Origin of the sequence: Burkholderia sp. RF7-non_BP4 (genome assembly GCF_001521935.1) — a bacterium.
Taxonomy (GTDB): Bacteria; Pseudomonadota; Gammaproteobacteria; order Burkholderiales; family Burkholderiaceae; genus Burkholderia; species Burkholderia diffusa.
In genome coordinates, this window is the sequence record NZ_LOTA01000047.1 from 1 (window position 1) to 57,671 (window position 57,671).

The window sequence follows — 57,671 nt, forward strand, 5'->3', positions numbered from 1 at the left end:
CTTTGCGCGCCGCGGATCGGTTGCGAGCCTCGCTCACGCTGTCGATAGCGAGGAAACGGCGGGCTCGCGACCGGCGCTGATGACAGACGGTTCTCCATTGGCGTCGGGCGCGAAAACGATCCGTAGCCGGATTCTGGAAGAATCTTATCGAACAGTCGGCAAGAATGTTCGCCACCTTGAACCAAACAGGAGGAATTGAGGTGCGACTTGCCATGACTGTTTCCAAGGGCGTTCGAGTAGCCGTTTCGAACCTTCTCAACCAACCACCACCGACGCGCGCGTCCGCCCCCCTTGCCCGTTCGCTCCAAAGCGTGAGCCGTGCGCCCAACACGGACCCGGCCGCACTGCGCCCATCGCAGGCAGGCAGGCGCTCGCCCGTGGCGGGGTGGAGCAAAGAAAAGCGGCCCGATCACGCGTGGGCACGCTCGTTCATCCATGATTTCGTGGGCGTCAATCGACGCATTGCCGAGTTCGAAACGGGCACGGCGTTCGCTCGCCCGTAAGGCCCCACACGTCGGTCGAGCGGACGCTTGATCGCCGGGTGCCGCGCCCGGCAGCCTCGCGATCGGCACCATTGCCCGTAGCGATGCACCCTGTGTGGTCCCGAACCAGAATCCCAATACTGGCGCGGTTTCGCGCGCAAAGTACATCAGCAGGCCGCCCGCTGTTGCTGCAACGGTCGGATCCTCCAGCGTACCGTTTGCCACCCCGGTGATCACCCGGAACACGATCACGACCGTCGACGCCACGAGCGCCAGGCTCAGCGTCGGTCGCATCCAGTCCTGCGACTGCTGCGCGGCCAGCTTGCGCGCTGTCCCGATCGACTGCCTCGGCGGCATCGGCCTGCAGGCGATGCTGTTCGACCGTCACGATCAGCTGTTGCAGCAGCCACTCGCGTTCGATTGCAATTCCTACAGTTTCAGCAGGGCGTCCGGATCGCTGGTCAGCGCCGTCGATACCGCATCCGGCGTGTGCCGGTACCGAGGGCACCGACCGCCCCACCTGCGGGGCCACCAAGCAGCGTGCCGATCACTGTCGCCGCCTGGCCGACCGCCGAAGCGATGTCTTTCCAGTCCATTCATTCCTCCCTGATTTTCGGCCGCACCCGGCTTCTCGACTCAACCACGAAGCAATTACGGGTGCCGCCAAAAACTTGGTCGCAAGGTAGACACACTGGCGCCTACCGCCGGGTACCTGCCCACTCGCCCACCATCTCGCCACTGATCTCGTCGTCAGCGACAAACATCGTTACAGCCTTGCTCGACTAGCGACTGAGAACCTTGAAGCTAGTGCAAGCCAGCGCACAGACATAGCCTTATGGCCGCTTTCTGAAAGCATATTCACGGATTTTTGAAACACAATCAACCATTAAAGATGTCGAAATGTTTTCACGACCCGACAATATCTTCGCCGCTTCATCCAATCAATTGTGATCATACACAGCCATGTTTAATATTCGCAACGCCATTTTGCACTTTCGCGCGACCCAACTCAATCATTCCACCGCCAGTGCACAACTCGCATTGCGCCTTGGCAATCGTGGATCAATTGTACAAGCGCTGATCCACATCGTGAACAAGGGCCAGGCAAGCAAGTCAGGAGAACTTTCTTCGCTCGGGGGCGTTAAGCAACGTCAAATCATGTATGCCAAACTGGAAGATGCCCTAGGCCTCGTCAGGAATTCCGGGGGACCGCCGAATATTCCAGCGGCGGACTATCTCAGGTTTTCTCCCAACACCAAGGACAATGAAGGGAATGCCCCATGTCAACGAAAGCGGTACGCTGGAGGAGTAGAGTTTCCTGACGCAACCGATCTTATTACACAGATGCGTAATGAGTATTCCAACTGCGTTGAAGAATTCAACCCAGGTTCCTACGAACAGAGGGATATCTGGACCTGTGTACGCAGCTCGGAGGAGACGCGAGAACTCGCCGAGGCTTTGCTCAAGATCCATCCGGAATTTGATCCGGAGGCGATTACCCAACAGCCTTGGACGCTCGAAGAACTTAGGTCGAACCGACATGAACAAGTAGGTGCTTGCGAAGCTCGCAAAAACGAGGGTCACGAGGAATTGTCGCTCGATCTACTCAAGCAGATTTTATGGCCGTCGAACTCGGCAGGGGAAGGCTAGCGCCGCGAGTTAGAAATTCATCAGTTGCTCCGAGAAGCCTTGCCTTTCCTCAAGGGGACTTCCTTCGGGGCGCATGGCGGGGAGGAAAGGAGTGCCGTTGACAAACGGCACTCAAACGGTAGCGTGATAGGCATGATCCTTGTCTACCGGTCCGGGTGAAATCGCTCAACGGACAGCTGAACCAACAGAGCCGTGTGGTGAACTACGTGTGGAACTTCTGCACCGACACACAGAGGCACGCACGCGTGTGACGGCTCTGCAAACTGGCTGACGACATGGTCAGCGCCATCGCATCCGATCCACCAGGAAATGCCCAGCACCTCGCCTGGTAGACTTTACGCAATCCCATAGCCGGATACCTTTCGTTCATTGGTATTGTTGCGATCGGCACCGTCCGCCGGCAATGCGACCTACACCAACGCTCACGCCAATTCATGCGGCACCGGCAGCCAGCGCACGAACTCCGCCATGTAATGCACCATCCACATCGCCATCCACGCGGCAACCAGACCACCGAACAGCAGAACAGCAATCGTCCCCGCATTGATTACCGCATTGCCGAACCGGCTTCGAACCTTCCCTACTGCTGTGCCTCTCAGTTTCGACATTTTCCCCACTCACTTTCAAAAATCGATCGCATCTTCCATCACTCGTTGGAGCCGCAGCGTGACCGTGCAAGAATTAAAATTCTCACCATTTTAGCCACCACACCATGAGGTTCGCATGACCAGCGATCTACGGAAGATGACCACTGATCAGCAACTCGATGTACTTTTCGGGCTGCATTTCGCAACGGCAGCCGCCTTGAGAGCCCTGATCTCCAACAGTCCGAACAAGGACGTGTTTCTCTCCGCCTTTGAGCTCGAACTCGCAAAAGAACTCGCCGAAGTCATCAAAACATCCCGATCGGAACTCACTGCCACCGCTGTCGCTGACTACGCAGCCATCCTGCAGAAATCGGCCGCGAAGTGTTCATCCTCGTCGTCACACACTCACCACAAACGATATTGATCGTGGTTTGCACATCGGGGTTTAAACATGACTACCTCAGTCCTTGGCATCGTCTGGTACGAAGAATCTGAATACGAACGCTGCAAAGCTTCATTCATCGACGGTGACGCGTTAGAAGGCTCGTGGGCGCAATGGAAGAAACGAGCGGACGAAATTCGTAACGAACTCGTTAAAGACGGCTTCGTGGTGATCCAGGTGCGGATCAATCCCGACACTTTCCCGGCTTGGTGTGTCTCCCAAGGGGTGCAACCAGACCACAACGCACGTACCGCCTTCGCCACTGTCGAAGCCTGCCGTGCAGTGGCCGGGCAGCACATTGGTCCCCTCGCATGACCATAGAACGGAAAATCCCTGATTGAATCCGCTCCGCAACGACGGCACGACCGGATTCCGCCGTGCCTTGCGCATACTTCCGCAATCCAAAGCGTGCGTCGCCTGATCGCAACGGCGCACCCGTGCGGAGGCGCCCCGATTGGTCGGAACCGGTTAGCTTGAATGGCCCCCGACTTAGGCGACGCGTTTAACCCTTTACCCACCCGGTCGATTTCAGTCATAGACCGTCGGCCAACGCGTGGACGCACACCCGGTGTTTTCCATGCGTGACAGGGCAGCGCGCCGCCCTACTTGCACGACATCGCGATGGTCGCCCGTCCGCCTCAGAATGCCGTCGGTAGCCAACGCCTCGAGCGCTGACAGATACAATGCACCGTCTCAACCGTGACATGCCCCGTCTCGTGTGCCTCGTCGAGTGCGGCCAGACAGTCCAATGTGTTGCGGATGGTTCATGCGACCTCCTTAAACCATCTCCAAATTTGAAACCGCCCCTCCTCCGAAATGTTCGCCGTGAACCTTGCTTGCTGGCAACGCATTACATACCGCCTAGCACGTGAGGCTTGATGTCCAGTCAGGCGGCAAGTCTCACGTCGGGCGGCCGACCGCGTCGTCAGAATCACAGGTCCGTGTCACTGGCCGCTACGAGTGCGCTCCGTACGCGCTCCGCCCTCTGCAGCCAATGGAAATCTCCTTCGGCTCCTCTGATATAGCGCCGCCTCCATCTCTTCCAGAAGCCGACGTGCCTCCGGATGATGAATGCCGTGTTTGTCAATGGCGCGCGACACTGACAGCACACCGGCCTCTATGCCTTCACGAACCGGACCATTGATCGCCGTTCGTTGCAGCATCAACCTCGGCTGTTCACCTCCGATGCCATGCTCGTCCGCAATCTTGTAGCAAGACTCCCCCGCCTTGACCCGCTCCCCTGCCCTGCCCATGACAGCGATGTTCTCCAAAACAAAGAGACTTTCACTCTCGCGAATGCCATATTGACTCGCCACCTTATCGCAACGGTCTCCGTGCCTCACGCGCATGCCTGCGAGGCCACCGATCGACATGCGTTCAAGCAAGAGACGGGACGACTGCTGACGCAGCCCAAATTTCTGCGCAATTGTCTCGCAATTCTGGCCGCGACGGGCTTGCTTCCCTGCTGAACCTAGCGCAACTGATCGACGCTCGAGTTCGGCCACGGCCTCAGTCATTGTCACTTGATGCTGGCGAGCAACCAATTCGCACGATTCATTTTCTTCCACGCGCCTTCCTGCATGGCCCGGAATCGCCTCCCATTCCAATGCCAGCCGCGCGTCCTGGCTCTTGATTTGGTACTGCTGCGCTACGTCGCCGCACGGCGTTCCGTCTCTCACCGCCGTTGACGCCGGGCCATTGCAGGCGACAAGAATTTCCACATATTCCAACACTTCCGGGTCACGCAGTCCGAGTTCGCCTGCAATGTCGTGTGTCGCGTCACCTGCCGCCACGCGACGCGCTACGTCGGCACTTTCCGCAGCGATAATTTCCAGCTTGAGCCCTGCCAAACGCGATCCAACACCAAATCTACGCCTGATCTCATCGCATGAATCACCTTGCCTGACTCGCTCCCCCGCAGGCCCTTCTACAGAAAGCAGTTCCAAATCCACCCGATCAGCCTCCTGGCGAATGCCACAATCTTCCGCCACAACCTCGCATGATGCACCCTCTTTGACGCGTCGCGCCGCTTCGTTCCATCGAGGATTGGCAGACACCCTTTCATCACGCGTTCCGCACGACGATGTGCCAGTCTGGGTCATTGGCATTGCCATCCTACGCCTCGGAATGGCAATTGCTAACTCGCTGGCCCCGGCAGATCCGAAATCCGGGAATGACAAAGCTCGAATAGGTGCATTCACAACCCTCTTGAGCCTCAACGGGATTTCGACTGCTCCGGCACTCGAATGACCTTGCACGGCTTCATTCGAAGTCCGCGAAGAGATGAGTGAGCATTTTCTAGTGAAACGATTAACGGGTATCATTTCCATCACCTCAGAATGAGGAAAGGTATACTACATGCGAATATCCAGGCTACTTCAAAAAACCGTCTTACCCTATCGCGATCACCCCTACAACTACAGCGCATATTTTTAAGCACATCTATCATGTTTCGCCCTCATTTCACGAGTACCTCCAAAGCCTGACCTGGGGTTTTCCCTGCAAGGCGGGACACTTTGGCACTGTTAAATTAATGATGCGGCGGCCCACCGGAACTCCCGAGGCGAGCGGTATTTCAGTGCTTTATGTGAGTTGCCCCGAGAGCCCACCAGTTTGGAAACGCCAATCAACCCATTTGCACCAACGCTCAAACCCACAAGCCGGCATGCGCTTAAGCAAATGTAAAACTTCTACAAATTGGCTTCAAAGGGGTTGCGTGGTCCGACAAAGGTATTACGGCAGCAGCCGATTTTGTGGCATGGGCATGGAAATTGTCCACCAGCGTGCGGCGGAAGCCCTGAGGGATGGTATGAAAGTCGCCTCCTCGCCGGCGGGATCGAAGTAACCTTGTCCTCGCCAGGCATCCCTTGCGGCTCGCCGCTCAGCGCGCCATTCCTTTTCGAATACCGCGGGACCGAGATACACGAGCGTAGAATGCAACAAATGAGCACCGCAGAAGTGCAACCAATCAAATACTGTGCGCGCCGTCGATGCACACAAATCAATGTCTCCAAAAAAGCAGAAATATTAAAGCCTCACCGAGACGAACATGTCTCAATGTAAAATATTCTCGCGATTTCATGCCTTCACCTGCCCGTCCGGAGTGGACCATGATCTTTCTAGATAATCAAAAAACGACATACCGAGTATCAAAAATCAGTCAATCAACCTATTTAAGGATTGCGAATGAACCCCGCATGTGCGAGCGCAACGATCCCCCAATCGCTCCTGATCCAACGCGAGGCCAAACCAGCAGGCACGGATATCGTGTCGCTATTGCGAGCAAACATGACAAATATCACTAACGCGCCCGCCCAGTTTGGTACAAAAGAGAACGCTCGGCCCGACGTCGTGACTCAGATCGTTTCGAGACCAAATGCCGTGCCCTCGCCCAAGATAGACGAGCATACGTCCAGGATGCTTGACGCACTGCTTGTAGATCCTGCCGATCGCGCGCAAGAGGATACCGGACAGAGCATCGGCCGGATTTCGGGCACTTTTCTCGGCACGCCGTATGGCCCCGGCACGCTAATTGGTTCGGCTACATTGCCAGAAGAACTGGTAGTCAATTTCTTGAGCATGGACTGTTTTACTTTTCTCGAGTATGTAGAGGCACTCCGGAGATCCATCACAAAGGAGAGCTTCATCTTGAGACTTATCGAAACCCGCTACGTTAGAAACGAAGTCAATTTTCTGCGCCGCAAGCACTTCTTCACCGATTGGGCTCACGTGACACACCCGATTGCGGACGACGTCGCCGGTAATGTGAGTAAACATTCACAAACGACCGAAAAAAAACTCAACCAGAAAGACATCGACGAAACATACATCCCGGGATTACCCGTGGTGGAACGCCCTGTCACATACATCCCTGCCAGGTTCATCGACCTTGACGTCGTCGAGCGACTGCAAACCGGGGATTACATCGGAATTTATGCACCACAGGCCGGGCTGGACGTTTCCCACGTCGGAATTTTCGTCGTGACTGATCACGGGCCAATGCTACGCCACACGTCCTCGATTGAGCATCGGGTCTCCGATTCACCTTTTATCGAGTACGTAGAGAAAAAAACCGGCATCGTGGTACTTCGCCCCCACCACGATTTCGCTTTAAGGCGAGGATATTCACAAACCTGAGGCGTCATGTGGGTGTTAGGTGACATTGCACTCCTGGAAAAAGAATCCCATGCTGACCTACATACGCATGGATCATTTTGCCGATCTTCTCGACCACATTCCCCCTAGCATGGCAATCGAAGCCATCGGTGGCGATGGCACCTGCGACACCAGGCCGTGCCATGCGCAGATTACAGCGAGCGGCGCTGTCCGGTCGATTCCACAGTGTGAAGGTCCCGACGTCGTGGCTAGACAAACGCCTGGCGCAGCTTGACGCAATGCCGCAATCAACGCTATCTCAAAAAGCATCAGCCGTACATGGAGGCAAGCGAGAGGCTACCACCAGCGCTCGCTAGCCGAGACCTCAATGTGACGGCTCAAGATCTTCACGAGCGCCTTCGTATGGGCTCGCGTGAGCGGCTCTCAAGCGACGACCGAAGTATCGATTCGTGCAGGTGTGCTCAATCGCATGGCGGCACACCCTCGAGAGCAATCCGTCCATATCGCCTGAGATCGAAAACGTGAGGTTCACCCTGCCCTCAGGAGCGATTTATGCAAAACCACCGATTAACCCGCCGATGCTCCCCTTCAATTGAAAAATTTTACAAATCGGCACCAAATACACCTTCGCTCATAGAAATCAATCAAGAAACATCACGCAGTTGGATATTTTTCGACACCATATTCCGATTCCGAAGGCTATTTCACCACCATTCAGCATATTCATTCGCTCACTCATCAACTCGAACATCTCAACGATCGCGACCATCACCCGAAATAGTTTATTGACACCTCGATCTCATGCCACTAGCCTTTCCGTACTCCAGCCGCTTGTCTAACAAACATTACTGCATAACCAAGATGCACCTCCAACACAAAGGAAGACTTATGCCAATCAATAACAAAATTTCAATTATCTTTGGTGGCAAATCCCCCGAACACAAAGCGTCACTCGAATCATTTCGACATGTCCGGGATGTCATTCAGTCCAGTCCTTCACTCGATATAGATTGCATTTACTACGTCAACCGAGACAACAAGGTAGTCATTGCACCCTATCGCGCCGAAGAAACGGTCGAGGACTATGCGTGGAAGACAGGCGCAGTACCCTACTGGAGAGCTTTGGAACAAATGGCCGCCAGGAAGACATACGTTTTAAATCTCCTGCATGGCAACTATGGCGAGGATGGACATATTCAAGGCGCGGCCTCCATGATGTCCATCCCCGGCAGCTTCGGCCCGGTCTTGCCAGCCAGCCTTTCCATGAGCAAAGCTCATATGAGCCAGTATGTGGCCAAAGTTCACCCTTTGGCAAAGATGCCACGAACCCTGATCCTGTCCGAAGAAGATCAAACCCCTGCCAGCAACCAGATCGAGGAAACATTTCACGGGTGTAACATCGTGTTGAAGCCTAATTCGCTGGGAGCATCGTTATTCACGAATCGCTATCAGGTGGATAATTACAGCATCAGCGAGATACAGGATAACCTCGACACAATCTTCGAATTCGATCGCCATGCATTGGCTCAAGATTATATTGCAGGAGACGAATATTCGGTAGGATGCATCCAGTTCAACGGGGTCGTGACGGCATTACCCGTGGTGAAAATCAAGACCGCTGGCAACTTCTTTGGTCATGAGCAAAAGCATCGACTCGGAAAAGCCAAGAAGACAGTCATTACGGATGACGTAGAGATCACACGAACAATGAAACAACTATCCCGCGACATTTTTGAAAGCGTCGGATTCAAAAATATGTGCCGCTTTGACTTTATCGTCACACCTCACGGCGATATCGTTTTTCTTGAGGCGAATCCGATCCCAGGATTGATGCGGAACAGTATTTTCCCAAAAATGCTCGAGGCCGCCAATATCTCGCTGGACGATGTGATTTTACAATTTCGCGAAAATTACTTCAGCGAACCAGGGAAAAAGAGCTACGCCAATTATTACATCGAGTAAAGGAGGTACGTACATGAATCGACTCGGATTGATCGGAGGGGTGAGCTGGGTATCGACCATGGAGTATTATCGCCGGCTGAATTTGCGCGTCCAGCAGGGCGACGGGTCACACACATCGGCCGACCTGGTAATGGTCAGCCTCAACTTCAAGGCTATCCTGACCTGTCAGAAGACCGGTGATGAAGATGGCGAGTATGCGATCCTCGCAGACGCCGCCCACATCATCGAACAAGCCGGCGCAAGCAAACTGCTCATCTGCTCGAATACAACTAGCCGTACTTGCGACCGTCTGCAGACGCATTTCAATCTCGAGGTCGTCAACATCATCGATTCGACCTTGGCACACATCCGGCGATGTGGCTACACGCGGGTGGGTCTGCTAGGAACAAGGTATGTCATGGAGGACACCTTTTATCGAAAGCGACTCGAGGATGCCGGCATCGAAGTCGTCACCCCCAAATGCGTTGACCGCAACGCGATTCATAACATTATTTATCAGGAACTGTGCCGTGGAATATTTTCGCCGATCTCGCGAGAGATTTTTGAGAATGTCATCAAGCAATTCGCGCAATCTGGCATGGATGCCGTGATTTTGGGCTGCACCGAGATTCCGCTCGTTTTTCCGCATCTTCCCTCTCATGGCGGCATCGCCATCATTGACTCGATCGACGCGCACCTCGACGCGGCGGTAGGTATCTCATCCCAATACATCCCGCACAAGGAACCCGACTTTGGACTGGCGTCAAACTCTGTGTTTCCTGGCGATCCTCGCGCTCGTCACTGTCCGGACCCTATTGCTCAAACGGGCGGTTGACTATGTTTCCCCCGACACAACAGCCTTCCTGGCCGGCGCTGGCACCCTTGTCAGTATTGCCGCGTGGGGCGGGGGGTATGTTGCATTTCACCACGTGCCGGTGTTCTCGTTCGATCGTGTCGGCGTACTTGTCGGTTTGCTAAAGGGGATATTGCTGGCATGCCTGATGCTCACTCACCAGCGATTGATTGGCCGAAGTCTGTCCGTCACCATCTATGCCTTTCCTATCGCGGTCGGTCTCATCGCCGTAATCGAAGCACGTTGCTTCGACACCTCGTTGTCGCCCGGCGCAATTGGCGCAATCGGCATACTGTTTGTTTCCGGGCTTGCGTTTTGCCACTATGGTCACTTGTCCACCATGACGCTGACCGACAAGCGGCGCTTCGCCCAGCTGATCCTGCTCATCGTCGCCTTTGGCGTATGCGACAAGATCGGCATCCCGAAAATAGGCTGGCCGTCGTACTTGCTTTTCACCGGAGTCGGAACCATCGCCGTCACATGGCCCGCACGGTATCGTCTGGCAGATCAATCGGTCCGCACAGCACTGTTCATTGGTGGGGTTTGGGCATTACCGGAACTGTTTTTCAACTATGCGCTTCAGGCATGGTTGCCGGTCGCCTACGGCTATTTGGCCATCGCCCTTCGCGTTCCCGTCCTGATGGTCATATCAGCACGAACCTACGGTGAGGGAAAAATGCGAGAACAACTTGTATTTGGTCTGATGGCGATGGCTGGCGTGGCCATGCTTTTCGTACGGTGAACAAAATGATAAAAATCGTCCCATATTTTTCGCAGTGGGAATCCAGATCCCTCGTCGGCAAGTTTCTTACGCGTGATATCTTGCCCGAAGACGACCCGCTATGGTATCAATCCGGCGCAGCAAGCGCCGCCGAGTATGCCCGGTGGAGTCCGAACATCTGCGGCATGGCATGCCTCAAAATGCTCCTGGCTTACCGCCTCAATATCACCGTGCCCCTGCTATACCTCGTCCGAGAAGCAGTCAAATTCGGCGTCTATCGCCCCGAACTTGGGGACAGCGGCATGCGGCTACTATACGCCCCCTTCGTCAACTGGGTGAACACACGCTACGCGCTAAATGCCGAAGTAGTCGAACGCACCCGCGCGATAGCAGTCGAGCCGTTGCTACGGACCGGCCACGTGCTAATCGCCTCGGTCCATCCGTCGATTCGACATGCGCCGACCATCACACCATCGGCGCGGGGTGGCCATCTGGTTCTAGCATTCGATGTCGATCGTCAATCCGACGAATGGGTATTTCACAATCCGTCCGGACTATCTGTCGAAACGCAGGAAAACGTCCGCTTGCCTCGACTTATATTTGAGCAATTCTTTGCCAATCGAGGCATTTTGATCGCCCCATAGCAAATGCCACCACGGGGCGATCCCCCCGCCAATGGCAGACTTGATCGCGCCGCGTAGCGAATTCTGACCTGATCTGTCGCATCGGTCAGGCGGTACCTATGGTGCCCAATCCTTCGCAAGAATGTACCCAACGCGATCGACGACTTGGCATTCCGCGTAGTCACAGGGGACGACCAGGTAGCGTCTGACAATTCATGGAGTCTAAACCATGATTCGTATAACTACATTTTTCAATCTTATCGTGGCAAGTGTCGTGGCTGCGATCCCATTCTTTTCGGGATGCGGCGGATCAGACGATCCCGGCCCAATCAGCGTACCTCAATGCAGCGGCGGGAATTGCCCGCCAAGCGGAGACGACACGACACCGCCGGTTCAGACGAGCCTATGTCCCGAAGCCCTTGACTACACAACGGAGTACACAGGTGGTTCGGGAAGTGGTGAGTATGTGAAGGTGCGATTCGATACTACAAAAAACACCTATCGGATGCAGTTTGTCGCGTCATCGGTGCCGACATCGCCCGGCCAGATCAATGCAACACGGGCCGGCCTCACCATCGAAGGCGCGTTCCATCATCCGACCAATCTGCCGACTGCCGAACAGAACCGATGCGCCTTTGTGCTTGACAGCGGCGCAACGCAAGATGGGCTCTACGCTGCTCACATCGATCATCGTGATCCTCCCATGCTGTTCGTCGGCCAAGGTGTGGTGGGAGGTGGCATACCCGGTGCGTCGATCCAGTTCAACGGTATCGAAATCCAACCTGATGTCATGATCGGTGCCGTGCCCATGCGGACATTTGACTTCTTCCCTTTCATTGGGTTCTCGGAAACCGAAACGGATTTTGCAAAGATTGCAGGAACTTACAACGAAGTCGGCTTGCATCTGTCGCCGACCGGCACCAGCTACCAAACCGCACAGCCGCAAGGCTGGCAGCCCGATGTTGTGAACTGGATCGAAACGTTCACCCCAGACGGAACGTGCACGCCCACGCCTGGCAGCGACTACTCGTGCCGAACGACCGGTACCGCATGGACCCTGCGTCGACGTATCGACGGCTCGGCTGATAACGTGTTTGTCAGTGAGGCCCAGCCAGGCCAACCATACGCTCTAGCCGGCCAGGGTCAACCGCTCGTCGTGAATAGCCCGAGCCAGGCGCACGGGATCATGATTGTCGGAAAATTGAAAGGCATGCGGATACCCATTGTCATTCGTGTCGGCTACTCGCATGTCCAACCGAATGACCCGCTCGGTTCCGTGGCAGATGCTGAAGTGGGTCTCTCGCTGCTGACGCCGGCACAGACCGTCGCACCCGGCGCGCTCAAAGGCGGCTTTATCGGTGCGACGAGCGCCTCGGCATGCGGCGTAGTCGCATACGACGGAGTGAGCGGCGCCCCAGCGCAAAGCGGTACAGCGTTTGACGGCACGAAACCACATCCGAATTTGCCGGGCAACTACAACGGCACATTCTTCCTGCCCGCTGCCGGCAATTGCACGGACGGCTCGGCCGTCTCGACATTGGAGACGAACTATACGTCGACGCTGTTTCAGGGTACGACAGCTGCGTTCATCGATCCGCAAACGTCAACCGAAACAGGCATGTTCTCGCTTGACTACTCGCAGTTGACACCGGGCAAGATCAAGGTGACGGCAATGCGTGACTTCAATGCCAAGAACGCCAACGGCAATGTATCGATCATCCATCAGGGTGATACCGGTTGGGCGGTCGAAATCGGCAGCGTCTATGCCATGGTCGTCAATGACAACCACGTCAACCCGTTCTTCACCGTCGGAGCATTCGTTCAGTAACGATCCGACATGATGTGTGACACGACATGTCCCCCACCTCCCAGTCAAAAGGATCTCCATGATCAAAAGACAATGGATTGCCGCAAGCCTATTCGCGCCGATGCTTGCGTCTTGTGGTGGTGCGGACGATCCACCTCCGACGCCGAGCGTCCCGCTTTGCGCGCAGCAAATCGATTACGGTACCGCATTCTTCGGCGGCTCGGGCTCGGGCGAACTCGTCAAGGTCCAGCTCGACACCACGAAGTTGACCTATCGGATCACCTACCTCGCGTCACCGGTGCCAGCGACGACGGGTACCGTGTCACCGACTCGCGACACCACACCCAATAATGTGTTGAGCGGCACGTTGACTGATGAGACCGCACTGCCTACGCAAAAGCTGAATCAATGCACGTTCCGACTCAATGCTGCCAGCCTCGATCCCGCACGACCAGCGCGTTTGTTTCTCGGGAAGGGCGTGCTGGGCGGTACGATTCCAGGCGCGACGATCCAATTCGACGGTGTCATTGGTGTCGGCCAAATCCCGAAGACAACATTCCCGTACTATCCGTTCATCAGTTTCTCACAACTAGAAACCGACCCATCAAAAATCGCAGGTTCATACAACCAGCTCGGCTACCACCAAGTGCCGTCACAGCGCTTCGCCTCGGTACCCGTCGATCAGTCTATGACGATTCACGCTGATGGCAGCTATGTCGAGACCGATAACCTCGGAATTAAGAACGGAGGCGTACCGCTCGCATCGTCGGCGACGGTCAACCAAAAGTTCGTACTGCGCGTCGACGCGCCCGTATTTCAGTCGCTGAACTACCAGCCGCAGATTCCTGCGACGCTCGTATCGGTGGCCCCAATCAAGGCCGGGCGCGCCATCCTGATCGTCGGCAAGCTGCACAATCAGCTCGTGCCGGTCTTCATCCGCACCGGCTCCGCCAACGCAGACCTCACTCAAGGGGCACCATTCTCGGACGATGAATCGGGCATCTCGATTCTGAGTCCGCGCAATGCGATCGCACCAGGCTCTCAAGACGGCGAGTACACAGGCGTCGACAGTCAGTTCGACTATCGCGCAACCGCTCTCGTTGGCGCACAGGCAACGCTGCTTGATCCATTCCATGCTTCGCAGGCCGGGCTCGCTCTGGCGCTTGATCTCGACTTCACGCAACAGGTACCGGGCCTGGTCACGTCTAGGCACGCGGATGCACCGGGTCCGTCGACCGGCAAGTTCGTGTTCACGGGGGGTGTATTCGGCTTCCTCGACACGAGCATCGCTGGCAATCCATATTTCACGATCGGTGCATTCGTGCAGTAACGCCTGCAAACGCAACCTGCGAGAATATTTCATGAAGAAACTGTTTGCCGCCGGTATCTCCGCTACGATTCCGATGCTTGCATCCGCTCAGCAGGCGGGCGACAACGTCGCGACACTTGGCTGGCTGCACGTGATGCCGCAGGGATCCGGCGGGCCATTCACGACCGATGTCGTGAACGCACCGATCAACGGTCCGCTACGGCTGCCGGGTTCATTCACGTCGCCCGGTACCGGCCTGGCCGTCAACAATGCGGACACGGTGGGTCTCACGCTCACGCGTTTCTTGACCGATCACATCGCGGTAACGTCGGTGCTCGGTCTGCCGCCGGAATTCGCGCTGACCGGGCATGGTGTCATTCGGCCATTCGGGCCGAGCGGCTCGCTCGGTAATGTCGACCTCGACAAACTGTCGAATCAACCAGCAGTAAAGAACGTGCGGCAGTGGAGTCCGGCGGTAATTCTGCAGTATTACTTCAACGCGCCAAATGCGCGTTTCAGACCATTCGTCGGGATTGGCGTTGCCTACAGCTGGTTCACGAACATCGAACTGAACAGCAACTTCGCGCACGACGTGGCCGAGAATCTCGGCAGCGTATTGGCCGCAGGCGCTGGCAAATCGGGACCAACGTCAGTCGAGGCGAAGGCGAAACCATCATTCACACCGGTTTACAACATCGGTGCGAGCTATGCGATCAATAACCACTGGGCGCTGACTGCAACACTATCGTACATGCCGCTCAAGACCTATGCATCGACGATCATCAAGGCGGCGGACGGCTCGACGCTCGCGACCACGCGAACCAAGCTCAGGGCGGATCCGCTGATCACGTTTATTGGCGTTTCCTACAAATTCTGACCCTCCGGGTGCCCGACGCCTGCTCTGTTGAGTTCCTCGCAGCCAGCAAACTTATTCGTTTTGCACGCTGCCCTTACGGCAATTCGCCGCCATTCATCAAAAGAGGCTAGTACTATGAAGACTCGCAAGCTCGTTTCACTTGTCACTGTGCTCGCACTGTCGCCCGCACTTGCCACACCTGCATCCGCCGTGGTTGTCACTCGTGCAGACGGTCAGCCGATGAATCCCAATGGTGAACCTTTTTCTGCATCTGGGATATCAACCCTCAGCAAGTCGACGATCAGCGCAAACTGCACGGCAACGTTCAATGGCACGATCACGGCAACTGGCATCGTAACGATCACGTCGACGCAGTTCACCGGCGACGGAACTTGTAAGTTGATCTCGGGCACCGCATCAAGTACATCTCCATGGACGGGACAAGCTGACAGTGCGAGGCAATTGTCAATCAATAACGCCAATGTAAATGTGGAACTGCTTGGGCCCTGTGGGCCGAGCAAGGTTGTGACGGAGTGGAGCAATCCGAACTCGTCACTGACATTCAACAACGCGGTGCTGACACCAGATTGCAAGGTGAGCGGCACGATATCGACATCACCCAAGTTCCACGTGCAATAACGATCCACACTCGCTCTACGCGTTACGGTGCCGGGCGTGTTCAAGCACGCCCCGGTACCGTCCTTGGGACCGTGCAAGGACGGGCCGACATGAGCCCATGTTAGGACACGTCCGTGTCATCACGTCTGCAAGCTCGACCGGATCATTTGATTCATCACGCACACCGTATGAAGTACGGCAAACGTCTGCGCCTGCGTGACCTTGGATGTCATCGCTCGATGCTGCATTCTAGGCGATTTCGTTAGAACGGGGAGGCGCCCTCCTGCCCATCGATATGCTGCCGGACTAGAATCATCCACGCGCGACATGTAACCCTCATCGATCAGCGCGCTTATCCTGCCACGTATCGCGCGCTCGGACATCTCCAGTGCCGATGCGATATCCGCTACCGTCATGCCATTTTTTCCCGCTCTTTGCTTCACGAAATCGCAAATATCCCAGTTCTGTTGGTTCATGTTCTTTCTCCATTTTTGCAGAATCACATCACGAATAGACTCGTAAATATCGGGAAACGTTCCGCAAACCACGATGACATATATGCAACTGACACCCGCAAAGACAGATCGCGCAACAAGCCCTGCCACCGCGAGAGCCATGCCCCAATCAGCCGACAAACCGGCACCTCACGAATCCTCCACGTTGACAGGCGACACTAGTCTCGCATTGATTCGCACTACTAAATGAAGCAACGTCATTCATCGGCGGGTCGATGCATCCCATGCGCACGGTAGTCGAACCGAAAACGTATGCATGATACTTACTCTCTCGATTAACGAAAGTCGGGCGCTCCATCAGCTGCGCCTCTTTCATTCTCGCTAGCGGCCTTGCGGTATGTCGGCTCAGACAGCCTCGACGTTCATATTTAACCTCTAAGATCCACTGACTGACGAGCTTCAGATCGGAGGCTAAAGAATTTAAACCGTTTCCACACCACTCGAGGCAGCGATCATGTTCCTCGTTCAATGGATCGTTGATTGTGACAAGAAAATCGACATAACAAAAATGCACCACCAACCTCCTCTGGCTTGCTGGCGCCCTGTCCGTCCAGGCATACGAGCCAACACAGTTCCGGATGGGACGCGAGCGCATTCTCGATCTTGATCCGATGCTACCAATTGCACCGTAATCGCATATGAAGGTGAACGATTTCAGCATCCCCAGCGTCTTCGCCAGCCTGATCAAAACCTCGTCCGCCATCGGTGGATCACTCAAGAGGTCAAACTCATCCGGGTCACCGTAGTTGGTATCGTCGCAGATGAATTCACGCGCACGACCGCCTTCCCGGCACATCGCCAGCAACAGCACGACGCACAGCCTATCTGAAATTCTGCATGCCCGCGCCGTGCGTTCCCACTGCCCACTCAAGCCCGCCAACAATTCGGCGAGTTCCAAATACGATGTTCCGGAACTCGACAACGGCGTTCGAGCGAGTGTTAGATCTGACGCAGAAGGCGCAACTTCGTGAAAGCCAGAATCGGAATTGCGTGCAGCATTTTCGGCACGCATCAGAATTTCCGCCGACTGACGAAAGGGCACTGCATTCCTTGATGCCGTGCCTGCACGCGCTACTTTTACGCGAAAATGAAAACCACAAAAATGCATTCCTGATTCGTGACAATTGGGAGCGTATTCTTCGCGACGCGGACGTGGAAGACTTTGGCGGCTTTATGATCTGAAGTATCCCGATACGACCGCTGCTTTCACGGGCTACTGCTGGCATAGCGCTCCCTTATCCAACCTCATGCTCCGTTACGGAACCTGAATTGTCGCGCGCCACGTTGCATCTCGCTTGCCGAGAACGCTCAATTGAGACTTCGCTCACGTGCTACCGACCGTTTGTACGCGGCACCCAACGGGCCAGCGCGAAGCGCTAGAAGTTCTGACTCGGCGGGGTCCCTCGCAACGTAAGGCATGTTGCTAACTGCGGCTGGGGCGCCGGGCGGCCACCTATACGCTCAAGCAACCAAAGAGGGGGCGGAGCCTGGGCGAGCAGCTGATGTCGGCCTCGTAGGAAGTGCCGCACTTCGGTTACGGGCGAATGTCGACCTGGCTGGCGATGGGCAAATCGCGCGTGTGGCGCATGTGGCAGGCCTTGCAGCTCAACATTCCGCGACGGCACCCTCGCCGTCGTCGTTGTGACAACGACATTCGCCAACCCGGTGCGACACAGCCCAATTCGGTATGGAGCTACGACTTTGTGCACGACCAGTTGGTGGATGAGCGGGCATTGAAGATGCTTTGCGTGATCGATGAATACACCCGCGAGTGCCTGGCGATCGAAGTCGGCGCCGGCTTACAGTCGCAGGATGTGATCTTGACGCTGTCGCGACTGATGCGGTTGTACGGCAAACCCGCGTTCGTTAGGTCTAGCTACGGCGCTCAATTTACCGCTGCCAAGGTCATGCGCTGGCTGCGATACGCTGCAATCGGTCCGGCCTTCATCGCGGCTGGCAGTCCGTGGCAAAACGGGTTCGTCGAGAGCTTCAACGGCAAGCTGCGTGACGAATTGCTGAACCGGGAATGGTTCCGCAGTCGTGCCGACGCAAAGGTGCTCATCGAACGCTAGCGGCAGTTCCACAACGAGCGCCGGCCCCATAGCGCGCATTACTATCAACCTCCCGCCACGGTCCGTCAAGCCTGGCTGGATTCCGATAATATCGACGCGAGACTCACTGCCTGATTGATCACAGAATTTCGCCGCAGGTCAAGGTCACGCTGAACCGCATGACTTACATCTATCCCGAAGTATCGTCCAAGGAGCGCATCGTTGTTCGCATATCGGCGCTGGCGAACCAGTCCACCCGCCCCATGCGTTGCCACGCCGCACGATCGATTGTGGCATCGTCACCCTCGGGGGGGCGATTACCCGGATCGTCGAATCCCCCCCAAAAATCAGCCGAGTCCGATCAAACTTTATCGACATTCCGATTCAAACGAACTCGGGCCGCTGCCAATATTCGTTCGCGGGCGGCCATTCTCGACTGCCCGCTCTTCTGGCCCTCCTGATCGCCCGCCTGTCGGGCAGTGTTTTTTCGCCAGCTTTTGGGTCCTCCCTTCTTGCACCTCCAGGACCGCAACGCACGGAAGGCCGTGGATGACCTCCACGGAGGGCCCACCCACATGATGGCGATACATGTCTCGGCACGACACCACCGGTTTCGCGGCGCCTGGCGGCCCGCATCGGAGATGGCATACCTCCATCTGAGGCTGCCGACGCGGGAAAGCAGCCCGTTGAGGGTATCGGACACCTGGATGGCTGGCGTTATTGACTCGAGGAAATCATGCGGCATGCTGGCGATGTCTGCCCAAAGATCTCTCGTGCCCAACTGTGCGCCGCTTTGCATGGCGTGCTCGGTGGCGGATTGGCGGCCTTCCTGGTGCACACGGTCTTGTCATGGAGACCCTCCCTCGCGATCGGCAGCCTCGCATTGATCGCCTTCATGGCAGGCTTAATGCTTCGCGGCTCGGCCGATACACCGCCAGCTGATGCCGGACATCGTCCTTCGGATGACCTGCACGCTCTGAAAGCGCGCGTGCCCCAATGGTTCGTGCCCATCGTCCTCGTCTTCTGCCTGACTACCGATCTCGCCATTGACACAGCGGCCGGGAATTGGAGTCCGCTGATCGCCGGCATCCAGGCCGTCTATCGCCTATTCGATGCGCTGCCGATCGACCATGGCGCCCCAAGCCCGGCGCCGCGCACTCCCGCGGCGCGTCCGTCGCAGTCTCGCAATCGTCAGCCCCGATTCGTCCGGATCTGATTGACACTGCCGGCGCCGCCGATTTCAATCCCGGTCGCATGAACGATGTGGGTAGGGCCCCAAGGCGCCTGTTCTGCCTCAGGCTACGCACCAAATCAGCCAATTCCGACGCCGAATACTCGAATTTCCGATGTTCGACACCCGGCTCGCCGCACATCATACGCCTGCGGGTCGCTCCTTTTCCGGCCTGCGAGTCGTAACTACGTTGGGGGATCTGCCGCCCGGAACATCGGGCGGCGCTACTACCCCCGGTCACGGACTCTCGATCTCGGCTCGGAATGACTGCTCTCCGTTTCCCATTGGTGGGCAATCTCTGCCAATGGCCCTCTCTCTTCCCGAAATTCCGCCTTGTAAACGGCAAAATTGCGCACACCGTCACTTTCCTGAAAAAGGTCACAAAATGGCATTTCAGCGTTCGGACGGAAAAAGCTTTGACTTCCTCACTGACTCCACCAATCCCCGAATACGGCGCAGCATGCGGAAAGGCCAGCCACATCATCTCGTCCTTGGTCTCTAGCAGGTGTTTGGAAGATAAGCTTTACTTACGCCTCGACCCGTTCACAGTGTTCAGAACAGCGATCATGGTGACAGATAGAAGAGCTTCAAGTCCTCCTTCCGGGCCATTACGAAATCCCGGATCCGTTTGTCTTTAAATGAGGGCTTATCCGCAGCGAGCCTCGAGCGACAGATAAAATCCAGAAACACGTCGGCAGTGACGGCTCATCGATCTCGAAGTTGTCAGCGAATGCGGCGACAGGCCAATACCTGTGCACACCTGGATCGTCACGTCGGACGCGCGCCGCAAACGAAAAAAGCAACGAGGCGTAAAGTTGAAAGTGAAATTCCGATCGTACTACTGAGGCCGAATGGCCCAGTTTGCGCCCATTGCGCGCGCGTTTGGATCGTGAACATCGAATTCTTGAGTGACCGTATCACACAACTCGCCGTTTATCACACGCTGTACCGCAATGCTGCTTTGGTCTTCAACGACAGCTTATCCCAAGTGAAATCGAGGTAAGCGAGCAACAAACCTGGCGTGCGGCGCGGCCTCCACAGATAGCGGATCCGCCGGAATGCGATGGTTCTCGGCAACCGCGTCCCAAACGGCCCCACGCATCACGCGTGCCCTCTCTATCAACATCGCGAGCTCAAGTTATGAATTCTCCGTCGTTGCATTGCGCAAATTGTCTGCCGCTGAAAACACAAGTGCGCGCTTTTCGTCGACAGGCCTCTCACTCTCATCAATCAAAGTCGCGATCCGGGTAAGATCGTCTGCCACCCGCATCTTGACGTGATTCATATCCTCAACGGAAAGCCACGGGGTTTCGGGGCGCTGCGCTTGCGGCGCTTCGGACGCGCATGCAATTTCGACGATGTCTGCGCGCATCCGATCCACTCCGGTTACGCTCTCGTCTACCGCACGGGCCAACTGTGCGGCAGTTTCGAAGTTGAAGGTGGGCGGTGAAGCGCGCGAAACACCGGGTGTGACCAACGTGATCCCTCTTCTTTGAGAGATTTCCCTCTTTCCCGGCTGCGCTTGTCGCGCTGCCAATTTTTAATCACATCGGCAATCACCGACTCAGCTGTCGCCTCACAACGACCGGCGTCTCGAGCAGTGTGGCCGACAGACACACCAACTCGAATAGCCAGATCACTCAGACGCACGGGGCAGAAATATCCTTGAACCTGAGATGCCATTCGTTACCCCCCCCCAGCAGCGTTCGAGCGATGCGAGCGTTACCGTGAAATCAATGTCCGACTGGCTCGCGATTGCCGACGAACCGAAGGCCACCCGCACGTCGCATACTTGACGAAGTGCCCTTCTAGAAATACATCATACCCAAACAATCGCTCGCCCCAATTCCCTCCTTTTGAGTCCTCCGTATCACCCGGGTTTTGCCCAATGCGCTGCTTGCCAGGTGCGAATTGCTACATCTGCGATTAACCCATCGTACGATGCCGCGGACCAAAATACTCACGCGTACCCACCACGAGAACGCATGCCTTGACCTATCGCTCTGACAAAAAGATGTATCTCGCGAGCATTTTTTGAAAGTATCGATTCGACGGAGTTTTCATAATCCTCAATATGATTTTCGCGGCCTGTCCGGACTGACCAACAGACGGGGCCGCGCGCCGATCAACATGCCAGAAATCACTCAAGCGATGAACGACTACGAACAACTCCGAGCTCAAGCCGAAGCCCTTGCGCAAGAAGTAGAACGCGTGCGGCAGCAAGAACGAGATATCGCACTGAATGACGTGCGCGCCAAAATCGAACAGTACAGCCTGTGCGTCACGGAAATCTATGATCCGGGCCAACTACACGCTCTGCGCCACCGGTTGAATCCCCGCAAGATCGAACCGAAATATCGCGACCCGCTGACCGGTGCCACTTGGACGGGGCGCGGACTTGAGCCTCGTTGGATTCGCGGGCGCAATCGGCAAGAATTCCTGATCGGGTTAAGTCAGCATTTTGCTGCAGCATCCGGCAAGTGAACAACAAGGCGACACACCTCTCCTGCAACTTGGCGAGCGATACGTTCCGTACGCCGCGATCCAATCTGTCGCCCCGCAACCGCAAACGCGCCGTTCGCATCCACGGAGGAGCACATGAAACCTGACAACCGATTCTCGGTTATGGGCCGCGCATTTGCCGCAAGCATCCTATTGCTCACCTTGCAAGCCGCTCACGCAAACGGCATCTATGCCCCCTACGTCGATGTCTCGCTCTACCCAACACCGCAAATCGACCGGATCGGCATGACCCAAGGCATCCAGCAGTTCACCCTCGCCTTTGTTGTCTCAAACGGTCGTTGTACGCCATCTTGGGGCGGCGTACAACCGATCGGCAATGGCGCAACCAGCGATCTCCTGACCATTCTGACCCAATCCATCGCAAATTATCGGGCCCATGGCGGCGAAATTGCGATCTCGTTCGGCGGCGCAGGAGGAGTTTCCTTGATGCAGACGTGCACGACGGTCTCAGCATTGAAAGCGGCCTACCAGACCGTAATTGATACCTATCACCTGACCCATCTCGATTTTGACATCGAAGGCCCTGCGCTGACGGATGCGCCAGCACTTGAGCGCAATTTCCAGGCCACCGCCCAACTAGAAGCTGACTACGCGGCGCGGGGTGAATGGCTACATGTCTCGATTACGCTGCCCGCGATGCCGACCGGACTGACGCCCGCCGGGCTGAAGGCACTGAATATGGCCATCGCAAATCACACCACACTGGACACCATCAATGCCATGGCGATGGACCATGTTTGGCCGCACCTCGACATGGGCACGGCAACGATCAGCGCCGCCCAGGCCCTGTATGCCGAACTCTATACCGCTTACCGGTCTGCCGGCCAAGCCAAAACCGATCCCGAGCTGTGGCAACTCGTCGGCGTGACCCCTATGATCGGCAGAAACGACGCAGTTGCCGAATTTTTCACGATCGATAATGCTCAACACCTTCAAAAAGTGGCCATGGACAATCACTACGGTTTCGCCTCCAGCTGGTCGGTGAGTCGAGATCGCTCATGTCCAGATCACGCGACATACACTTCCCCAACCTGCTCGGGTATCGTCCAGGAACCCTATGCGTTCGCATCGATTTTCACCGCCATTAATGGCCATTGGGGAAACGGGGTTGTCCGTGATCCCGGTTATCGAGGCTCTGCGCCCACTGACACTTCAACGCGTGGTCTTTCAATCGGTGCGATACCGCAGTCACCCTAATCACCCATCTCGCGCAAACCGATCCAATCCGATGAAAGCTCAACGACGAACTTGGTCGGATGGATGCCCGACTCGCGATCACGTGGCCGAAGTGATATTCACTCACCGCACTTACTCCATCGTGACATACGACTTGATGACCTGTTATGCATCTCATATACCGGAGCGATGACCATCCGGCCGACATATTCACACCCGACAGACCCCTGCTCACTCAACTGGAGATCATTATGCCGCTCACCGCATTTGGCAAAGCCATCCGACGCGCCAGATTCGACACCGGGCATACGCAAATGTCCATGGCTGCCCAACTGGGTACCTCGCCCTCTTACCTGAGCGCCATGGAGAACGGCGCCAAGGTCATCACTACCAATTGGCTCCAGAGAATTGAGCGCTTCTTTGCAAAGCAAGGGCTGTACGACCTCAATCTGCCGAAACTCGCCGCGATTTCAAACCCATCCTTGCCACTCGATGGGTTGCCCACGTGTCAGCGGATGCTTGTTGTCGAACTCGCGCTGTACTTTTTTACCGAGGGCGAAATCAACGAGATCGGCCAGTTCGTCGAACAGATTCAAATCCGCCGGCTTGTATCAATGCCTGCTTCCCCGGCAGTCCATCTGTCAACCATCGGGAACGCCCCCTCCGCCCCAACTCAACAGCCTGTCCGGGAAGCCTCGTCGCGACCAGTAAATCACGCACAAGGTGACTGCGCATCCACAATCCCGATATCCCGTGAGGTTCCGGTCGTGAAGCCCGTTTCCGCGGCAATCGCAACACAAGCTCGAACACCCCGTCGTGACACGTCAGATCCATTTGTCATCCGCCGCCCTCAGGATCCCAAGGAGGTCGCGTAAGGCATTGGACTGCAACAGTTAACCAGATAGGCAATCTCCTTGGTCGCGCTCACGCAGCGTGCCGGCGCCGCGATCCGAAGGTAACACACGTCTACCAACGGATACGGCGCCCCACCATTAGATCCAGCCATGCACTTGTCGGAATGAAATTCGTCGATGTGGCCGACGGGCAGGCCGTGCAACCCATATTACCGCGCTTGATGACAATTCCGATACGATCAGCTCTCATACGGCACGCATGCGATTATGATGCTTGCAAGCTCGTCTCGACATGTCCGCCGATTTCCACCGAGGTATCGAATGGTCGACCGCAGCCTCAGCACACACCCGATAACCGAGCGCTTCAGCGCGACCCACTGAGTGAAGTCGGCGCTCATTGTACAAACATTATCCGTCGCTGCATCCCGCACCGCGGACCTTCCGATGCGTGCGTGGGCGAAAATCACTGCCGCACTTCTGTGAAATCGGACAAGCACAAGAACGCTAGACGGCAGCACTATCCGGGCGAGCGGATTAAGCCACACTCCGAAGTAGAGCGTGCCCCACCCATGAACAAATTTTGAAAGCACGGCACCATCAAGCATCCGAGATTTTTATCTTAAATTCTCATTAATCCACTTTACAAAAAGAAAATCCGCCCCTCGATGCTTTAATCGCCACCGCTTTAAATACAAAATACTTTAGGAGCTATGTGTCGCAATCCATCTCAAGCTTCCGCATGATCACGGACGGTTCGAGTCCGTGCGTCAGAAACTGAAGCCACGTGGGTGCCCGTACAAAATGCAGCACGTATATCGCGCGATCTCCAACCAATTCCCAACCAGAAGGCCGCTCCAGTTGCCGGTGATTTTTTGGATCACTTGGGATATGAACAAGGTGGTCGACGGACATGACAACGCACTCAGGTGATGACCGTCCTACTGTCGTCGAAGCAGCGCCGACAACGATGAATGGCAATTCAATGTCGCCGCATATCAAACCTCCCGTCGAAGGATGGCGCTTCGGAATTTTATCGAGGCGGCTTGGGAATTCGTCAAAAAGGCATTCTAAAATGTGAATGACAGCATGCAGTGATGTGCGGATACCCGCGCTCGGCGCGAGCGGTCGAACTGCTGATACACATGTAGCGTTCCGAAGGCTGCGGGCAGGCCAGTGAGAAATCGCACCGCCTGCCGCAGCGCTAACCGCTATTACCGCACCCCATCCACGCCACTGCCGAGCCGCCTACCGGCGCGCGGCTCGACATACACGGTTTCGCCTGCCCCCAAAACTCCCGGCACGCTCGCCATCCCGAGCCTGCTTGCCTGACTGGTTCGACAATGTGCGTCGATATCTTGTCATCGTCAACAAGCTCGGCACGGCGACCCACGCATCTTGTGCGACTCGTCGGCGCCTCCCATGTCCTCACTACCCGTATGATTCTCCATGCGCATGATCCCAAAGCAACGACGCAACAACCCAGAATGCGCGGCTATTCACTTTCCCCGGTCACGGGCAAATTAATGTAGCAGCACTGTCAATGGCAAAGTCATCACGCAGATCACTTTGCCGAAGACATTCACAACACCGTCTACACACAACTCATTTTTACAACCAACGAAAATCTGTCAACGACCAACACAAATCAACCAATTTTCAAAAAAACACCCCATCAAAGAAAACCAAATTAATAGATGCGTCGTCATCGAGCAATTCCACTATTCCAATTTTTGATCGCCTGCATTATGATGCACCCACTCGGCACCAGTCGCTTTCAGAAAACCCGAATCAACTCCCATGATCAAAATATGAATGAAACTTAACGCCCTGCCAGTTTATAACCAACTCGCCTCCACCCTAGCATCACTCATGCCCTCGAAGTATGGCCACTCACCCCGCGGGGGTCACAACGAAAATACTCGGCGACCGTGCGGTCATTTTTTTGAAAAAGAATTCCAACCTCACTTTGGAACAGCACATCGCCAATCACTCAAATATTGAGAATTTCTTATATTTTAGAATATTCACCTACGACGACGATTCAAATCACCTCCATGATTTCATGTACGGGCATTCGCCCCTGCACATATTCACCCGTATAACTTCCCCACTCGAGCCAGCATGTGCGGCCGCTCGCCCATCTCACGAGGCCTTCAATCATGAAATACTACCGACGTATCCCCTTCATCATCTGCCTTGCCTTGAGCGCAACGCATGTTTTCGCGGCCGATGGCACAATCACGTTTACAGGCACGATCAATAGTGAAACCTGCCAAGTGACCGTTAGCAATGTGCAAGTCGTATTACCAGCAGTTCAAGCGGCCACCCTGAAAGCTGATGGCGCGACAGCAGGCGACACGCGTTTCGATATTCAGTTGACGGGCTGCGATCCTCAAGCCAGCAATAGTGTGCGCGCAGCATTTGCGAGCGATACCCACATGGATCCTCAGACGGGGAATCTCATCGTCGATCATGGCGATGGAGATGCCAAGAATATCGAGATCGGGTTGCGCAACCTCGATCATTCGCCGATTCACGTGGGAGATCCAGCCGCCGCCCATGCGTTCCCGATCAATCAGGACGGGAACGCAAGGCTCACGTATATTGCCCAATACGTGGCGACCGGCGGCGCGGCAGAATCAGGCACGGTCAAGAGCGACGCCACCTTCACGTTGAACTATCAGTGACGCCGGGCGCGGAAGGTACGCTTGCTCTGTTTGCCAGTTCCAATACCCTATCCGCGCCCGATGGTCATTCCCAAACCAGCAATGTCAATGCCGCGCGTTTAGTCATTGTGCCTCGCACGAAAGAGATAACTAGCCCCCGTCGTCGGTTAACCATCTGATTGGTGCGTTCGCTTGCAAAATAGGCTCACACGCCTATCGTCGGCGCGTCCACCGACCACCTTTCCTTCGAGGACCGAACCTTAACCCTATGTGACTTGCTGGCCTCATCGCGACCACAGCCACAAGCGATCGTCGCACACGCACACCCCACGCTCGCCTCGCCAAAACAGGCTATTTTTTTGCGGAAAACAAGCACTATCCGATTTCTTTCCGCATATTCACCCCCTTTAATAGAATTGGCCGTGGCGAGTTCCACCCTCTCTTGTCACGACTTGGCCCGAGAGAGTAAATTTATTTGCCGCCCCCGACGGGCGGCATTTTTTATGCGCTGAACACGTGCAACATATTCGGGAGGTAAGCCGCCTGTCTAACCTGACAGTGGTGAATGAAACTTGTCAGGACAAACATAAGGGCGCCGGGCGCGGGCAACATGACGGCAGCGGCAGAGCTTTGCATGCGGACGTTTCCGGGATTCGCCTTCGGGCCCAGGGTGCCTAAGGCGTTACCTCTCATGAAGCAGATTCGGGAGGTGCCCAAGGCGATATAACCCAAGCGCTGACTTAGCGTCGCGCGGCCGCTCCCTTTAGGCAAACGTCCAGCTTGCCCCCGGACACTGCAAATTCAGCCATTGCCTCGCCAATTTCAGAAACATCCGATAGCACCCAACTCGATAGACGAACATACTTTGTATGTGGGCACTGCATGCTCACTACTCTAGACGCCCTCTAGATCTCTCAAGGCTATTGGCCGCCCCGTTGGGGCGGCATTTTTTTGTCCCGTCGACACGCGGCAACAGATCGCTCAACCAGCATCTAAATCATGCGAACCTTTCCCTCCTGAGTGCCACCTACTGGTCACATTCGGACCGCACCGAGCGACCCCAGCCCATCAAGCGAAATTCAACGGCTTCGCCTGACCTGCCCGGCATCCGTATCAGCTCCGCCAATACCGATTCAGACCACCTCGATCGGCGGCAGCGAGCATTTTTCAGGCAAAGCCGATGCCGGTGACGACATGGAATCAGACTTTTCCACCCGCCAATCCGAAACGGCTGATTTTTGCGCGCATTACAAATTTATAACATTGATCGACGGGGAAGGCTTGCTTGCAAGGTACAGCGCTCGATTCGGCGCCCAATCTCATTTTTCGACCAATCATATCGCAAAGTAGTCTCGCGTTTACCCTGACACCCTCAATCCCAATTGGGCTCATCATCGTTTATATAATCAAGGAATATTATGGAGACCGATAATCAGCCGAAGTTGCGCAGCCGCGATTGGACTAATCACTTGAGCGTGATGCGAACTATCCCATCGCTGGTTGCAATTGTAGGTGCACTTACCATTGCCGCCGTGATACCGGACAAACGGTCCGCGGATTCACCACCCAAGCTATACACGATCCAGGGCGACGTGTTTCCGATCGGCTGCACCACGCAACAAGCGCTGCAGCGTCTTGTCACATCCAGCAATCCGCAACATTCCGATATGACTCTGGGCGATGCGCGTGCGACCGCAAATTCCGGTCACTGCGTCGCATTCTCCGCGGGCGAGCGGGTTCGTCTGGTGGACGAGCGGCCAGGTGTCGGATTTGTCAAGCTTCAACGCAACGCCAACTCCCAGGCTTACTGGGTGATGAAGGAGTTAGTGGGCAAACCACAGCGGAGCTAAATCCCGCCCGTCATCCGGACAAGCGTGGCAGATCTCGGCAAAACGCCACAAACCTGAGCAATCGAATCAGGCTGGATTGGGCCCGCGAATCAGCGCGAGGCCCATCCAGATCGCGAATACCGCCACCTTGGCCACCCACGTGGGCGCTGCGTCGATCAACAACCAGAACGCCCCGTGCCAAATCAGCGGCATGTCATTCATCGATTTCCCCTTCCGATTTCCCTGTCGGCCAGCATCGCGTTACGAACCGCTGGTGCTGGCAACCGAGGTCGTGGATGCAGGCTGCGCCCCCCCCGGCACGGGCGTGTGATCGGCCTGCATCGCAGGCATTGCACACACCTGCGCCGTACCATGCCCCTTGCCGTCGGTGGTGAAACCAAAGCGGCACTGATCACCCGGTTTGTTCGACCAACGCACGGTCAGCGGGTCCTTCGGCGACACGCCACGCACATACACCGTGCCGCCCTGGCCGACCACCCCCACCTTGTTGCCCTTCACATCCAGCACATCCGCACCCATCGGCACCGGCTCGCCGTTGGCGCGCTTCACGCGCATCACCACCGGTGCCCCTATCTTAGTCGCGAACTTCGCCTCCACCACTGCCCCGGCACGTGGCACCACGTCCTCACTGGTTTCTTCCAGTTCGGCGTTGTCCGACATCTGGCTCGGATCCAGCACCAGCGTGTTCTCCCGGTACGGCGTCAGGAATGGCACGATTGCATAGCCCGAGCCATCGACCGTCACACCCGGCGTATTCGTGACCTCCGCGCCCTTGGCGCCGTCGGCCCTGACCAGGCCGATCGCGTCGTCGGCGCCCACGGCCTGCCCGAAGGTGATGCCGCCCTTGTGTACCACGGCCGAGCCTGACATACCGAAGGACAGCTGGCTGTTGCCGTCGCTTGCCGACGCCGATGCGTTGACGGTACCCTTGGCACCGTTGTACGTACCGTACGCGCCCACCGACTTCGACTGCTGGTCACCCGCCGAGTAGCCCGCGTTCAGACCGTAACTCCACTCGTTATTGTGACCTGCCGTGCCGCTCGCACTCGTATTGAACGTCGTGCTCTTCTTGCCTTGCGACACAGACATATCCAGATCCGAGAACAACGGATGGCTATCCATGCGGTGGCCGCCCAGCGGAATCGACACACTCGCGTAGATCTGGTTGTTCACGTTGCCGAATGCATCCCGCACGCGCTGCAGCGACAGACTGTAGCCACCCCAGTGCGTCGTGCCCGAGTAGCCGATCTGCATCTGCAGGTCATTGCCCGGACGATTCCAGTAGTCGGTGAGGCTGCCCATCGCGTAGAGCGATCCCGTTCCGATCGGCTGGTTGATGTTCAGTTGCACCCGGCTGCGCGAACGGTACAGATCCTGCGCCGGGTAAGACCCGAGGCTGGCGGCATTGCGGGCATTGACCGCGTCCTGCAGGCTATAAAAACCTGCCGTCGAGTAGCGATACGCGGCCACTGTCAGGTTCGTGTCCGTCTTCGGCAGGCTCTTCGCGTAGCTCAGCCGCCAACTCATCCCGGTCTGCGTCGGACCGTACGGGATCGACGTACGTGCTCCTGTCACGTCCAGCGCGAATGCGCCGTACGGAGTGTTCAGCGCCGCGCCCAGCAGGGCGGCCATATACCCCTCTGACGCCTGCACGCCCCCGTAGCCAGTGATCAGATTGTTGAGGCCCCGCCGATAGATGCCTTGGAATATGTATGGATGCGAATGCGGGCCTTCGCCGTAACCGCGATACTGACCCGCCGCAAAGCTGTACCGGCTTGCGCCGGCACGCAGCAGCTGTGGCACCGTCGCATAGGGCACCGAATACGTGCGTTTGGTACCGTCCGCCTCGGTGATCGTCACCCGCAGGTCGCCACCGTAGCCGGTCGGGTTCAGGTCGCGAATCGCGAACGGGCCCGGCGCGACTGTAGTCTGATAGATCACATACCCATTCTGGCGGATCTCGACCTTGGCGTTGCTGTGGGCAACACCCCGCACGACCGGAGCATAGCCCAGTTCCGAATCCGGCAGCATTCGCTCGTCACTGCCAAGTTGGATCCCGCGCAACGCAAAACTGTCGAACGTGTCGCCGGTCGTCGAACTGTCGCCCAGCGTCAGCGTCGACTTCCACTTGGTCAGGTCGCGCTGTGCATACGCATCCAGTTGTTGCCACTGCATCCCGCCATGTTCGTCGTAGTTCAGCGTTGAACGTTCACGGAACCGCCACGCGCCGACGTTGACGCCCGCCATCAGACCCAGATACATGCTGTCGTTCGGCGCGCCGTTGCCCATCGAGCGATAGGCGTTGAAGTCGTACTTCAGGATGCCGGCCGTAATCCCCGAGTCCCAACGAGACGGCGGAATCCATCCGCGGTCGGTGTGGCGCAGCGCAATCTGCGGAATGCTCAGTTCCAGATGCTGGTCGGACGCATCATAGTGAAGGGACGCGCCAGGAATCCGCTCCGCCAGGTTCACGCACTGCTGCGCGTCGCCCTTGGCGGACGACCACTGGCTCATATCGACACCGGCCGCCTCGAGCAGCTCGCGTGTCACGCACGGCTGCGCACTTCCCTTGCCATGCGCCGTAAAATCCACCGCTCGATGGCCGATCAATTCGCCGTTGACGTACAAATCCACCATGTAGGTGCCCGGCATCACCGGGTTGTCGTGCTCAAAACGCGTCACATCGACCGCCTGACCCGACAGAAAGCTCGGATCGAACTGCACGTTTTGCGCATCCTGATCTGCTGTTGCCGGCTGAGACGTCTCCGCGTGCGCGGTCGCCGTCAACCCCAGCAGCAAGATCGCCCATCCATAGTGATTCCGCACGTCCCTATTCCCCTATGTCTTGCGCGCGACGCGCGCGATTCATTTACTGTGCCGTTGCCTTGCCCTGCGTCGTCGCACCGTAGTCATTGATCCACGAGTAATCGACCTGCATCGGTCCGGTCGGCCGTTGCTTGACCTTCGCTAACGGGAAATCCATCGACGTCATCGGCTTAACCATGCCCTGACCGGCATCGACCGCTTGTCCGCCCGCCTGGAGCTTGATCGAGTCGTACGACACAGAGAACGGCGTCGGGTTGTCGGCGTGAAGCGCAAAACCGCCCTTGGCGCCTGGCACCACCGACCATTTGATTTGCTGCGGACTGTCAGCCGGCGAACCCTTCAACCCATTCGGCCGGAAAAACAGCTTGATGCGAGTGCGATAAGCCAGTTGCAGCGCATTACTGCCATCGGCGTTTTTCGATTTCGGCGGGATTTCCAATGCGTTAAGCCAGTAAACCGATTCGCGGTCCTGGGCCACGGCTTCGTGCGTGTATGACAGTCGCAGCGTCTGCCCTTTATTCGGATTCAACCGGAAAATTGGCGGCATCAGCGTAAATGGCACCTGGATATCCTGCGGATTCGCCTTTGCATCGCCGTTATCGATCCACGCCTGAATCAGTTCGGGCTGCGTGCCCTCGTTGGTCACGCGCACGTCGACTTCCTTGCTTGCCTCGGGATACACGACGCGCGTGCCCGACAGGACAATACCGGCGTGCGCGGACGTCATCAGGCAGCACGCCAGCATGCCAGCCAGACTCAATACTCGTTTTTTCATGGTGATCTCCTGATTCAAAGGCCGGAGATCCGTTTCCAGCGGATCTCCGCACCTGCGCTCATTACTGGTAGGTCAACGTGAAAGTCGCGTTGGCATTGACATCACCCTTTCCTGCCGCACCGGTTGCGTAGTACTGCGCATAAAACGGCATCGTCGCACTGCCACCATCGTCAATCGCAATCGGAGTCGACGACGATCCGTCGCCAACCTTGATCACTGAATAGTCCCCGTTCAGCAGTTGAACATTCACGTTTTGTGCACCAGCACTGGTACTGGTCAGCGTTCCAGTGTTCGGATCAAAATACTGGCTCGAGAACGAGGTGGCGACCTTCTTGGCGGCGTCGGCACCATGATCACAGCCCGTCACGTGAATCGCGAAATATTGTTGACCGGAAGTATCCCCGGCAGCATTCAACGTCTGAGCCTGGACGGTCGGCAACGTCACGGTCTTGGTTTTGTCAGCGTCGCTGACCTGGCACGTTTGCGCGTTCACCGAGCCTTTAAATGTCAGCGTGCCGTCACCTGCAGTTGTATCCGCAAACGCATGCGTGGCGCACATGCCAAGTGCAATCATCAGCGGAAGTTGTCGAGCAAATTTCAAAATAGGGACCTCACAAATAAAAAAACATCTGCTCCGGAAGGAGCTCACCGGCCTGCGAACTGGCCGACCTTTCAGGCATGCGCCCGGATATACTCGCCGCCAGGAAGACCCAACAGCGAACACAACACTGCATCTCTCGTGTCAACTGTGCGTTAAATGCATCAATTACTACATAGGACTACTATTTATTTTTGTACTGAACGTGACGATGTCACGATAAATATACAGATTTTTAGAACAAGATATCCTTCAGAATTATTCGTACGATAACGTCAGGGTCGCCTGGGCGTCCGCTTCGCCGCCTTTGATTTTGTCTTCAGTTTGGTAGTAAATCGCTCCGAACTTCAGATCGATGGCTTGATTGTCTTGGTTCGGTTGATACTTATTGATCGGAACATTTTGGCCAAGCGGGATGGAGGCGTTAGTGTCACTATCCAAAACCCGGACCCCCACTCCCGACGCACCGTCCGCATTCGACAATGTCATAACGCCGTTATTCGCATCATAGATACTCGAACCACCTGATGGGTTTAATTGATACGATAACGCCTTGATCCCCGCCGGGCACGTCATCGACACCGTAAAAGCAGCCTGATGCGCGTCATCCGTTCCCTTTCCGTGGAATGCCGATATCGGAATATTCGTGCCCATGTCCACTGGAGCTACCGTGTTAATCGTGCAAGGCGGGACCTTGATCGAACCCTTAAAATTGATTGTCGCCGAGTCCCCGCCATCGGCAAATGCATGAGTTGCACACAATCCCAGTGCAGTCGTCAGCAAAATCTGTTGGATAATTTTCAAACTGAACTCCTCAAAAAATAGAGGGATAAAAACGCGACTCCATTCAATGAAGGAGCATTATCATGCTACACACCGGAACAGATCCGGATATCCAGTCCGGTCAGCTCCCCCGATACCGACTCCATGCATCTCGGCTTGCTTACGTGGCTCCATCATCAAACAACGGGGCTCGATACAGATCCTATTTTGATGGAAAACACTAACCGACCTGCCCTGTCTTGGCGAAACTTGTCGCCCCAAGTGCGTTGGGGTTTGCGGCGACGAGCCACACACCCACACTATCGGCTACCCAAGGGACGCATGGAACACCCAAGCCAATTCACCCAGGAAATCCCTGCAACTCTGAACCGTAGTTTGAACGCCCTTCTTTCCCGCTCAATAAATGACACCGAACGAATGAAAGCGACATCACCCATTATGCCGAACTGCCCAGCTTTCAAAAATCGGGTATCAGACGAACGCCGACAGGAAAATTCTCAATCCAATACAGGAAAAATCCCATTCTGTTTTGCGCGGCAGCCAAGTACACATACTGCGAATGGGACTGAACCCTACCCGGCAAAATATTTAATTCTGGCGTGGCAACTGGGCATGACCCACCTATTCCGGTCACAATGACAAGGCAGCCTTATCTTCGCGTCGCTTAGTCGGCTCAAAACTCGCTTGCCCCTAACGCCCTTGCCGGGAAGTCGCTTATCCCCGGTCAAACATGGTGTTCACGATGGCATTGCGGAGCCCACGCTCAACTTTCACATACTTTAATAAGAAGAAAAATGGCGGAATGTGTCACTGCGCCCTAGTCATATGCATCGTAAGGACTGCTTGTGCATCCGCCGCTCCGCCTCCTTTGACTTGAGTGTCGGCCTGGATATCGCGAGCCTTGAAATCAACCTGAATCTGTCGATTATCTTTCCACGGATCGCACTGGATTACCTGATCGCTTTTCCAAAGCGGCATCGACGCATCAGGCGAACAGTTTGTAATTTTCACACCGGCTCCCGATGCGCCACTTTAATTCAACTAAATTGCTCCATTTTTTGGTCACCGACTACCTCCGAACCACCAACCTGATTAAATTAATAATACGCATCACTGAAACCCGCCGGACACGTCATCGACACTTCAAATAGCGCAGGAGTGGACATCGACCCCACGCCGCGAAAGGTCGCCGAAGGGACATCGCCCAAGCTCACTGATGGTACTGGATCAATTTTTCATAATGGGATCCGCTATCCAGCGAATCTGACGACAGAAGATCAGCAACAACGAGACCCATTTTCCAATAAGTCGAAGCTACAAAAAATCGGCCACCGCATGAGTTGAACTCAGAATAATCCGAAACATGTTTAAGGATAGTTATATTTTCAGCATCCCAGACCAAGATGCGCGCCTCCTTCGACACGACACCGCATTCGCAGGCATCATGATCTGTCGAGCCATAACGCTACGATGACCGACCATTCCGAGACCGTCGCTCCTATCACGCCGCCCCACCCCTAAAGCGAATTTCATCCGCGACGCAACCGACTGTTAAGTCAGTCGCTTCAGAATAACAACGTATGACCGTGCCGCCCGGCATGCCATTTTCCTGAAGTCCTTTCCACGGAGCAGCCCCATATGCTCAAAATCGTCCGGCTTGCCCTGGCACGACCCTATACGTTTATCGTGCTCGCGATGCTGATTCTCGTCGCAGGGCTCCTGGCCGCGTTGCGCACCCCCACCGACATCTTCCCGGACATCCGCATTCCAGTCATCAGCGTGGTCTGGAGCTACGCCGGCTTGCCACCGGACGACATGGCCGGACGCATCGTGACGCTCTATGAGCGTACCCTCGGCACCACCGTCAACGATGTGCAGCACATCGAGTCGCAATCGTTTCGTGGCTATGGGATCGTCAAGATCTTCTTCCAGCCGACCGTTGATATCCGCACCGCCACCGCGCAAGTCACGTCGATCTCGCAAACGATCCTCAAGCAGATGCCCCCCGGCACCACCCCCCCGCAAATCCTCAACTACAATGCGTCGACGGTGCCCGTGCTGCAGATTGCGCTGACCAGCAACACGCTCGACGAGCAGCAGCTCGCCGACTATGCGAGCAACATCATCCGCCCGCAGTTGCTGAGCGTTCCCGGCATCGCCATTCCGACGCCCTACGGCGGCAAGACGCGTGAAGTCCAGATCGATCTGGACCCGCAAGCACTGCTCGCGAAACATCTGTCTGCCGAGGACGTGGGGACCGCCCTCGCGCAACAGAATCAGATCATCCCCGCCGGCACGGTCAAGCTCGGCCGCTTCGAGTACAACATCAAGCTGAACAACAGCCCGCATGCGATCGCGCAGCTAAACGCGCTACCAATCAGGTCGGTCGACGGCACGACAATCACGATCGGCGACGTGGCGCACGTGCGCGACGGCTATCCGCCGCAAACGAACATCGTGCGCGTGGATGGCCATCGCGCGGTGCTGATGAGCATCCTCAAGAACGGTTCCGCGTCGACACTCGACATCATTGCCGGCGTCAAGTCCAGGTTGCCGCGCATCGAGCAAACCCTGCCCGCCAGCCTGAAACTCGTCACGATGGGTGATCAGTCGACCTTCGTCAAAGGCGCCGTCAGCGGCGTCGTGCGGGAGGGCGCAATCGCCGCCGCGTTGACGTCGCTGATGATCCTGTTGTTTCTCGGCAGCTGGCGCTCGACGGTCGTCATCGCTGCGTCGATTCCGCTCGCAGTGCTCGCAGCGGTGGCTGGACTGGCCGCGTCCGGCGAAACGCTCAACGTCATGACGCTCGGCGGCCTGGCGCTCGCGATCGGGATTCTAGTTGACGACGCCACGGTCACCATCGAGAACGTCAACTGGCATCTCGAGCAAGGCAAGGACGTTCGCACGGCGATCCTGGACGGTGCGCTGCAGATCGTCACGCCTGCCGTTGTGTCGCTGTTATGCATTTGCATCGTGTTCGTGCCGATGCTGCTGCTCGACGGCGTCGCCCGCTTTCTGTTTGTACCGATGGCCAAGGCAGTCATATTCGCGATGATCGCGTCGTTCGCGCTGTCGCGCACCTTCGTGCCGATGCTCGCGCAATACCTGTTGCGGCCTCACGCTTCGCAAGGCCATGCGTCGGGTCAACTGGCCGCCCTGATGACGCCTCGCCACGCGAGCCCCAGCGGATTCCCGTCGCACAATCCGCTGGTGCGGTTTCAGCGCGCCTTCGAGCGTCGCTTCGAAAGCACGCGCGCCGTATACCGGATCGCCCTCGGTCTCGCGCTGACTCATCGCAAACGATTCCTGGTTGTGTTCGGCATCGTGGTGGCCTCATCGTTTGCGCTGGCGCCTTGGCTGGGCCGGAATTTCTTTCCGGACATCGACGCCGGAGAGATCGCGCTGCACGTGCGTGCGCCAATCGGCACCCGGATCGAGGAAACGGCCGCCGAGTTCGACCGTGTCGAGGCCATCGTGCGCCGCGTCATTCCACCCGGCCAACTGAAGGAGGTCATCGACAACATCGGGCTGCCCAACAGCGGGATCAACCTGACATATAACAATAGCGGCACGACCGGTGCCCAGGATGGCGACATTCTCATTTCGCTGGCGGCACATCACGCGCCCACCGCGCGCTACGTGCGCGAGCTTCGCCAGATACTGCCGCGTGCCCTGCCGGGATCGACGGTTTCGTTCCTGCCGGCCGACATCGTCAGCCAGATTCTGAATTTCGGCGCACCTGCGCCGATCGATGTGCAGATTGCCGGTCCCGACCGAGCCGGCAACCGCCGCTACGCCGAAGAGCTGTACCGCCGGATGCGGCTTGTCGCCGGGATCGCCGATACACGCATCCAGCAGGCCGCCACCTATCCGGAGATGACGATCGCCGTCAACCGCACCCGCGCGGACGAGCTCGGCATTACCGAGCAGGACGTCACGAATTCGATCGTCGCGAGCCTGTCGGGCACCAGTCAGGTCGCCCCCACGTATTGGCTCAATCCCCAGAACGGTGTCTCCTATCCGATCGTCGCCCAGATCCCGCAATACTGGATCACCTCGCTGGCGAACCTGCGCAACCTGCCCGTCACCGGACACCTGGGCCAATCCCAGATCCTCGGCGGCCTGGCGACGATCCAGCGCAGCGTTGGCGACGCGATCGTCACGCATTACAACATCGAACCGGTCGTCGACATCTATGCGACGCCCCAAGGACAGGATCTGGGCGCCGTGGCAGGTCGAATTCGCACGCTCATGCACGCCACCGCCAAAGACGTCCCCAAAGGCTCGGTGGTCACCCTGCGCGGTCAGGTGCAGACGATGAATCAGGCATTCACCGGGCTGCTGCTCGGCCTGGCCGGCGCGATTGCGCTGATCTATCTGCTCATCGTCGTGAATTTTCATTCGTGGCGGGATGCGTTCGTGATCGTGAGCGGCCTGCCCGCCGCGCTGGCCGGGATCGTCTGGATGTTGTTTGCGACGCACACCCCACTATCCGTGCCGGCACTCACCGGCGCCATCCTGTGCATGGGCGTGGCCACCGCCAACAGCATTCTGGTTGTCAGCTTCGCGCGCGAGCGTCTCGCGGCGTCCGGCAACGCGCTCGTCGCCGCACTGGAAGCTGGGTTCTCGCGCTTTCGGCCCGTGCTGATGACGGCCCTGGCGATGATCATCGGCATGGCGCCGATGGCGCTCGGGCTCGGCGACGGCGGCGAACAAAATGCGCCGCTCGGGCGCGCCGTGATCGGCGGTCTGCTGTGCGCGACGGTTGCCACACTGGTCCTCGTACCGGTTGTCTTCAGTCTCGTGCATCGTCGCGACACCACCACGTCCTCGCAGCAACCGTCTTCTTCCGAGTTTGGAGCCAACCATGTCCAATGAGATCACCGTCCAGTCGCCCAAGCGCCTACGCCATCTGAAAACCCTCGGCCTGGCCGCCACCCTCATCGCAGTCGGGATCGCAACCCTCGGGATCGCCGACCGGGTCCATGCCAGGCAGCACACCGCCCAATGGTCAGCCGCGCAGGCCATCCCAACCGTCGTGGCACGACGGCCCGCGACCGGCCCGGCCGATCAGGCGCTGGTGCTGCCCGGTCACCTGGCCGCGTTCGTCAACGCGCCGATTCACGCCCGCGTGTCCGGCTATCTGCACAACTGGTATGCGGACATCGGCACGCACGTCAAAGCCGGCCAGCTGCTGGGGCTGATCGATACCCCCGATCTGGATGCGCAGCTCAGTCAGGCACGCGCGGACCTGCAAGATGCCCGCGCCAACGAACAACTGGCGGCGACCACCGCGGCCCGTTGGACCCACATGCTGCAGGACGATTCGGTCTCACAACAGGAGGCCGACGAAAAAACCAGCGACCTGGCCGCGAAGCGGGCAATCGTCGCGGCGCGCACGGCGAATGTCGGACGCCTCACAGCCCTCGAATCCTTCAAGCGCATCGTTGCTCCGTTCGATGGCGTGGTGACCGCCCGCAAAACGGATGTCGGCGCGCTCATCAGCGCCGGCGACGGCGCGGGCCCGGAATTGTTCGCCGTTTCCGACATTCGGCGCCTGCGCGTGTACGTCAGCGTGCCCCAAAGCGACGCGGCCGCCATCCAGCCCGGCATGAACGCAACCCTGACGGTGCCCGAATATCCCGGCATGCGGTTTTCCGCGCAATTGCTGGGCACCGACCAATCGATTGCCGCATCGTCCGGCACCCTGCTCGTCCAGTTGACGGTCGACAATCCGACGGGACGGCTGATGCCAGGCGAATTCACCGAGGTCCATTTTTCGTTTCCCGCCGCACCTGACGCGCTGCGGATACCGGCGAGCGCACTGATTTTCCGGCACGACGGGCTGCAGGTAGCGGTGGTCGGCCCGCACGGACACGCTCGGCTCAAGCCGGTCCGCATCGCCACCGATCTAGGCACCGAAGTCGCGATTGCATCCGGACTCAGCACCGACGATCGGGTGATCGACAATCCGCCCGACTCGCTGGCTGCCGGTGACCCCGTACGGGTCGACTCGCCTGCCGACACACCGGCGACGCGCGATGGAGAGGCGTCCCATGGCTGAACGTCGCCTGAGTGCCGTGCTAATCGGAATCGTATTCATGAGCGGCTGCTCGTTTGCACCGGTCTATCGGCCTCCTGCAGTCGACGTACCGCCGACCTTCAAGGAAGCCGGCGCATGGCAGCCGGCCACGCCGGCCGACCGATTGAGCCGCGACGGGTGGTGGACCGTCTATCGCGACCCGACGCTCGATCGTCTCGAAACCAGGCTGGATCACGCCAATCCGGACATTGCACTCGCACTGGCCCGTCACGACGAGGCAGCGGCAGACCTCAATGCCGTGCGGGCTGGACGCTACCCGGCCTTCGGGCTAGACGTCGATGCCTCTCGCAATCGTGCATCGGCACATTCACCATTGCGCGCCGCACCGAGTGCCTCCACCTATCAAAGCTATACAATCGACGCCGACCTCGACTACGGTCTCGATCTCTGGGGCAAGGTCCGCAATGCCGTCCAGGCGGGGCGTGACCTCGTTCAGGCGAATACCGACGATCTGGCGTCGGTTCGCCTGAGCCTGCAGGCCAGTCTCGCCAACACCTACTTCACGCTGCGGGGGCTAGATACCGAACGCCAGCTGCTCGACCAGACGATCAGCACCTATCAGCGCGCCGTGGCCTTGACCCGGAGCCGTCATGCAGGTGGCATCGCATCGGGCCTGGACGTGACACGCGCCGAAACCCAGCTTGACACCGCACGCGCCCAGGCCGCCGATCTCGACGCGCAGCGGGCGCGGGCGGAGCACGCGATCGCGTCACTGATGGGGGTGCCCGCGTCCTCCTTTACGCTGGCGCCAACGCTCGCGCCCGCGCACCTACCGTCCATTCCGGCCGGACTGCCCGTTTCGCTGCTGGAACGCCGGCCGGACATCGCCGCGGCCGAACGGCGCGTCGCGTCCGCGAACGCACAAATCGGAGTGGCCCGGGCCGCATACTTCCCGGACCTGACGATCGGACTCGACGGCGGGTTCCTAAGCGACACGCTCGCGCCGTGGGTTGCCGCCCCCAACGCGATCTGGTCGCTCGGACCGAGCCTGGCCATGACCCTATTCGATGGCGGCCGCCGCCACGCCGTCACGCAAGCCGCGCGCGCCAAGCTCGCGGAGCAGGGCGCGCAATACAAAGCCGTCGTGCTGCGAGCGTTTCAGCAGGTCGAAGACAATCTTGCACGCCTGCATCATTTCGGCGACGAGGCAGCCGACGAGGGCCAGGCGCTGACTGCGGCGCGCCAGACGCTCAAGCTGGCGATGTCGCGCTATCGTGATGGCGTCGTCAGCTATCTTGATGTCGTCGCGTCACAGACCACTGAACTCAACACCGATATCGCCGCCCAACAGCTTGCAACACAACGCCTGCGCGCCTCCGTGCGGTTGATCGAGGCACTTGGGGGCGGGTGGCGTCGGCCGGCGTGTGCGCACGCTGACGCGACCTCGGGCACGAACGCCACGTGAGCGGCACTGGACGCCGGGGAGCCGGTTATCGAACAGGTCCGATTCCAGCAAAGGGACATGGGAGAGGCATTGCCTGCTCTTGCCGTCCCGGCATGGAGAGTGTGAAACTAAAGGAGCGTGTTGCCCACCAGTGGCAGGCAACACATGGCTTTGGGTCTCGACGAAACTTCGCCAACTCGCCGGCGCGTCCGACGCAGCAGTCCGCTACACACAAAAATCAGCAAAGTCCGAGCAAGCTTTGTCGGAACTCCGATTCACAGGATCCCGTGCGACTGCGAATATAACTTCGCGGGTGAGCACGTTCCTTTTATTACCCGCGCCTCCCAGCCTGGATGACCGCCCGCCCATCGGGCGGTCCTTTTTTCGTCAGCTTATGGGCCCTCCCTTCTTGCGCCTCCAGGTCGCTGCGTTCGGAAGACAGTGGATGACCTCCACGGAGGGCCCACCCACCTGCTCGCGATTTCGCGTCTCAGCTCTGAATAGAGTAAGCGTCCGGTCAGTACCCTCTAGTCATTGAAGTATCGATAAGCACAATAGGTCCCCACCAACGATAGGTGGGGACTCAGCGATGTGCCGAGTTCCGTCTCTGCGCAGATTCATGCCCGTTGACGCCGATCGCACCCTCTACGTGGCAACGGGTTTCTCCGGGCGGGGTTTATAAAGTATGCTCTGCGGGCAGGCAATGCCGTGGCGGTCGACCTGTGCGGCGAGCGCACGGGCGCGTCGGGCCGCTTGATCGATCTGTCCGCGTATCGGCTGCCGGATGAAGCCTTGTTCGACCGGTAATCATGTCATCCTCCTATCCCGAACATCTCGCGGGATTTCGCTTAATGAGAGAGCCTTCAAATGACCGGTTTCAAGGAGCCTGAATTCAATGTGGTGACCTGCACCTCCGGTGCGCGCACCTTTCTCACCAACGCGTTCCTGGTCGAACTGCCGAACGGTGTCGTGGCCATCGACGCCATGATGACCGTATCGGATGCGCGCCAGGTGCGTGACCGGCTAGATGCGCTGCGCAAACCCTTGCTCGCGGTGCTGATCACGCACGGGCATCCCGATCACTACAACGGTGTCGGCGAGCTGATCCGTCGTCTCGACTATGTACCGATCATCGCCACGCAGGGCGTCGACGAGGCGATGCGCCGTACCGACGATGCCAAGGCCGTCAAGTGGCAGCCGGTGTTCGGCGACGATTGACCGACACGACGCACGTTCCCGAATCGCCTCGTGCACGACGGCGACGTGCTGCATTTCGATGGCGTGCCGTTCGAGGTCAGGGAGTTCGGCCCGGGCGAATCGAACTGGGATCTCATCTGGACCGTGGGACGCCACCCGCGTGTCGCCTTCGTCGGCGACATGGTTTTCAACAACGTCCATTCCTTCATGAACGACGGCCATTCGGCGGACTGGCTGCGCAGCCTCGACGCGCTCGAACGTCTGTCCGGCGACATCGCGCTGTTCTACACGGGGCACGGGCAGGCGGACAAGCCACTCGACATGATTGCCGCGCAGCGTGCCTATATCGGGTGCTATCGCGCGGCGGTGGCCCGGCTCGCCAACGGCAATCGCAGCCTGGACGATGCAGGGAAGGCCGAGCTGGAGGCCATCATGAAGCGCGTCCTGCCCACGTCTGACCTCGACGTCTTCATCAAGGCGGGGGCTGATGCCGTAGCTGCCGAACTGGCGTTGCAGGTATCGGACCAGGCCATTTCCGCCGGCCAGCAGGCTCACTTCGAAACTTGAGGTTCATCTCATCCAGTGCGCCGCGGCTCAGTTCAGTATCGGCCAGTAAATTGCGCCAATAGCGGTAAGCGCCTGAGCAGTACCGTAGTTCAGGTTGTTGACGGCTGAGGTTCGCGGCGCTATCGGATGGGCTCGACGCGAGCAGTAGGCGACAGCGACGGTGCGACGTTCCACTGGAGTAGTTCGTCGACGCGGTTGGCCGGATGGTCGGCGATGCGCTCGAGCACGTAGGCGAGATACGCTTCGGGATCGAGGCCGTTCAGGCGTGCCGTGCCGATCAGGCTGTACATCACGGCGGCACGTTCGCCACCGCGAGTCGGCGCCGGCGAACAGATAGTTCCGTCTGTTATGCCGATCTCGGCATAATCGAAATTATGTCCGGTCCACGATTATGTTGAGTGATCGTGGCGAGCCCCCGCTGTCAGGGCGACTCGCCCCTTTCAACTACACATAATCAAAGCGCTTGCAGAAACTTCAGCAGCGCGTCCGTCGGCTGGTAACGAGTGCCTCGGATATTGAGCGGCGTGATTGCGGCCAGGGCACGCTCCTTCATGGCCAGATCAGCTTCAATGTAGCCGTGGGTCGTCACCGGACTCTCGTGCCCGAGCCAAAGCGCAATGACCGTGAGGTCAACCCCGGACTGCAACAAGTGCATCGCTGTCGTATGGCGCAGCGTATGTGGTGAGATCGTCCGTCCGCGCAGCGAAGCACATTGGGCCGTTGCAGTGCTCACAGCCCGTGCGATTCGTTCGGCTACGTTCGATCGGGTCATCGGCTTTCCCCAGCGGTTAGGCAGCAGAGGTTGAGTCTCTTGCAAGCCGGCGAATTCGATCCAGCGGCGAATCTCGACGGCAGTTTCCTTCCACAGTGGTACGGTTCGCTGCTTCCGCCCCTTGCCGTGCAGGCGTACCGATGGTGTGATGTCGAGTTCCAGGTCGTCAACGTGTATGCCGATCAGCTCAGAAACACGAGCGCCGGTGTTGTAGAGCATCTTGAGAAGCACCCGATCCCGGCGGCCGTACCATGTCGTTGAGTCGGGTGCATCGACGAGCGCCTGAGCTTCGTTTCTGGACAGGAACCCGAGCAATGGCTTGTCGAAGCGTTTCATCGGAATCGCGAGAATCTGCTGGGCGAGTAACAGCGCCGGAGGGCATTGGTGGGTGGCGACGTATCGCGCGAAGGCCCGTATTGCCGCGAGCCTCGCATTTCGGGTCCGTACGGTGTTGTGCCGTGCAACTTCGACATGCGCGAGGAAGCCGAGAATCAGCTCCGCATCGAAGTCGCCCAGCGTCAGTTTGGCCGGTGGCTTTCCGAGTTTGCGCTCGGCATAGGCCAGCACCAGCCGGAAGGCATCCCGGTAAGCAGCTACCGTTCTCGGACTGGCGGCCTGCTGTTGAAGCATGCGTTCGGCAAAGAAGCGCTGAAGCAATGCCGCGAACTCAGTTGGTTCGGCGAGCAGCGGGTTCATGTCGATGCTCCTTCGGTATAGCGGTGGAAACGCTCGCCAGCGACGGCCATCAGTTCCGGGATGCCTGTGAAGTACCAGTACGTATCGACTACCTTCGCGTGGCCCACATAAATCGATAAGGCCGATAGACACCGCGCGATGTCCTCTTCCTGTTGATGGAAGCGCAACGCGCTGCGTACGATAAAGGTATGGCGCAGATCGTGTAGCCGGTGATGCATGTAATCTCCACGAGGCTGCCAGCCAAGCTGTCTGCAAAGCGAATGCAGCACATACAGCACCCTCCGCCGATCAACAGGTCGACCGTCGTCGCGCACGAAGAAGTGATCGGAGCCGGGACGCAAGACGAGGCGGTCACGTAATTCCGCGTATGCCTGCAAATGTGGCGGGACGGTCGCATGCAAGGGAACGAAACGACGCTGATGACACTTGGCGTCGCGGATATCAAGTACTCCAACCTCGAGATCCACATCGGCTCGGGTCAGTGCCAGCGCTTCGGAGATACGCAGTCCGGTTGCCGCCAGTAACCCGAACAGCGTGCGGTAAGTGGCCGGACGTAAGCTTCCGGGCGGCCCAAGGCGGTCAGTCTCTACCAGGAGGGTTCGCAGTTCTACGTCGGTATAGATATGTGGCACAAGCCTCGGTGTCCGGGGCCGAAGAGATTCCGCGGGGGTATGATCGTTTCCGCGTCCGTGCGCAAGCAGAATCTGGCAAAGCTGCGCAGCACCTCTATGCGCCGTGCCCAACTGATCCGGTTTGGACGCTTCGACGCCCGCGCCCATTCAGCTGCGAGTTCCAGAGTGAACGTCTCCGCGCCGCATTGATCGGCGAAGCGGGCAAACGATTCAAGCTGTCGGCCATCGATTATTAGCTCGAAGCCAAAGCTGCGGCGATAGGCAAGATATGCGGCCACGCGAGCCGTCCAGGTTACAGTGGCGCTCATGATGTGCTCCCCGGCCACGGCAGTGCGACGCTGCGCAAGCCTTCCAAATCGACACGCGCATACACCCTGGCTGTGTTCAAGCTCCGATGTCGCAGCAGGTCCGAGATCTCTTTGAGCGACACGCCGGCCTTCTGCAGCCGCGTCGCTGTCGAACGCCGAAGCACATGCGTACTGCAGAACTGATCCGCCAGGCCGCAGCGTGCTGCAAACGCACGATTCATTGCATTGCGGATGGCCGCTACGCTGAGGGGGACACCAAAGGGCGCACGGTGGCGCACGAATATGGCGCGACTATCGGTTCGGGGACGACCTTCCCGAAGATAACGAGTGAGGGCTTCGCCGGTCTGTACCGGCAGGGGCAGATGTTGCGTGCGCTGGCTCTTGGTGCGATGAAGCGTCACAATCCCGTTTCGCCAATCTACGCAGTCCAGCGTCAAGTGAGCGGCTTCATCTCCCCGCAGGCCGAGGTCGAGTATGCAGCGGGCGATGGCGTAGTCTCGTAGACCAACTGGATAGCTTACGTCGAACGCTTGCAGGAAGTGTCCGAGCTGAACGTCCGAGAGCACCTTCGGAGGACTCCGACGCGGCCAGTTTGCAATAGCTGGTAGTGTCGCTGCGAGTATCCGGGTATCGTCACCTGCATCGCACGAAAGCGTAAATAGCTGCGCAGGCTCGTGCAAATGACACCGCGCGAACTGGGTTTCCAGTGGGCTGCAAGGTCGTGCAGGAATGAGTCGATATCTCCAGTAGTCAGCCGTTCAATACTGGGAACGTTGCCCTCGAAGCGACTGGTAAAGAATGCCTCCAGGTGTCGCACACGGTAGGTGCACGTCGACGATGTCAAGCCACAGGTGTTCTGCAAATGATCGTGGAAACGCTGGAGCTCGACGGCCATCGGGCTCATCGTTTTAGTGGTCGTCGCGCCCGCATTGGGCAACAGCGCAAGCAGATGATGGAGCGCCGCCCGCGTCTCCGATACGACAGACCGGCACGGTGCCGGACAGCTGCAGGTGGGGAAGTGAAGTCGAATGAAGCGTTCGATAAGCGCGTGGTCAATGCTCGTGACAGCCAACCGCTCAGACATCATCCAGTAGCTGAAATGTGCGAGGCAGCGAAGATAGGCCCCGATAGTACCCCTTGCATAGCGTCGGTTCTGCAGGGCCTCAATGTATGAAGTGATGAAGTTGCTCAGTGGGCCGTTCAACAGCCAATCTCGGCGAGCAAGGTGCGCCAAGCATGCGTCGGTGGACATGGTGATCTCCCGCGTCAGGTTTGCGGAATACCATGAAACCACCGATTATTATGCTCAGTTCTGGCCGACCATGATCGGGTTGTTGGTGCGTTGGCGATGCCGCGAGACAACACTCCCTCGCTCAGGCCTCGGCATAATCGTGGACCGGACATAACGCCTTCCGAGAGCCAACACGCGTTTCAGTGCCAGCAGACCACCGGTCTCGCACCGCCTCAAAAAAATGGTTGAATCCGATAAAGATTTTCCGACACTCTGCTTCAATCGATTCCGAACAACGGGCCGATATAAATCGGCGGGCGGTTACATATTCCGACTCTGACGGAGCGCCGCTTTTTCGCTGGAACGCCTGACGCGCTACAGTGGGCACGAACGCACAGATGCCGCCCAGCATCATCTTGACCGACATTTCGCCAACCACTAGGGGACGTCGGCTATCAGACGATGTGCACACCCTGGATAGCCGAACCATGATGCCCCACGCCGGCGCCGCGAGGTCCAGCGGCACGCCCGTCACGCAACCACGACCGCGGGTCTCTAGTGGTGCACCTTTGACTCTCACATCGACGTCATCTGGCCCTGCTTGATCCCGCCCTCAACCACGGCGAGGCTCCGACACAAAGGCTCCGCCGTTGCACCTCATCGTCTTCATATAGCTTTCGGTCAGCCTCGGTCAAATTGGCGGTACGAATTTCCCCGCAAATTGAGATAGCCTCGTATTTCACATCCATTCATTTCGGCTCATTCAAAATTTCCTTCGCTCGATTGTAATACACTAAACGCTTGCGCTCGACTGAGTTCGAGTATGATCGACCATCTCGCTCTACCCGATAACGCTCGCCGCGACTCGCGACGCTTTCTCGCTGCCGGTTCACAGGCGTCGTTTCCAATGTACCGAGTGTGGAGAGTGAATGCGCATGCTTATGGAGATTAGCGGGTAATACGACGCCCAATTTCTTGTCCTTCTGTAGAATATGGCGTGCACCGGACTTATCATAGAAGTACACAAGATTTTTGCCATCCATTTTCATGCGCTCAACCAAGCCAGCGGAGACCTCCGGTTGCTTGGCACTTGCTAGCGCAGTGCTTAATGCAAAAATCGCGCAATCGCCCGGAGATTTCTGTATGGCCAACTCTACAAAGCCGATGCGGGGTGGCGCATCATTTTTATTGCGGCCGGCGACCCGCATGGCATCAAGCAAGCTCTTGAGACCATGGTTCGAACCTGTGCTCTCTTCGCCCTGCAGAAAGGCTGACTCATAGACGACGAGAAAGCGCGAGCCATCCTCTTCGACCCGCAGGTCAATAGCTGCAAAATGTGACTCATTGCTTTCTGATCCCCGCGCCATCTTAACCACCGCCTGGCCTTGCCACGGTCCTTTCTTTTCCATGACAAACGATGCCAATTCATCAGTATTGCGCATGACATGCAATTCCATACCAGGCCGACGCTTTCGCTCCGCATCGACCATCGCCGACATCAATGCATCGTCCGCAATGTTGGTCACGCCACCCGGTTGACGGTTGAATTTCAGATCCTCATTCGCGTGATCGATCGCCAAATCGACGAGGCTGCGCGAAAGAAATTTCTTGATTATTCCCATACCGGGAGTTTGATGCGACGACCCCGCCACCTCCGACGCCCTTCCAATTTCGACGATTTGATTTTTCAAACTCGCCGCGGCGTTGAACTTTGTAGATGTACGCGTGGACGCCACCTTGATCGGCCAACCCTGACACCTCGCGTTACCGATCGATCGGATTTTCTCTCCAAGCTTATCAAGTGTTTTCTGAGAAATGCATTTTTGATTCAGCTTAATTGAGACCGCTTGACTCAAAGAATGCTTTGACGAAATTCGATTAAACAACCCCATACCCAACAACCTCACAATGCCTCACCAATGTCAATGATCGGCCACGCAAAACATAGATCAAACCATCCCCAAGCGCAGCCACTCAATGACTCAGCTTACCAATTTCAATCGGCAAGTCGACCGCACCAAGATGGGAAAGTACCGCCTCCGCATCCTTCGCAGCCTCTATCTATTTGATCGCAATATCGAGCACCGATCTCCTGATAAAAGCTCTTGCTCCAAGAAATTTCCAATTTTCCCAAACCACCAACGAGCAACGGGGCACGGCGACACATGGAGCAAGTTGGTGCCACCATTGAACGCACCGCCCTCAATTTACAGAATCTGATTCAACAGAAATATGAAATCATGCCGCAACATCGGTTAACTTTCACAACTCTGATGCAAATCACTTTGCGTCGCAATCAGCATTTTCATAAATCCCACACAGAATTTACTGATTTCGTGATGCCATCATCCGGCCCGTCGGTCACGCCGCCCCTCCCGGATCAAATGTTCAAAACAAACTTGGCAAATTCATCGAAGTTGAGTCGACACAGTCAATCATGCACCACTCATAAGAATGAATTGAATAAATTATTCTTCATATTGGCATCACGGATGATTTACATCGCAAACATTATCCTAGGACCCAGCCGAAGTGCCCGAGAAAGCTCGGCGCCGCCGGCCAATTTACGTGAATTTCAACTGAGGTTAACGGAAATGAAATATCTGCTTATCGCAGTGACTGCTGTATGCGCAATGCTGACCGAGCCTGTCTTTGCCCAATCAACACCGAAACCCACGCTGTCCGCGCCGGCGCAAACCGCGCGGGATAACTCGTATGCGGATACGGTGGGCCAGTGGGTTCCGCCATATGGCGAGCCTGTTGCCCAGAAAACGCGCGCACAGGTTTACCGGGAACTGGTACAGGCAGAAAACGACGGCCAGCTCGCATACTTGAATTCCACAATCTACGCACACTGATGGACTCTGTGCGCCATCGTCACCGACCGCTTCCCTCAACAAGATGGCGCACTACTTTTTCTCGGACCGGCACCCAATGCCAAGCCGATTATTGCGGCCACAACGCACAAGACGTTCCACTCTCTGTTAAGCCGCCAGGAACGTAAGCCGGTAGCCGTACCGGCTGATCGTCTCGATGCGCGCATTCGGCATGTGCACTGCAAGCTTGCGCCGTAGGCGAGAAACCAAAATGGTTACAGTCGACCGATCGACATCGTCCTTATCCTGCCAGCAGTAACGAATCAAGCGCTCACGCGATACTGGTAAATCGACCTCACGCATCAGACATTCCAACATCAACGTTTCCCGTTGTGTCACGACAAGTCTCAATCCCGTTGGCATCGACTTTGGTTCGTGCGTCCTCTTGTCGTTCGGCTTTCCGTCGGAACTCCAACACACCAGATTCCCGAGCGCCGTCCGATGGTAGGCTCGCAAACACTCATTGATCTCAAGAAACGAGTAAGGATGATCGAAGCACGCATCGGCTCCCATGCGCAGCGCACTCACACGATCCTGTGTCGTCGCAGCGCCTAGAACAGTAATGAGCACGGCCCCGCCACGACTCGATGAGAGCCGACGCAACATATCGAATAGCCCCGCATAGTCCGCCCGCTCAGCACACATGACGATGATTGCGTCAAACGCTTCTTGCTCCGCGACAAACACACCATCGCGCCAATCAGTGACATGCTGCACACTATGCCTGCACTCACGCAGCGCCTTGTGGAGCCATACTGCCCCTGGATGCTGCCCGGCCATAAACAGAATACGCAAACCTCACTCCGAATCCCGATGCGGCGTCGCAGACGCTCACGCCAACGTTCGCGACCAACAATCAATCGACACACGTGTACCCGGATCCGCGTCACCGATATGCAGCGCGAAATCATGAACGTTTACGACCGCTGCTACGATGCTCAAACCCAACCCACCTCCGGTCAAGTGACGCGTCCGCTCACTACGATAGCCAGGCGCCAGTACCGCCTCACGCTCCTTCGGAGCAATTCCTATGCCGTTATCGACCACGTCAACCTGCGGGCCGAACGCGGTCTGCCGCAATTCGAGGCAGACCGCGCCTCCTGCGTGTGTGTACTTGAATGCATTGTCGAGCAAATTACTAATCGCCTCAAAAAGCAAAGCACGGTCTCCGTGAATCCGCGCAGACCGTTCGACCAGCACATCGAAGCGGATCAAACAACTCTCCGCCAACGGCTCAAACAATTGCCCCAGCTCCGCCACGAGCGCCCCAAGATCCAGCACATCAAAGCCACCACGTCGCTGAAACGCACCGATTTCGGCGATACGCAGCATCGCACGAAATCGCCCCAGCAGATCGCCCGTCTCGCGGCGCGCCCGATCGACCAGTTCTCGCAGTACGGCATCGTCATACAAGACCGCACGATCAACAGCACGCGTCAGCAACGATTGCACGTGAAACAGGGGTGTACGCAGATCGTGCGCAATGCCATCGCACACGCCCTTTACCTCGCGCATCAACCGCTCGACTTCCGTCAGCATGTGATTGACGAGATGCGCCAACATGTCGAGTTCGTCTCGACCGCCAATCGGCAAACGTTGCCCCAGATCACCCTGCGCAATGCGGGACGTCACCTGGCGGATAACCTTCAGGCGCTGCATTTGACGGAGGCTAAGCACCAGCCCGCCCGCGATCCCCGCGATGAGACTGAGAAAGCCCCCTGCCAACAATGTGTCGATGATCATTTCACGAATGCGCAATATGTGCGTCAGATCGCGGGCTAAGACGAGCCTGTCGCCATTCGGGCGCCGAACGGCAATTGCGCGCACGACCGGCGCCATCTCGCCAGCCGTAAGCGTCAGCGAACGATCCAGCGTGAGACCCGATCGATCGAGTTTCAGGTGATCCGGAAATGCTAGAATGTCGCCCGCAATATGCTGGCCGTCTGGCGCAAATAACCCGTAGTAGTTCGCATGCATACGCTCCCGCTCGAGCCGATTACGAATGACAGCGGCAAGTGTGCTGTCGGGCAATGAATCGAAATAGACTACCTCCCAATGCATCACGACATCGGTTTCGTTTTCCATGACGTGTGTGATCATGCTGGCCACGAAGCCAAGCAGCACCATGACGGACATTGCAAAAACGACCGCATAAACCGCGACGAAGCGAAACGCCGACGAACACCAGCGCTGCGCCAATGGGTGAGTGCGCCATATCGAAAATTCTCTCATTCGCCCTCCGCTCACTCGAGCAAATACCCCGCCCCACGAACCGTCTTAATCATCGGTTTTTTCCCGGGTGAATCGACCTTCTTGCGCAAACGCCCCATGTGCACATCGATTAAATTCGTTCCGGGATCGAAATGGTATCCCCATACCGCCTCGAACAACATGGTGCGAGTAATCGTCTGTCCGGCGTGCCGCATCAGGTATTCGAGAATCCGATATTCAGTCGGCAAGAGTGGGATTTCCTCGCCGTCTCGGCTTAACTTACGGGAAATTAGATCAAGCGTGAGTGGTCCGACCATCAATGTCGTCTGCACCTGGCGGGGTACCGCACTGCTACGTCGCACCAGCGCCTCGAAACGCAAAGCCATCTCTTCGAGATCGAACGGCTTTGTAAGATAGTCGTCGCCGCCCGCGCGCAAGCCGCGGATACGCTCGTCGACATCGCTCAACGCACTGAGCATCAGCACTGGTGTGCGAATTCCGATACCACGCATCGTCGTCAGGATGGATAAGCCGTCAACACCCGGCAACATTCGGTCGAGCGTGATCACATCGTGTTCGCCACTGACTGCGCGGGCCACGCCATCACGCCCATTGTCGATCCACTCGACCACGTAGCCGCGGCCAGTGAGTTCAGCGACAATCTCGTTTGCGGTGATTTCGTCATCTTCGATCGTCAATACACGAACCATAGCATTCCCCTCCCCCGCAACCCTGATAACAAGGTTGCTCAGCATCCATAATTCGGATACCAAACCATTACTTAAAAATAATCGGAACGTCGTTCCAAACCGGCATCGCGCTCTTGTGCGAAAACATCGCAGACCTAGCTACTGCCGGCATAGCTACTGCCGGCAGGGTACATGTAAGCCATCCCGCACCGACCATCGTTAACATGAAAAATATTTCAGGGGACCATTCCTTGCGCCCCTCAGGCCGTCATCCTGACCTTCCTTCTTGGCAATAGCTCCGCGTCCCGCGCCCTCAGGCGTACCCTCCCGCCCGTCATCCCCGTGGAACGGTACGACGCCGCCCGGTCACCATCCTCACTCCACTAAAACTTGCTTCATCAAAATGCCACCGCTTTGACGATCAAAGAGCCTTAACTTGAATGACCACCCTAGGTTCTTGCCTCCCCTGTCTAACCATATCTTCATTAAGGAATTTCAAATGAGACGCCTGTCACAATGGCTCGTTTGTTCAGTTTTGGCTTCCGCTTGCACCGGGGCCTTTGCCGCTTCAGCACTCACGCCCCAGCAGTGCAGAGCCTATCCATTCGTTCGTCCCAAGGGACCGCTTACACACAAAATGCTCATGGATGAATTGTCCGAACTCGAGTCGGTCGGTTACGAGCCGTCGGCCGGAGACGAGGGAAACTATCCGGACGACATCGACACTGCGCAGGCCAAGCTAATGCAGAAATACCGGCATGATTGTCTTGGCGCGTCCCAAACCACGACGGCAAACCAACCGTAACCCAACCACGGTGCCCGCGTGAGACATGCCGCGCTGAACGACCTTCACAAGCAGTCGATTGTCCTGCATGCACCGCTATGCAGGACACATTCGACAGTCCGCTGACGGGCAGGAACCGTCCGGGAACCGGGGTCGCGAAACGGGTGTATGACACATAATGGTATCGCACCCATCTCCGGGTTCAGGGCCGCGTCAACCGCTCAAAATACGAATATTCCTATCCACCCCCAGCCCCCCCTCCGATTGGCACGGACCTGCACGCTTGAGTTCATGCAGGAGCGCGTGCTCTGCACGATAGAAACCATCGCCTTAGTTTGAGCGTACTTTTTCGACAGACGAGCACATATTTCGTGATCCCGGGGACAAAGCGAAGCGAGTGTAAATGGCATTCGCCGCGATGAACCAATCGTCCACGTGCAGCAGTTCGTCCTACCTTTAGGACACTGTACAAGGCCATCAGGCGGTGCGTGGCGTTTGCATAGGTTGGCGAAGCGTATTGAACACAAACGTGCTCGTTCTGCGGCACCAATCCGTTCAGTAGTCGGAAATGTATGGCCGGACTTGGAATAAGGCAGTAGATGTGCAGCGATTGCGGGACGGTACACGACCGCGACACAAACGCCGCCCGGAATATTGCCCGCCAGGGACTTCAAGCGCTTGCCGAAGGATTCCCTAGGGTTTAGCCCGAAGAGGAAATCAAACTCCGCCACGATCAGCCAGACATCTCTTTCTTATCCGCTGGATCGCTCTGCACAGAAAACGCAAAGCAACATTTTGTTTTCCCGCTGACAAACAGCCGTGCCTACCTATCTAACCGCTACCGCCACCACCGAAGCCTCGTAGGACGCGTTACCCGGGGCGCAAACCGCTCGACGATCGCGCAATACCGACCGGTAGCATTCCGCCCGCGGTGATCCTCACTCGCGCCAACCGTAACGACGCCCCCTCTCATCGAGGCCATTCCACCCATTCAGGGACGGCCGCTGTCGAAGCCTATCGTCACACTAGCCAATCGCGGCCACGACCACGCAAATATCGCAGGCCACTTCAAGCCGCCAGCATTTCCACGCATTACACTCGTCGTTGTGAGCCGAGCGGCATCAAACACACCTTTGCATGTGTCGCCCCGCTTCAGCCCCCGCTGCGCATCCAGCTCGAACGCCTCACTGCCACCCATGATGGCGCCCATGGAATCGACGCCTGCATCATCTGCTCGTGGTGGCCTCGAGACTCATTGTGTTAGTGCTTCCTAGCGAACAACATTCCTGAAGCGTTTGCGGTCTGACCAATCAACCGCTCACGCATCAATGCGCTCAAGGCGAACACGCATACCGCCTAACACCCTCTCCGAAACGCACGCGAGAACGCACTGACCCCACACCCGACGTCACAATAACCAAGACTGGCATCTACGTGATGCTCACGCGAACACGGAAGGAAAGCTGCTGCTCAAGTACAAGAACCCGGAAACGAGTGCGCCGCTCACCAAGAGCGGCGCATACCAAGGTTCCCACAACCACCAACTCGCGCCAAGTATCGAACAGCAAACCCGACAACGAGCAAGACGAATGTTAGGCGATCAGCCAAGTTGACAAAAGCGGATTCGGATGAATAGTGATACGAAATATCCGATTCCAGTGAAGTCGTCAAAAGTATGCTGCAGGACCGCCCCGCCTCGCAACGACCAAGAAGATGGCTTCTTGACACCGGGCAATGCCGCGCAAATCCCCGGCCTTGTCCACGTGGCCACAAACAGAGCAGCGCCCCAACGCACCGGGCACGCTATACACTCCTGGCTAAACAATGTTTCACCTATATCCCCCCAGAGATTACCCAATCACAATCAATTACAATATACTATTTTCAGGATTCGGCCAGTCTGGCCCCGCTTGTATGGAGACGTGACTCATGATGGTTTTCCCCTTCCTTCTTTTTTTCGCTGGAATCGTTTCCTTGATGGCCGGCCAACGGCGCCTGTCGATCATCTTTTGGGCAATCGCCATGATCGCAACGGGCGTACTTTTCCACCTTCATGCCACCGATCCCCTGCACCTTGCTTTTTAGACGCCTCACCGAATCGACCAAGCCACAGATCAGCCAAGAAAATGGCAAGCCGTGGCCGCCATGACGCGGCGCCCCATGCCAGCCGCCCCAGCCACACGTGCCAATAGGGCGGACCATCACACTGACCGCACTCCGGGTTCGCTCCTTCGATGCCGGCACGGGCGCCGCTCAATGAGCCTGCCGCCCTGCCCCCCCATGGGCTACGAACGTCCTCGACGCTCGCAGCGCCCGTCGCGCGCCGATCTACACTCAATTCGGCCCCGATACCTGTTCACACATGACATGCGATCTGGCAAACGAAGCTGAATTTCGGAATTGTCCCAGCATATATCAGCCATATCTCATGGACGGAACTTCAGCGCAGATCAATACTAGAAATGTGCACATGGCTGTTCGGTGTCATGCCTCGACTTGGCGCATGATTCGTTGCCGCGCGCTTCAACAAGTCACGTTTCGTAGCAGGCCGGTTCCAGCGTGCACGTGAGCATCGGCACGAATTTGTCACTGAATGGAGATACACCTTTGACCCCGGCACATTTGCTCACCTGTCGCGTTAGCATCCCGATTGACGGCGTCACGTGCAGTTCCGACGGCCGCTATCGCATTACGCTGGATGGGCAATCCCGTGTGGTGGCATACCATGTCGACACAAATCACTGGTTTCTGCTTGAGTCGTCAAATCAGGCGCCATACGGTCGGGTCATGACGGTGCCGGTGCGACGAACATCTTCCGGCGCTTGGGAACGAGGCAGAGGTACTGCCCCGCCCCTTGCAGGTGCGCATCATGAAATATGCTTGCCGTCACTCATTGAGGCGCCACAACATACCCGCCCGGTACCGAGGATTTTGCATTTCATTTGGATTGGCGACGCCCCGCTCCCGGACGCACTCGCGAGCCGCATCACCCAAAACGCCGAACGATGTCCTGGATTTCAATGTCGGCTGTATCTGGATACCCATGATCGCACGGCACGTGAGCGCATGATTGGGCAATTTCAAACGACGCCGCGCATGACGCTAGTCGACCTGCAACACGACCTACGCTTCCAGGCCTTCCGGCGGTCGCCGCTTGGCCAGTTCTATCGGCATTTCGCCAGCTCGACGGGAAACAACTACAGCGCCGCTTCGGATATTCTGCGAGCGTACCTTCTCCATCGCGACGGTGGACTATATCTGGACGTGGACGATGTTGTCTCCTACCCTGTACCCGCCCTTCGTGACTTGCTGGCCGGGCCACGCGATGTCTTGCTCAATCGCATGGTGACGGCAGAAGAGTATGGCTTCAGCGGTTACCCGAGTTCAAACTTTGCTTGTCACCCGGGCAACCCAGTGCTCGCCGCATGGCTTGACGAAATGACCCATCGCCTGATGGGCGCATCCCGGTTCCTGCAGCAGCCGCGGCCATGGAAAACAAAATCCCAAGCCGACCACGGCGCCCTGCTCGAATACATTTCGACGATCTTCCGGCTGGTCGGTCCGGGTGCATTCAACGATGCCCTTCGCGCCAGCCGCCCCGACTATTACTACATCGAGCGGGATCTGGTCAGCGCATATCGCATCGCGACCGTATCGCCTGCGGAACCACGCTTCGTGTTTGACCGCTACTTCGATGCCATGCATGTGGCCAAGGCCTTTTATTTACCTTTTGCCGAACCGGAATTCGATGTCGCGATCGGAAGTGCTCATAGCTGGAATCCAACCGTGGCGACAAGAGGGGAACACAATGCCCCCCTTCATCAATCAACCTTAAGCGGCGTTACCTGAACACCATTCGCCGCAAGGCGCGACTCCGGATCCTGGCGACATGGTTTCAGCCATGGTCGTGCCAGGTAGATCTGGTGGACAGCATGAGCATATTCACTACCCAAGGATGGCGTGCGTGAATGATAGGCCCCGACCGCACGCCATGTTGGCCCATATTGGTTGACTGCATCACGAAGCAACGCCGCCCCGACGTCCGCATTGACGGCTGGATCCTGAAGCTGCTTCAAATCAATCCCCTCGCGACGTAAGGTCGGAAAGTGGATCGAATTAATCTGCATGATCCCAACATCGACCGTTCCATTTGCATCGTGATTCAATGCATCCGGGTTAAGGTGAGATTCGTAATACGCAATCGCCCTTAGTACATCCGGATTCACGTGATACCGTTGTGCTGCATCCGTGATGCAGTCCGCATGCGCCTGGCCAGCCATGCACAATCCGATCACCAATGATACCCCTACCACACGCCATTTGATGCAACGCTTGTATCGATTTACAGCCACGCCCCACCTCTATTGG

Annotated in this window: 48 protein-coding genes and 6 pseudogenes; 32 read left to right on the forward strand and 22 right to left on the reverse strand. The window is 57.3% G+C overall.

Annotated features, from left to right (window positions below):
* A pseudogene (locus tag WS49_RS35070) lies at positions 1-776 on the reverse strand (hypothetical protein); the annotation flags it as partial.
* A 669-nt stretch (positions 777-1,445) separates the two neighbouring features.
* Between WS49_RS35070 and WS49_RS35075 the strand changes: the two are divergent.
* A complete protein-coding gene (locus WS49_RS35075; RefSeq protein WP_156437359.1) occupies positions 1,446-2,132 on the forward strand; it encodes a hypothetical protein in 687 nt (228 codons plus the stop codon).
* A gap of 132 nt (positions 2,133-2,264) precedes the next feature.
* A pseudogene (locus WS49_RS36090) lies at positions 2,265-2,374 on the forward strand (RNA-guided endonuclease InsQ/TnpB family protein); the annotation flags it as partial.
* Between the two features lie 180 nt (positions 2,375-2,554).
* Here WS49_RS36090 and WS49_RS17245 read toward each other — a convergent pair.
* A complete protein-coding gene (locus WS49_RS17245) occupies positions 2,555-2,740 on the reverse strand; it encodes a hypothetical protein (protein ID WP_059530911.1) in 186 nt (61 codons plus the stop codon).
* 115 nt (positions 2,741-2,855) lie between these two features.
* On the opposite strand from WS49_RS17245, the gene WS49_RS17250 reads away from it, so the two are divergent.
* Positions 2,856-3,143 carry a hypothetical protein gene (locus WS49_RS17250; RefSeq protein ID WP_059530914.1) on the forward strand — a complete coding sequence of 96 codons (288 nt, stop codon included), beginning with the start codon at positions 2,856-2,858 and terminating at the stop codon, positions 3,141-3,143.
* 27 nt (positions 3,144-3,170) lie between these two features.
* Positions 3,171-3,476, forward strand: a complete 306-nt coding sequence (locus tag WS49_RS35080; protein ID WP_156437358.1) for a hypothetical protein — start codon at positions 3,171-3,173, stop codon at positions 3,474-3,476.
* 629 nt (positions 3,477-4,105) lie between these two features.
* Here WS49_RS35080 and WS49_RS17255 read toward each other — a convergent pair.
* On the reverse strand, positions 4,106-5,011 hold the full coding sequence (locus WS49_RS17255) for a LysM peptidoglycan-binding domain-containing protein (protein WP_059530917.1): 906 nt from the start codon (positions 5,009-5,011) through the stop codon (positions 4,106-4,108).
* Between the two features lie 1,336 nt (positions 5,012-6,347).
* Here WS49_RS17255 and WS49_RS17260 point away from each other — a divergent pair.
* The 10 genes and pseudogenes from WS49_RS17260 to WS49_RS35665 all read left to right on the forward strand — a co-directional run bounded on the left by WS49_RS17260 (position 6,348) and on the right by WS49_RS35665 (position 16,026).
* Entirely contained in the window at positions 6,348-7,298 is a 951-nt protein-coding gene (locus WS49_RS17260; protein WP_156437294.1) for an N-acetylmuramoyl-L-alanine amidase-like domain-containing protein, read from the forward strand.
* Between the two features lie 82 nt (positions 7,299-7,380).
* Positions 7,381-7,788, forward strand: a pseudogene (locus WS49_RS36095) (IS5/IS1182 family transposase); the annotation flags it as partial.
* 377 nt (positions 7,789-8,165) lie between these two features.
* Complete coding sequence (locus tag WS49_RS17265) at positions 8,166-9,239, forward strand: D-alanine--D-alanine ligase family protein (RefSeq protein ID WP_059531025.1); 1,074 nt, start codon at positions 8,166-8,168, stop codon at positions 9,237-9,239.
* 13 nt (positions 9,240-9,252) lie between these two features.
* Positions 9,253-10,053, forward strand: a complete 801-nt coding sequence (locus WS49_RS17270) for an aspartate/glutamate racemase family protein (RefSeq protein ID WP_059530920.1) — start codon at positions 9,253-9,255, stop codon at positions 10,051-10,053.
* Positions 9,971-10,813 (forward strand): hypothetical protein, encoded by an 843-nt coding sequence (locus tag WS49_RS17275; protein ID WP_156437295.1) that lies wholly within the window; start codon positions 9,971-9,973, stop codon positions 10,811-10,813. Before WS49_RS17270 ends, WS49_RS17275 begins: the two co-directional genes overlap by 83 nt.
* Positions 10,814-10,818: 5 nt before the next feature.
* Positions 10,819-11,436, forward strand: coding sequence for a C39 family peptidase (locus WS49_RS17280; protein ID WP_063888599.1), 618 nt, complete (start codon positions 10,819-10,821; stop codon positions 11,434-11,436).
* 208 nt (positions 11,437-11,644) lie between these two features.
* Positions 11,645-13,243, forward strand: coding sequence for a DUF2957 domain-containing protein (locus tag WS49_RS17285; protein WP_059530926.1), 1,599 nt, complete (start codon positions 11,645-11,647; stop codon positions 13,241-13,243).
* 58 nt (positions 13,244-13,301) lie between these two features.
* A complete protein-coding gene (locus WS49_RS17290; protein ID WP_059530929.1) occupies positions 13,302-14,552 on the forward strand; it encodes a DUF2957 domain-containing protein in 1,251 nt (416 codons plus the stop codon).
* Positions 14,553-14,583: 31 nt separating this feature from the next.
* Positions 14,584-15,408 carry an OmpW/AlkL family protein gene (locus WS49_RS17295; protein ID WP_059530932.1) on the forward strand — a complete coding sequence of 275 codons (825 nt, stop codon included), beginning with the start codon at positions 14,584-14,586 and terminating at the stop codon, positions 15,406-15,408.
* A gap of 114 nt (positions 15,409-15,522) precedes the next feature.
* Entirely contained in the window at positions 15,523-16,026 is a 504-nt protein-coding gene (locus WS49_RS35665) for an activator protein (protein WP_082722038.1), read from the forward strand.
* A gap of 119 nt (positions 16,027-16,145) precedes the next feature.
* On the opposite strand, the gene WS49_RS17305 is transcribed toward WS49_RS35665, so the two are convergent.
* Both WS49_RS17305 and WS49_RS35090 read right to left on the reverse strand, forming a co-directional pair.
* Positions 16,146-16,481, reverse strand: a complete 336-nt coding sequence (locus tag WS49_RS17305) for a hypothetical protein (protein WP_179949198.1) — start codon at positions 16,479-16,481, stop codon at positions 16,146-16,148.
* A 148-nt stretch (positions 16,482-16,629) separates the two neighbouring features.
* A complete protein-coding gene (locus tag WS49_RS35090; RefSeq protein WP_156437296.1) occupies positions 16,630-17,532 on the reverse strand; it encodes a hypothetical protein in 903 nt (300 codons plus the stop codon).
* Positions 17,533-17,875: 343 nt separating this feature from the next.
* Between WS49_RS35090 and WS49_RS17310 the strand changes: the two are divergent.
* Positions 17,876-18,706, forward strand: a pseudogene (locus tag WS49_RS17310) (IS3 family transposase); the annotation flags it as partial.
* A 601-nt stretch (positions 18,707-19,307) separates the two neighbouring features.
* Positions 19,308-19,787, forward strand: a complete 480-nt coding sequence (locus WS49_RS17315) for a hypothetical protein (protein ID WP_059692740.1) — start codon at positions 19,308-19,310, stop codon at positions 19,785-19,787.
* Between the two features lie 1,153 nt (positions 19,788-20,940).
* On the opposite strand, the gene WS49_RS17320 is transcribed toward WS49_RS17315, so the two are convergent.
* Entirely contained in the window at positions 20,941-21,174 is a 234-nt protein-coding gene (locus tag WS49_RS17320) for a hypothetical protein (RefSeq protein ID WP_059596263.1), read from the reverse strand.
* A gap of 662 nt (positions 21,175-21,836) precedes the next feature.
* On the opposite strand from WS49_RS17320, the gene WS49_RS33735 reads away from it, so the two are divergent.
* The 5 genes from WS49_RS33735 (at position 21,837) to WS49_RS17345 (ending at position 28,871) form a co-directional block, all read left to right on the forward strand.
* Positions 21,837-22,286, forward strand: a complete 450-nt coding sequence (locus WS49_RS33735) for an H-NS histone family protein (RefSeq protein WP_244139229.1) — start codon at positions 21,837-21,839, stop codon at positions 22,284-22,286.
* A 114-nt stretch (positions 22,287-22,400) separates the two neighbouring features.
* Positions 22,401-23,522, forward strand: coding sequence for a chitinase (locus tag WS49_RS17330; RefSeq protein ID WP_059530949.1), 1,122 nt, complete (start codon positions 22,401-22,403; stop codon positions 23,520-23,522).
* Between the two features lie 230 nt (positions 23,523-23,752).
* Entirely contained in the window at positions 23,753-24,376 is a 624-nt protein-coding gene (locus tag WS49_RS17335) for a helix-turn-helix domain-containing protein (protein ID WP_156437297.1), read from the forward strand.
* Positions 24,377-26,514: 2,138 nt separating this feature from the next.
* Positions 26,515-27,042: a fimbrial protein gene (locus WS49_RS32830; RefSeq protein WP_063888600.1), complete on the forward strand. Its 528-nt coding sequence runs from the start codon at positions 26,515-26,517 to the stop codon at positions 27,040-27,042.
* A gap of 1,397 nt (positions 27,043-28,439) precedes the next feature.
* The gene (locus WS49_RS17345; protein ID WP_059530958.1) at positions 28,440-28,871 is read left to right on the forward strand and encodes a hypothetical protein; all 432 of its coding nucleotides are present in this window, start codon (positions 28,440-28,442) and stop codon (positions 28,869-28,871) included.
* Positions 28,872-28,937: 66 nt separating this feature from the next.
* On the opposite strand, the gene WS49_RS36100 is transcribed toward WS49_RS17345, so the two are convergent.
* From WS49_RS36100 to WS49_RS35095, 6 genes are all read right to left on the reverse strand, one after another.
* The gene (locus WS49_RS36100) at positions 28,938-29,072 is read right to left on the reverse strand and encodes a hypothetical protein (protein ID WP_257127702.1); all 135 of its coding nucleotides are present in this window, start codon (positions 29,070-29,072) and stop codon (positions 28,938-28,940) included.
* A gap of 39 nt (positions 29,073-29,111) precedes the next feature.
* A complete protein-coding gene (locus tag WS49_RS17350) occupies positions 29,112-31,670 on the reverse strand; it encodes a fimbria/pilus outer membrane usher protein (protein WP_244139228.1) in 2,559 nt (852 codons plus the stop codon).
* 70 nt (positions 31,671-31,740) lie between these two features.
* On the reverse strand, positions 31,741-32,472 hold the full coding sequence (locus WS49_RS17355) for a fimbrial biogenesis chaperone (RefSeq protein ID WP_059530965.1): 732 nt from the start codon (positions 32,470-32,472) through the stop codon (positions 31,741-31,743).
* Positions 32,473-32,533: 61 nt separating this feature from the next.
* Complete coding sequence (locus WS49_RS17360) at positions 32,534-33,046, reverse strand: fimbrial protein (RefSeq protein WP_059530968.1); 513 nt, start codon at positions 33,044-33,046, stop codon at positions 32,534-32,536.
* 282 nt (positions 33,047-33,328) lie between these two features.
* Positions 33,329-33,874, reverse strand: a complete 546-nt coding sequence (locus WS49_RS33740; protein WP_175981728.1) for a fimbrial protein — start codon at positions 33,872-33,874, stop codon at positions 33,329-33,331.
* 786 nt (positions 33,875-34,660) lie between these two features.
* Positions 34,661-34,864: a hypothetical protein gene (locus WS49_RS35095; protein ID WP_156437298.1), complete on the reverse strand. Its 204-nt coding sequence runs from the start codon at positions 34,862-34,864 to the stop codon at positions 34,661-34,663.
* Between the two features lie 627 nt (positions 34,865-35,491).
* On the opposite strand from WS49_RS35095, the gene WS49_RS17370 reads away from it, so the two are divergent.
* From WS49_RS17370 to WS49_RS17390, 5 genes are all read left to right on the forward strand, one after another.
* On the forward strand, positions 35,492-38,731 hold the full coding sequence (locus tag WS49_RS17370) for an efflux RND transporter permease subunit (protein ID WP_059530974.1): 3,240 nt from the start codon (positions 35,492-35,494) through the stop codon (positions 38,729-38,731).
* Positions 38,721-39,917 (forward strand): efflux RND transporter periplasmic adaptor subunit, encoded by a 1,197-nt coding sequence (locus WS49_RS17375; protein WP_059530977.1) that lies wholly within the window; start codon positions 38,721-38,723, stop codon positions 39,915-39,917. Before WS49_RS17370 ends, WS49_RS17375 begins: the two co-directional genes overlap by 11 nt.
* Entirely contained in the window at positions 39,910-41,361 is a 1,452-nt protein-coding gene (locus tag WS49_RS17380) for an efflux transporter outer membrane subunit (RefSeq protein WP_059531032.1), read from the forward strand. The genes WS49_RS17375 and WS49_RS17380 overlap by 8 nt, the downstream gene beginning before the upstream one ends.
* A gap of 846 nt (positions 41,362-42,207) precedes the next feature.
* Positions 42,208-42,558: an MBL fold metallo-hydrolase gene (locus tag WS49_RS17385; protein ID WP_059530980.1), complete on the forward strand. Its 351-nt coding sequence runs from the start codon at positions 42,208-42,210 to the stop codon at positions 42,556-42,558.
* A 30-nt stretch (positions 42,559-42,588) separates the two neighbouring features.
* Positions 42,589-43,104, forward strand: coding sequence for a hypothetical protein (locus tag WS49_RS17390; RefSeq protein ID WP_059530982.1), 516 nt, complete (start codon positions 42,589-42,591; stop codon positions 43,102-43,104).
* Positions 43,105-43,223: 119 nt separating this feature from the next.
* Here the strand turns inward: WS49_RS17390 and WS49_RS33745 are convergent.
* From WS49_RS33745 to WS49_RS17410, 6 genes and pseudogenes are all read right to left on the reverse strand, one after another.
* Positions 43,224-43,449: pseudogene (locus WS49_RS33745) on the reverse strand (transposase domain-containing protein); the annotation flags it as partial.
* Between the two features lie 109 nt (positions 43,450-43,558).
* Positions 43,559-44,572, reverse strand: coding sequence for a site-specific integrase (locus tag WS49_RS17395; protein WP_059530986.1), 1,014 nt, complete (start codon positions 44,570-44,572; stop codon positions 43,559-43,561).
* Positions 44,569-45,204: a tyrosine-type recombinase/integrase gene (locus WS49_RS17400; RefSeq protein ID WP_218921269.1), complete on the reverse strand. Its 636-nt coding sequence runs from the start codon at positions 45,202-45,204 to the stop codon at positions 44,569-44,571. Before WS49_RS17400 ends, WS49_RS17395 begins: the two co-directional genes overlap by 4 nt.
* Positions 45,205-45,508: 304 nt before the next feature.
* The gene (locus WS49_RS36500; protein ID WP_218921270.1) at positions 45,509-46,078 is read right to left on the reverse strand and encodes a tyrosine-type recombinase/integrase; all 570 of its coding nucleotides are present in this window, start codon (positions 46,076-46,078) and stop codon (positions 45,509-45,511) included.
* Positions 46,030-46,764, reverse strand: coding sequence for a site-specific integrase (locus WS49_RS35860; protein ID WP_208456503.1), 735 nt, complete (start codon positions 46,762-46,764; stop codon positions 46,030-46,032). The genes WS49_RS36500 and WS49_RS35860 overlap by 49 nt, the downstream gene beginning before the upstream one ends.
* 728 nt (positions 46,765-47,492) lie before the next feature.
* Complete coding sequence (locus WS49_RS17410) at positions 47,493-48,635, reverse strand: YopJ family acetyltransferase (RefSeq protein WP_082722041.1); 1,143 nt, start codon at positions 48,633-48,635, stop codon at positions 47,493-47,495.
* Positions 48,636-48,908: 273 nt separating this feature from the next.
* Here WS49_RS17410 and WS49_RS36385 point away from each other — a divergent pair, with 273 nt between their 5' ends.
* Positions 48,909-49,601, forward strand: a complete 693-nt coding sequence (locus WS49_RS36385; RefSeq protein ID WP_306453907.1) for a DUF4148 domain-containing protein — start codon at positions 48,909-48,911, stop codon at positions 49,599-49,601.
* Between the two features lie 126 nt (positions 49,602-49,727).
* Here the strand turns inward: WS49_RS36385 and WS49_RS17415 are convergent, their stop codons facing one another.
* Genes WS49_RS17415 through WS49_RS17425 form a run of 3 tightly spaced genes read right to left on the reverse strand, consistent with a single transcriptional unit; the run spans position 49,728 to position 52,540 of the window.
* The gene (locus WS49_RS17415) at positions 49,728-50,414 is read right to left on the reverse strand and encodes a response regulator transcription factor (protein ID WP_059530992.1); all 687 of its coding nucleotides are present in this window, start codon (positions 50,412-50,414) and stop codon (positions 49,728-49,730) included.
* Positions 50,415-50,450: 36 nt separating this feature from the next.
* A complete protein-coding gene (locus WS49_RS17420; RefSeq protein WP_059530995.1) occupies positions 50,451-51,851 on the reverse strand; it encodes a sensor histidine kinase in 1,401 nt (466 codons plus the stop codon).
* 11 nt (positions 51,852-51,862) lie between these two features.
* A complete protein-coding gene (locus tag WS49_RS17425; protein WP_059531035.1) occupies positions 51,863-52,540 on the reverse strand; it encodes a response regulator transcription factor in 678 nt (225 codons plus the stop codon).
* A gap of 478 nt (positions 52,541-53,018) precedes the next feature.
* Here WS49_RS17425 and WS49_RS36505 point away from each other — a divergent pair, with 478 nt between their 5' ends.
* The 5 genes and pseudogenes from WS49_RS36505 to WS49_RS17435 all read left to right on the forward strand — a co-directional run bounded on the left by WS49_RS36505 (position 53,019) and on the right by WS49_RS17435 (position 57,152).
* Positions 53,019-53,324 carry a DUF4148 domain-containing protein gene (locus WS49_RS36505; protein WP_059530998.1) on the forward strand — a complete coding sequence of 102 codons (306 nt, stop codon included), beginning with the start codon at positions 53,019-53,021 and terminating at the stop codon, positions 53,322-53,324.
* 578 nt (positions 53,325-53,902) lie between these two features.
* Positions 53,903-54,007 (forward strand): zinc ribbon domain-containing protein, encoded by a 105-nt coding sequence (locus WS49_RS36510; protein WP_156437299.1) that lies wholly within the window; start codon positions 53,903-53,905, stop codon positions 54,005-54,007.
* 131 nt (positions 54,008-54,138) lie between these two features.
* Positions 54,139-54,423, forward strand: a pseudogene (locus WS49_RS36515) (hypothetical protein); the annotation flags it as partial.
* Between the two features lie 809 nt (positions 54,424-55,232).
* Complete coding sequence (locus WS49_RS35105) at positions 55,233-55,388, forward strand: DUF5993 family protein (RefSeq protein ID WP_156437300.1); 156 nt, start codon at positions 55,233-55,235, stop codon at positions 55,386-55,388.
* Between the two features lie 795 nt (positions 55,389-56,183).
* Entirely contained in the window at positions 56,184-57,152 is a 969-nt protein-coding gene (locus WS49_RS17435) for a glycosyltransferase family 32 protein (protein WP_175981867.1), read from the forward strand.
* On the opposite strand, the gene WS49_RS33755 is transcribed toward WS49_RS17435, so the two are convergent.
* Positions 57,125-57,583 (reverse strand): lytic transglycosylase domain-containing protein, encoded by a 459-nt coding sequence (locus WS49_RS33755; protein ID WP_082722044.1) that lies wholly within the window; start codon positions 57,581-57,583, stop codon positions 57,125-57,127. The two genes, WS49_RS17435 and WS49_RS33755, sit on opposite strands and share 28 nt — an antisense overlap.
* Positions 57,584-57,671: the final 88 nt, after the last annotated feature.

What these genes read in the sequence shown, in the direction of transcription:
- WS49_RS35075 (WP_156437359.1), top strand. Translation starts at nt 1,446, where the DNA reads ATGTTTAATATTCGCAACGCCATTTTGCACTTTCGCGCGACCCAACTC.
- WS49_RS17245 (WP_059530911.1), bottom strand. Translation starts at nt 2,740, where the DNA reads ATGTCGAAACTGAGAGGCACAGCAGTAGGGAAGGTTCGAAGCCGGTTC.
- WS49_RS17250 (WP_059530914.1), top strand. Translation starts at nt 2,856, where the DNA reads ATGACCAGCGATCTACGGAAGATGACCACTGATCAGCAACTCGATGTA.
- WS49_RS35080 (WP_156437358.1), top strand. Translation starts at nt 3,171, where the DNA reads ATGACTACCTCAGTCCTTGGCATCGTCTGGTACGAAGAATCTGAATAC.
- WS49_RS17260 (WP_156437294.1), top strand. Translation starts at nt 6,348, where the DNA reads ATGAACCCCGCATGTGCGAGCGCAACGATCCCCCAATCGCTCCTGATC.
- WS49_RS17265 (WP_059531025.1), top strand. Translation starts at nt 8,166, where the DNA reads ATGCCAATCAATAACAAAATTTCAATTATCTTTGGTGGCAAATCCCCC.
- WS49_RS17270 (WP_059530920.1), top strand. Translation starts at nt 9,253, where the DNA reads ATGAATCGACTCGGATTGATCGGAGGGGTGAGCTGGGTATCGACCATG.
- WS49_RS17280 (WP_063888599.1), top strand. Translation starts at nt 10,819, where the DNA reads ATGATAAAAATCGTCCCATATTTTTCGCAGTGGGAATCCAGATCCCTC.
- WS49_RS17285 (WP_059530926.1), top strand. Translation starts at nt 11,645, where the DNA reads ATGATTCGTATAACTACATTTTTCAATCTTATCGTGGCAAGTGTCGTG.
- WS49_RS17290 (WP_059530929.1), top strand. Translation starts at nt 13,302, where the DNA reads ATGATCAAAAGACAATGGATTGCCGCAAGCCTATTCGCGCCGATGCTT.
- WS49_RS17295 (WP_059530932.1), top strand. Translation starts at nt 14,584, where the DNA reads ATGAAGAAACTGTTTGCCGCCGGTATCTCCGCTACGATTCCGATGCTT.
- WS49_RS35665 (WP_082722038.1), top strand. Translation starts at nt 15,523, where the DNA reads ATGAAGACTCGCAAGCTCGTTTCACTTGTCACTGTGCTCGCACTGTCG.
- WS49_RS17305 (WP_179949198.1), bottom strand. Translation starts at nt 16,481, where the DNA reads ATGAACCAACAGAACTGGGATATTTGCGATTTCGTGAAGCAAAGAGCG.
- WS49_RS35090 (WP_156437296.1), bottom strand. Translation starts at nt 17,532, where the DNA reads ATGCGTGCCGAAAATGCTGCACGCAATTCCGATTCTGGCTTTCACGAA.
- WS49_RS17315 (WP_059692740.1), top strand. Translation starts at nt 19,308, where the DNA reads ATGCGGCATGCTGGCGATGTCTGCCCAAAGATCTCTCGTGCCCAACTG.
- WS49_RS17320 (WP_059596263.1), bottom strand. Translation starts at nt 21,174, where the DNA reads ATGCGCGCAGACATCGTCGAAATTGCATGCGCGTCCGAAGCGCCGCAA.
- WS49_RS17330 (WP_059530949.1), top strand. Translation starts at nt 22,401, where the DNA reads ATGAAACCTGACAACCGATTCTCGGTTATGGGCCGCGCATTTGCCGCA.
- WS49_RS17335 (WP_156437297.1), top strand. Translation starts at nt 23,753, where the DNA reads ATGCCGCTCACCGCATTTGGCAAAGCCATCCGACGCGCCAGATTCGAC.
- WS49_RS32830 (WP_063888600.1), top strand. Translation starts at nt 26,515, where the DNA reads ATGAAATACTACCGACGTATCCCCTTCATCATCTGCCTTGCCTTGAGC.
- WS49_RS17345 (WP_059530958.1), top strand. Translation starts at nt 28,440, where the DNA reads ATGGAGACCGATAATCAGCCGAAGTTGCGCAGCCGCGATTGGACTAAT.
- WS49_RS36100 (WP_257127702.1), bottom strand. Translation starts at nt 29,072, where the DNA reads ATGAATGACATGCCGCTGATTTGGCACGGGGCGTTCTGGTTGTTGATC.
- WS49_RS17355 (WP_059530965.1), bottom strand. Translation starts at nt 32,472, where the DNA reads ATGAAAAAACGAGTATTGAGTCTGGCTGGCATGCTGGCGTGCTGCCTG.
- WS49_RS17360 (WP_059530968.1), bottom strand. Translation starts at nt 33,046, where the DNA reads ATGATTGCACTTGGCATGTGCGCCACGCATGCGTTTGCGGATACAACT.
- WS49_RS17370 (WP_059530974.1), top strand. Translation starts at nt 35,492, where the DNA reads ATGCTCAAAATCGTCCGGCTTGCCCTGGCACGACCCTATACGTTTATC.
- WS49_RS17375 (WP_059530977.1), top strand. Translation starts at nt 38,721, where the DNA reads ATGTCCAATGAGATCACCGTCCAGTCGCCCAAGCGCCTACGCCATCTG.
- WS49_RS17380 (WP_059531032.1), top strand. Translation starts at nt 39,910, where the DNA reads ATGGCTGAACGTCGCCTGAGTGCCGTGCTAATCGGAATCGTATTCATG.
- WS49_RS17385 (WP_059530980.1), top strand. Translation starts at nt 42,208, where the DNA reads ATGACCGGTTTCAAGGAGCCTGAATTCAATGTGGTGACCTGCACCTCC.
- WS49_RS17395 (WP_059530986.1), bottom strand. Translation starts at nt 44,572, where the DNA reads ATGAACCCGCTGCTCGCCGAACCAACTGAGTTCGCGGCATTGCTTCAG.
- WS49_RS35860 (WP_208456503.1), bottom strand. Translation starts at nt 46,764, where the DNA reads ATGTCCACCGACGCATGCTTGGCGCACCTTGCTCGCCGAGATTGGCTG.
- WS49_RS17410 (WP_082722041.1), bottom strand. Translation starts at nt 48,635, where the DNA reads ATGGGGTTGTTTAATCGAATTTCGTCAAAGCATTCTTTGAGTCAAGCG.
- WS49_RS36385 (WP_306453907.1), top strand. Translation starts at nt 48,909, where the DNA reads ATGGAGCAAGTTGGTGCCACCATTGAACGCACCGCCCTCAATTTACAG.
- WS49_RS17420 (WP_059530995.1), bottom strand. Translation starts at nt 51,851, where the DNA reads ATGAGAGAATTTTCGATATGGCGCACTCACCCATTGGCGCAGCGCTGG.
- WS49_RS17425 (WP_059531035.1), bottom strand. Translation starts at nt 52,540, where the DNA reads ATGGTTCGTGTATTGACGATCGAAGATGACGAAATCACCGCAAACGAG.
- WS49_RS36505 (WP_059530998.1), top strand. Translation starts at nt 53,019, where the DNA reads ATGAGACGCCTGTCACAATGGCTCGTTTGTTCAGTTTTGGCTTCCGCT.
- WS49_RS36510 (WP_156437299.1), top strand. Translation starts at nt 53,903, where the DNA reads ATGTGCAGCGATTGCGGGACGGTACACGACCGCGACACAAACGCCGCC.
- WS49_RS35105 (WP_156437300.1), top strand. Translation starts at nt 55,233, where the DNA reads ATGATGGTTTTCCCCTTCCTTCTTTTTTTCGCTGGAATCGTTTCCTTG.
- WS49_RS33755 (WP_082722044.1), bottom strand. Translation starts at nt 57,583, where the DNA reads ATGGCTGGCCAGGCGCATGCGGACTGCATCACGGATGCAGCACAACGG.